Raw genomic sequence first — 56,724 nt, 5'->3', positions numbered from 1 at the left:
GCGATGTCTCGGGTAAGGGGGTCGACGCCGCCGTGATCACCGGATTGACCCGCTACGTGCTGCGTTCGGCTGCGGTGTTCGACGCCGATCCCCACCAAGTCCTGCACAACCTCAACACCGTGCTCCGACAGCGGCTCGAGGTGGCCGCGCACCGGATGTGCACGGTGGTCTACGGCAACCTGACGCGCCGCGGCTCGGGCTTCGATGTCGACCTCGCCAGTGCCGGGCACCCGCCGCCGCTGCTGCTCGGCGCAGACGGTCATGCCTACTACGTCGACACCGTCGGCGGTCAGGCCGTCGGATTGATCGAGGATCCGCATTTTCTCTCTGTGCGAATGCATCTCGAACCCGGGGACACCCTGGTCATGTACACCGACGGCCTACCGGACGCACGTGTCGGGCCGGGAACCGAACGCTTCGATGACGACGGTAAGGCGCTGCTGCGCTTCGCCGCCATGCACACACCGACCCGTCCCGCCGAGATCGTCGGCGCCATCCGCGGTCTGCTGGCCGAACTGGGATCGGGGGTCGACGACGATGTCGCGGTGTTGGCGCTGGGCGTGCCAGACCCGCTTACGTGACCCGGATCAGCCTGCGGTGGAACGCAATCGCGTCGCCAACAGACCGTGCCGAGGACCGAACAGATAGGCCATCGCGAAGGCGACCCCATTGACGAGCACCACCATGGGCCCGGAAGCGGTGTCGAGGTAGTAGCTGGCGTACAGGCCGATCAACGCACTACCGGACGCGACCGCCGGGGCGATCACCAGCATCCGACCGAACCGATCTGTCAAAAGGTATGCGGTCGCGCCGGGAGTGATCAGCAGCGCCACCACCAGCACGACGCCGACCGCCTGCAGTGCGACGACCGATGTCAACGCGAGCAACCCCAGCAGAGCCGCACTGAGCACCCTGGGGCTGATGCCGACCGCGTGGGCGTGGCTCGGGTCGAAGGCGTACAGCGTGAAATCCCGACGCTTGATGACCAGCACTGCGAGTACGATCGCGCCGAGCACCGCGACCTGCAGGAGATCGGATCGGGATACCCCGAGCAGATTGCCGAAAATGATGTGGTTCAAGTCGATCTGGCTCGGGGTGATCGAGATGAGGACCAATCCCGACGCGAACAGCGTGGTGAAGACCACACCTATGGCGGCATCTTCCTTGGTGCGGCTGGTATCTCGCACCACGCCGATGAGTGCCACCGCAGCGAACCCGAAAACGATGGCGCCCAGGGCGAATGGGGCACCGACGATGTAGGCGAGCACCACCCCGGGCAGCACCGCATGCGAGACCGCGTCGCCCATCAGCGACCAGCCGATCAACACCAGCCAACACGAGAGGGTGGCGCAGACGACCGAGGCGATCAACGTTGTCGCGATGGCCCGCACCATGAACTCCAGGTGCAGCGGCTCGGCGAGGAAATCGAGGACGCTCATCGGGCATCCGCATCGTTCGCGCCGAGCCCGAAGGCGCGCGCTAGATTCTGAGGTTGCAACACCACATCGGGACGATCGTGCAGGAGCACGGTGTTCATCAGCAGCACGGCCTCGTCGGCGAGATCGGGTAGTGCCCGGAGGTCGTGTGTGGACACCAGGATGGTGACACCACTGTCGGCAAGGCTGCGCAGCAGGGCGCTGATGGTCGCTTCGCTGCGGTTATCCACGCCGGCGAAAGGTTCGTCCAGTAACAGCAATTCGGCCTCCTGAGCGATACACCGCGCCAGGAAGGCCCGCTTGCGCTGGCCGCCGGACAGCTGCCCGATCTGGCGATGGCGGTACTCGCCGAGTTCGACGCGCTCCAAAGCCTGTTCGACGGCCCGTTTGTCCGCGGCGCGCGCTCGTCTGGTCGGGCCCATCCGCCCGTACCGACCGGTCATGACGACATCGTGGACCGATAACGGGAAGGCCCAGTCGATGGCCTCGCTCTGCGGCATGTACCCGACCACGCCCGTCTTTCGGGCGCGCGCCGGATCCTGCCCGAAGATCCGCACCGCGCCGCCGTCCGGGCGCACCAGGCCCATGATGGCTTTGAACAGCGTGGACTTTCCGGATCCGTTCATCCCGACCAGACCGCACACGCGCCCTGGTTCGATGGTCACCGTGGCATCCCTGAGGGCCAGGACGGGGCCGTAGCGCACCGTGATCGAGTCCACCTCCAGCGCGGGGATCATCACGGGACCCGGTTGGCGGTCAGCGCATTCGCGATGGTGTCGGCGTCATGCCGGATCAGATCGAGATAGGTGGGGACCGGTCCGTCGGCCGTTGAGAGCGAGTCGACGTAGAGCACGCCGCCGAAGGTCGTACCGGTGGCCTCGACGACCCGCTGCATGGCGGCGTCGGACACCGTCGACTCGCAGAACACGGCGGGCACGTTGTTGGTCCTGACGAAGTCGATGGCCGACGCGATCTGTTGCGGAGTGGCCTGTTGTTCGGCATTGACCGCCCAGATGTACTTCTCCGTCAGGCCCGCATCGCGGGCCAGATAGGAGAAGGCGCCCTCGCAGGTCACCAGCGCGCGCTCACCGGCGGGAAGTGATTCGAGTTCGGTGACCAGCTCGTCGTGCACCTGCTGGAGTCGACCACGGTAGGAGGCGGCGTTGGCCCGGTAGTCCTCGGCGTGCGCGGGATCGAGTGTGGCGAAGGCCTCCGCCATGTTGTCGGCGTACTTCTGGACGTTCAGCGGTGACATCCACGCATGCGGATTCGGCATTCCGGCGTACGCGTCATCGGCGATGTCGACCGGCTCCACCCCCTCGCTGACCACCACGTGCGGGACGTCGATACCGTCGACGAACTTGGCGAACCAGGCCTCCAGATTCAGGCCATTGTCCAGGATCAGATCTGCCCTGGCCGCCTTCTTGATGTCACCGGGCGTCGGTTCATAGCCATGGATCTCCGCGCCGGGTTTGGTGATCGACTCGACGGTCAGGTGCTCGCCGGCCACGTTGGCCGCAATATCGGCCAGCACCGTGAAGGTGGTGAGCACCGTGGGACGTCCCGTCGACTGGGAGTCCGTTCCGGCCGTGCAGGCCGCCGTCAGCATGGCGGCGGCCATGGCCACCGCGCCGGGGAGGACCCACGAACGCCGCATCACGATGCCTCTCATTTCGCCGAATCGATTCCCAGGTTTCGGTAAGCCGAAACCTTAGAGGCGGGTGGCCTGATCGGCAAGCGTGGAGGTCAGCCCCCTGTGGGCGACACGATGCCGCGCGGCAAGGTGAGAGGAAGGTCGGCATAGGTGACGATGCCCGGGTCGGCTTCGACCACGGCGGCGATGGCATGGATGGGCGGCATCGCCGTCATGATGTGGCCGAGCACGAAGAAGTCGTCGAGCGTCTTGGCCGAGGCGATCATGTCCGGCGGCGGCAGGAACCCGACCTGCATGTTGACCGTCGGCCTGCCCTCGACGGTGATCTTCCAGCCGTCCCCGTCGATCTGCCAGTCGGGCTTGAGCGCCTGACCTTTCTTCCACCGGACGTTGACGTCGATGACGACCCTGCCCCCGACGATGCCCTGCCAACTCGCGGCGACACCGGCGACGTGACCGGCCGGGATGGTCCACGAGGCCATCGGCAGGTCCTCGGTCGTCTCGGCATACTCGGGCACACACCTGATCTCGTCGAGTTCGATGCCGATGGCGTCGGCGACCAGCTGCACCGCCTCGGCGAAAACGGCGGTGCCTTCGGCTGCCATCGGCTGCAACGCGGGATCGTCGATCGCCACCCCGAACCCGACGGGTCGTTCGGTGGCCGGGGAGTCATAGAGCGTGGTGTCCGCGGTCTCGGAGATGGTGATCTTGTCGATCCGGTCGCAGGCCGCCGCGGCGACGATCGCCAGCAGCTCGGCGAATCCGGGACTCACCCCGGAACCGAACAGGGTGGATCCACCCTTGCGGCAGGCTTCCTGCAGACGCGCCCGGCCCTCGCCGAGGTTGTGGCCGGTGATGAAGGATGCCGAGGCGACGATATTGACACCGGCCGAGAGGATTCGGACCAGTTCATCGATGTCGATCCACATCGGGTTGTATACGACGCAGTCGGGTTCGAGCGCCAGCAACGCATCGACGTCGTCGGTCGCCGCGACGCCGATCGGGTCGATCCCGACCAGCTCGCCGGCATCCCGACCGACCTTGTCCGGCGACCAGGCGTAGAGCCCTACGAGCTCGTAATTGGGGTTGGCGTGCAGCGCCTGCACCGAGCTCTTACCGACATTTCCCGTCGTCCACTGGACGACCCGATAGGGGGTGTTTGGCATTCGCTCAGCATAGGGAGCCACCGCCGCACCCGGGACAGTTTTTACCGACTGGCGAAAATTAGTGGTTAGGCTGCCAGCCATGGCAGGCCACAGCAACGCCGGCGTCCCACATCGGACCCGCGGTCGCCCGGCGAAGATCAGTCGCGCGCAGATCGTGGCCGCCACCCGGCAGATCGCGCCGCAGGACCTGAGCATGCAGACCGTCGCCGACGCGCTCGGCGTCAGCCGCAAGGCGCTGCACTACTACGTCGGCGATCGGCAGGGCCTGCTGTCACTGGTGGTCACCGACCGGTTCGACACCGAGCTGGCCGGCGTGCGATTGCCCACCGATACCGACTGGCCGACGGTGATGCGCAGCTATGCACGCTCCTTCCGCGCGGGGCTGATCCAGATCGGCATCGCCGTCGAACACACCTCCCTGCGCGGCGCCGACGCTGCCGCCGCGCTGGGACTGGCCGAACGGGTGATCGCCGTGCTGCTCGACGCGGGCTTCGCCGCGGTCGATGCGCGACGGGCGCTGACCGCGATCGCCGGTATCGCCCAGACCGGCGCCGCGAACGCGCTGCAGGCATCCGCCGGCCAGCACGATTATGGCGCCGAAACCCGGGATGCGCTCGATACCGCTGCCGCGAAGGAGTATCCGGCCCTGCGATCGGCGCTGGACGGTCCGGCACCGACACCACTGGACCAGTTCGAATTCGAACTGGAGGTGATGATCGCGGGGATGGCGGCGTTGTTGCCGCGGGTTTAGTACGGCCGTTTTCGGGCTACCACGCCAGCATGGCTGACACTCCGACCGACGGCATCATCGATGACGTGGCGCCCGGCGACATCGTCTCGCTGGACGACCGCGCCGGCGCCCACAAGGTGGTGCACAAGGAAGAGGTGAAGGCCGGCTACCTGGTCACCTTCGAGGCCGACGACGGTGAGACGTTTCAGCTTGAGCTGGCCGCCGGAACCCCGGCACAGCGGGCATTGGAATCGAAATGGGAATCCACCCAGAGCCCGACCCCGCATTCGTGAGCCGGCCGATGCGCACCGTGGAGTACGCCCCGGGCCGGGCGGCCGACGTCTACGGCACCCCGGGCCCGGCCACCGCGTTGCTGTGGCACGGAACGCAGACCGATTCCCGGTCGGCCGTCCGACCGCTGGCCGAAGTTCTCGCCGAGCGCGGCCTCGCCGTCATCGCCGCCGACTGGGACTCCCATGCCCCCGATGCGGGACGCTCCGATCTCCTGGCATCGGCACGGTTCGGTGCGCAACAGGCAGCAGGAAGCGACCTCACGGTGATCGGTTGGTCGCTGGGCGGTGTGGCCGCAGCAGGCCTCACCTTGCGTGCTTCGGAACTCGATATCGCAGTGGGCCATACCGTGTGTCTCGGAGGCGCGTTCTGGGCAGACGACCCGATCTCCGGCGGAGTCGTGCAGTCCGGAGTTCCGGCGGGAACCACACCCACCCCGTTCACCTTGCTCACCGGAGACGCAGATGCCGTGGTGCCGGCGTCGGCGTCGATCGAGTTCGCGGCGGAGTTGCGGGTCATCGGCTGGCCCGCAGAGGTGATCGAGGTGGCCGCCGACCACGGGTCGATCGCCGGCGCGCGCTACCTCGCCGACGATGACCGATACGAGGCCGCCGACGACCCGCAAACCCATGCCGTCGTCGAAACAGTCGCCGAGATCATCATGACCCGGTTCGGGAGTTGAGCGGCGGCACGCATATCAGTGCACCGGGGTGCCGCCGGCCTGACTCGGCTGCGCGGCGGTGAAGAACGCCCCCACCACCGCGACCGCACCGATGACGGCCGCCGCCACGAACGCGGCGTGCACACCCGGCATGTCCGGGGCGCCACCCGAGGTGGACGCCTTGGCCATGACCGTCACGAACAGGGCGGTACCGGCGGCGCCCGCCACTTGCTGCAGCGTGGTCATGATGGCGCTGCCGTGCGAATAGAGCCGATCCGGTAGCACGCCGAGCGCGTCCGTCATCAGCGGTGTGAACATCATTGCCAGGCCGACCATCATGATCGTCTGCAGCACAACGAGTTCCCAGAGGGGTGTGGCGGCCGACATCAGCGCGAAGCCGCACAGTGCCAGGAACAACATGATCGAGCCCGGCACCACCAGCCTGCGCGCTCCGTGACGGTCGTACACCCGCCCGACCAGTGGTCCAGCCATCCCCATCAACAGACCGCCGGGCAGGCTCGTCAGCCCCGCCACCAGAGCACTGCGTCCCAGCACATCCTGGACGTACAGCGGGATCATGATGATGGCGCCGAAGAGGCCCATGAAACCGATGACCACCAAACCCACCGATATTGCGAACCGTCGGTACGTGAAAGGCGTCAGATCCAGGAATGCGCGCTGCACGCGTTGCAACTGCAGCTGACGCGCACCGAAGGCGAGCATGGCGACCGTTCCCACCACCAATGGGATCCATGCCGGCACGCCCTGCCCACCGTGGCCGCCGAGTTCGGAGAGTCCGAAGACCAAGCCGGCGAACGCAATCGCCGACAGCGGCACCGACACTGCGTCGATCGGGGTGTGCTGTTCCCGATCGTCGGCGACGCGCAACCACGCCAGACCTGCAGCGAATGCGAGCAGGGCGATGGGCAACACGATCCAGAACGTCCACCGCCAGTTGAGCGATCCGAGGATGATGCCCGACAGTGTCGGCCCGATCGCGGGGGCGACCGCGATCACGATCGAGATGGTGCCCATGGTCTGCCCACGCCGCTCGGCGGGGATCAGTTTCATGACCGTCGTCATCAACAGCGGCACCATCACGGCGGTGCCGCAGGCCTGGACGATACGACCGGCCAACAGAGCCGGAAATCCCGGAGCCATGGCAGCGATCAAGGTGCCGCCACTGAACAGCGACATCGCAGAGGTGAAGATGGTACGTACCGAGAAGCGTTGCAGCAGTGAGCCGGACATGGGGATGACGACCGCCATGGTCAACAGGAAACCGCTTGTCAACCATTGGGCGGTACGAGCCGCGATGTCCAAGTCGACGATCAGCACCGGCAACGCGACGCTCATGATCGTCTCGTTGAGGATCATGACGAAGGCGGAGAACACCAGCAACGCGATGATGACCGCCGCGCTCGGCGGGGCTTTCGGCAGCGTTTCGGTACGCACGATGGGCCCGGTACTCAATTCGATCTCCCTGGATTACCGCGCACGCGCGATGCGGTGCGGCCTTCCAGGGTAGGCGCGCAGGCATCGGTCGGGAAATTGATTATCCGGCCCTTGCTGTGGAGCGTCGAATTCGGTGCGGATCGTCAGCCCGAGACGGCCCGGTAACGGTGTCGGGCAGCGACCGCCAGCTCCATATCCGCCAGCAGCGGGTCGAGGAAATCCCGGCGATACTCACTGTCACCGACCGCCCGTGCGCTGACATACATGAACGTGAGAGCCGTCAACAATGCCGTGACGTGCAGGTGCGCAACCGACACCGGTAACGTCACATCGAACCAGACGCTCTGCGTGCCGGCACCGCCTGTCAGCTTCTCCGACACCACGGGATTCAACACGATCAAGCCCATGGCGAAGAACACCGCACCGGTGATCGCAGCGAGGATCACCATCTGCGTCACCTGTGAGATGGTGGCCACCAGAAGGAGATTGGCGCGCTCGCCCCGACTCAGCGGGCCGCTTTCCGCAACCTGTGGCATCGTCGCAAACGGCGTATCGGCCAACCCTTCGTGCCCGGTCGAACCGTCCGCCGCGCGCAGGTGGTCGCTGATGCCCGAGACGAGGAACCCCATCGCGATCAATGCCAGGAAACCCACGAGCAGTGCCATCCGCGGCGCACCCAGATTCGAAGCGATGGCCCAGACGACCGAGTTGAAGAACACGAGCACCGTGAGCAGCACCACCGGCAACGCTCGGACGACGAGTCGTCCCGCCGAACGGAGCTGGCCCACCGCCACGCGGGCCGACCAGCCCAGGATCGATCCCACACCGGTCCCGGTGACAATCAGAATGCCCGCAACCACCGACAGGTCGACCGCGATATCCCGCAGTACACCGGCCACATCGTCACCTGGCCAATCCGAGCAGACACCGACCACCACCGCGCCGGCCGAGGCGAGCCACCGACCGCCGGTGCTGTTGATCCGGCCGGCACCATATCCGGCCAGCGCCATCGCGATCGGGATGAAGACGAGCACGCCCAAAGCCGTCCACTGCGACATCGTCGGGTCGTCATCGATGTCGATATCCTGGTCACCCGAGGCGATGGTCACGACCAGACTCAGGAGCATCAGCACGGCCCACGCGGTCAACGCGGGGGCCGACCGCGGCAGGACACCCCGCCACCGAGCCCGCGCCGGCACCGCCGATGGGAGGCCCCGATGCAGAAACCAGGCGTCGGCTGCCCGCGTTGCGTCGGCGCTCGGTGTCGTCCCGGATGTCGGCATGGGTGCAAAGCTATCCGGCCGGACACGCACAATGGCGCGAAGGATCCAGGAGAGGACATCACGGTATGGGCAAGGAACTGCGACGACTGGCATCCTGCGCCGCGCTCGTGCTGCTGGGAGTGGTGGCCGCCCCGACCGCGTCGGCCCAGCCGACACAGTCCCAGCTGATCACGGTGCAAGCACCGAGTGCGGACTCGCCGGTCGGGACGCTCACCGCCTATGAGATGGTCGGCCGCGACTGGCAGCAGGTGATCGGACCGATACCGGCCGATCTCGGGGAACTGGGCGTGGGTGAGCCTCAGGATGACGTCTTCCGCACTCCGCTGGGCACCTTCCCGCTCGGGATGGCGTTCGGGCGCGAACCAGATCCGGGCACCGCACTGCCGTACACCCGCGTGGACGACCAGGACTGGTGGGATGAGGACGTCGACTCCCCCACCTACAACACCCTTGTGCGCTCACCGACCATGCCGTCCAAGGACGCGGAGAACCTGGGCTCTTCGGGCGCGATGTATGACTACGCCGTGCTGATCGACCACAATCCCGCCCGGATCCCGGGCCGGTCGGCCGGCATCTTTCTGCATGTGACCGACGGCGAGCCCACCTGGGGCTGTATCGCCGTGGCTCGCGCCGATATGCGGGCCCTGCTGCAGTGGCTCGATCCGGCGGCGTCGCCGCGCATCACCATCGGCATCGGCGATCAGGCTCTGCCCGCCTGATAGCCGATGCCCCCTCACCGCAGCTGGGGTAGAACATCGCGCTGCCAGGCCGCGAAGAAACCGTCCATATCCGGACCGATCTGTGAGACGTAGACCTCGTCGATGTCCGCATCGAGGTATTGACGGACCTGCGCGGCGTGCTGATCCGGATTCGGCCCACAGGCCACCGAATCGGCGATCTCGGATTTGGGCACCAGCTGTTGCAGCGCAGCGAAATCCTTTGGTCGCGGGAGGATCTGCGCCGTCTGACCGGGCAGCCCCTGGTTTCCCCAGATCCGGTGCGCGGTGTCGACCGCCATATCGGCGTTTCGATCCCAGCACACTTTGGTGCCCGCCTGTACCGGCTTGTCACCACCCCCTGATTCGCGAAAGATCTTGACCAGGTCCGCTTCGGGTGTCACCAGTACGTAGCCGTCACCGATGCGGCCTGCCAATTCGGCGGCCTGCGGACCGAATCCGGACACGTAGATCGGCAGCGGTTGTTCCGGACGGGTGTAGATGCGCGCCTCCTGCACTTCGTAGTGCACGCCGTGGTGGCTGACCTCGTCACCGCCGAGGAGCAAGCGGATCACCTCGAGGGATTCTTCAAGCATCTCCAACCGCACACCGACCGAAGGCCACGGGTCACCGAGGATGTGTTCGTTGAGAGCCTCGCCGCTGCCGACACCGAGCACGAACTTGCCGTCGAGTTGTACCGCGGCGGTGGCCGCCGCCTGGGCGATGATCGCGGGATGGATCCGCATGGTCGGGCATGTCACTGCGGTCGACACCGGCAATGAGGTGGCCTCCGACAATGCGCCGATGACACCCCAGACGAACGAACTCTGGCCCTGTTCGTCGTTCCACGGATGAAAATGATCCGAGATCCAGAGTGCCTCGAAACCCGCGTCCTCGGCACGTTTTGCCTGGTCAACAAGCTCTTTAGGGGTGAACTGCTCGCTGGAGAGGAAGTACCCGATCTTTGCCATGGCGCAGGACTACCCCGCCGTGCCGCGTTTACTCGCCACGCAGCTCCGGGTAACCCGCGGTCAACCGGAGGAGGTCAACAGACATGCGACAGGGAAAGCACGCGCAGCGCACGCCGCGCAGCACAGCCATCAGCCTGGCGATCTCCTTCGTCGTTGCGTTCGCTGCGGTGGCCACCGCGTTGGTGATGCACGCGATGGGCACGCAGCAATCGCCGCCGCTCGCACCGGCTCCCAGCCCGGTGGCCCACGCTGTCCAACCCGTGATTCAGGAGGGCCGACTGATCGCCGTATCGCCGACGTCGCTGACGGCCATGGGCTCCGACGGAGTGGCACGTACCTTCCGCGTCGATGATCAAACCCACGGGATCACCGCCCACGGAAGTCAGGTCGGTCAGACCGCCGCGGCGTTCGCGGTGAACGATGAGGTGTCGATCGTGGGAGTTGCCCGCGGCGACGAGAAGATCGCCACCACAGTCGTCCATCGTGAGGCCACGAACCTCAACGGTCCGCCGATGGATTACGCGCTGCCGTGATCGGCGTCGGCGGACACCCGAGCTTGACGCTGCACGAACCACCAGAGCACGACGCCGCCGGCCAGAATCGACACTGCGATACCCAACTCCAGCACGCCACCGTATCCGGTGATGGAGAATCCCGTGGCGCCCACCACCAGCAGCACGGAGAGCAGCGCGGACAGTCCGACCGACAGCGGCACGAAGATGCGCGGTAGACGAATGGGCCTGGCCGCCTCTGGACGGTCCTTGCGGAGCAGCGCGAAGCCCGCCAGCGCCAGCACGTGCGCCAGGATGTAGCCCAGGTTGCCGGTCACGATGATGGCCAAGGGTTGCTGAAGCACCACGAGCAGAACGATATTGAGCACCAGCATCACATTCAGCGCTCGCACCGGTACACCGCGACTGTTGAGCTTGCCCATCGCCCGAACCGTGATGCCCTCCTTGCCCATGTTGAACAGCACCCGTGAGGCGTCGGCGACCGAGGTCAACATCACCAGCACCAGGGATGCGATGAGGCACAACACCATCACGTCCGCACCGGCACCGGTCAATTGCGAGAAGCTGGCGACGAAGAATGTCGAGGGGTCTTCAGCGATAGCCTGCTCTCCTGCGAATCCACCGAGGGTCAGAGGAACCAGAAAGAACACCCCGAGGCAGAACAGCGCGGAGGCGCGAATCGCGCGGGCGGTGTCCCGGACGGGATCTCGGTACTCGGAAGCGAACGTGGCGCACACCTCGATGCCCAGTGTCGTCCATGCCATCACGTACAGCCATACGATCGCGGTGTGTAGACCGGCCCACCCGTGCAGATTCCAGGTGAGGTCCATCGGTGCCCAGTCGGCACTGAACAGCGGGAGTATGACGAATACCGCCAGTGGAACCATCAGGATGGCCGCTGTCACGTAGACGAAGGCCATCGTGACCCGTACTCCGATGATGTTGATCCCGTACAGGGCGAAGATGACGACCAGCCCGATGACGATCGGGAAGCTCAGGTGCAGCGGTCCGAAGTCCATCGACCACTGTTGGTCCGGGAACCACTGTGATTGCACGAGCAGACCGGTGAACGAGCCGTAGGTGGCAAGGTTCGACCCCCAGGGCAACCAGTAACCCACACCCGCCAACGGGGCGAACCACGGCACCCGTTTCTTCCATGCTTCGGCGGCATATCCCGAGATACCACCGGACGCATCGGGGAACATCGCCGCCAATTCGATGTAGATCCAGTTCACTGCCATCGAAATCGCCATCGATACCGCCCACAACACCGCCGCACCCCAACCGCCCAAGCCGGCTATCGACGCGCCCAAGGTGGCCACGAGTGCCGCGGGCATCGTCATCGCCATCGCGAAACCGTCGAACCATCGCATCTTCCGCGGCAGCACTTCATCCACCGAATGCAGTGCAGCGGGATCATTCCTGGTCGCCATGCGATCCTCCAGTGTTCTCACGAACGATTGCCCGACAGTCGCGCCGGGTGTATCGAGCAGGTGCGGCCCAGAGACGGCCATCTTCGGGTATCACCTTGTTCCGGAGTTGTTCTCACGGATCTTTGGTGCGGTTCACACGCTAGACCCACACGGCGGTCACCGCATCTGATAGACGAAAAATATTTGTTATCAACGATTCTGGGATCTTCTTGACACACACGACGACGCTCCGGCCCGTCTACTAGGACGCCCCGGAGCTGTCATCTACCGATATCAGTACTGCAGCACAGCGCTTTTCACGACGGTCGGAACGAGTCGTGCGCAGCACGAGGCGCGTGTTTGACCATGATGTGCCTGGCCACCGTGTACTCGTTGACCGCCGCCTGGCTCATGTCCTTGCCGAAACCGCTGGCCTTCACACCGCCGTGTGGCGCCTCCGAAGCGATCGGGAGGTGATCATTGACCCACGTGACACCGGCATCGATGGAATGTGCGACACGCAAAGCCCGCGCAACATCGGTCGTCCATACCGACGACGCCAGACCGTACCGACAGTCGTTGGCCAACCGAACCGCGTCCGCCTCATCGACGAATGGCAGCCCGACGAGCACCGGACCGAACACCTCATGCTGCACGATCTCGGCAGACTGCTGCGCCCCCGTGATCAATGTGGGTGGATAGTAGGCGCCGCCTCCCCCCGGCATGACGCCACCAACCCGGACCGAGGCGCCCGCAGCAACAGCGCGTTCCACGAAATCGTGGACTCTGGACCGATGTTCGAGGCTGATCAATGGTCCGATGTCGGTGCGCGGATCGTGTGGGTCGCCGACGCGGATCCTTCCGAAGACGTCCTCAAGGCGGTTCATCAGGTCATCGAACACCGAGCGATGTGCGTAGACGCGAGTGGCGGCGGTGCAATCCTGGCCGGAGTTGTACGTGGCTCCCATGGCGATACCGTGCGCGGCCATGTCCAGATCCGCATCCTCGAAAACCAGACAGGGGGCCTTACCGCCGAGCTCAAGATGAACGCGCGCACCACGAACGGCGGCGGCCGACATCACCTGCCGACCGGCACGTGTGGATCCCGTGATCGAGATCAGGTGGACCCGTTCATCGGACACCAACGCCTGTCCGATGTCCTCACCACCGGTCACCACCTCCAGTACGCCGGGCGGCATACCGGCCGCGACGGCGAGTTCGGCGATATAGAGCGCGCTCGTCGGGGTCGTCGGTGCGGGTTTGACCACAATGGTGTTTCCTGCGGCCAGCGCAGGGCCGATCTTCCACAGCGCCATAATCATCGGAAAGTTCCACGGGGCGATGCCCACCACCGGACCGACAGGTCGGCGCACGATCATCGAGGTGTACCCGGCACTGAGCACGCCGGCTCCCGTCTCCTCCAGCGATCGGCCCGCGCCGGCGAAAAAACGCAGATTGTCCGTCCCGAATGGCAGTTCACCATCCCGGAAGACCGCCACCGGCTTGCCCGTCTCGGCCACCTCGATCGCGGTCAGCTCGTCGGCATGGGCGTCTATCAGATCAGCCCACTTCAACAGCACGCGGGCACGTTCACCGGCGGTGCGTTGCGACCAGTCACCGAATGCCTCGGCGGCCGCCGTCACCGCGGCGCCCGCTTCGTCCACGGTGGCTTCGGTGACGGTAGCGGTGGACTTACCGCTGGCGGGATCGATGAGCACGCGTCGGTGCCCGGATCCGGCCGCCCTGCGTCCTCGATGGAAAAGCCCTGTTGTCATCGCTGTCTCCTCAGCTGTTGAAGCCGACGCCGAACCGGTCGAGGGTGCGCAGAAGCATTCCCCGCGTGCCGGTTTCGTCCTCGCGTGCCAGCGCTGCGCGGGTGAGCTGCACGGCAGTCCAGCGCAGTGGCTCGGGCGGAAAGGGCACCGCGGTGCCGGTGACCGCCTTCAGTCTGGTCCGTTCGCTCACCCGGTCTGCCAACAGATCCAGCGCGACCCGGGCGCCGAATCGCGTGGAGGCCACGCCCAGGCCGGTGAAGCCGACGGCGTAGGCAAGTCTGCCGGCGTATGCAGTCCCGAAGATCGGGGTGAATCGGGTCGTCGTGTCGATCACTCCGCCCCACCGGTGGGTGAACGGAAGCGATCCCAGTTGCGGGAATGTCTGCCGGAAGTGCTGCGCCAGAAGCCGATGCGAGGCATCTCGCTGTTCGAGTCTGCTGTGCACGGCATTGCCGAAGTGATAGATCGCGTCGTAGCCGCCCCACACGATGCGGTCGTCGCGGGTCCGGCGGAAGTAGTGGAACTGATTCCCCGCATCGGTGAGCCCCTGGTTCTGCCTCCAGCCAATCGATTCCAGCTGCTCGGCGGTCAGTGGCGCCGTGGCGAGCACATAGTCGTAGACCGGAAGAACCCAGGCACGCAGTCGCCGCAACAGCGGCGGATACGCATTGGAGGCAAGCAAGACCTGCGACGTGTCGACACGTCCGCGGGGGCAATGCACGGTCAATCCGGCGCCCGACCGCTCGATACCGGTCGCTGCGGATCGCTCGAAGACGGCCGCACCGAGTGTTTCCGCGATCCTACGCAGGCCCTGGGTCAAGGCCATCGGGTCGACCAGTCCGCCACCGGAGATCCGCAGCCCCCCGACGAAGACCGGTGAGTGGACGTCGGCGCGCACCTCGTCGCGGTCGAGGAAGCACACGTCTTCACCGCGCCGGGTGTACGTCGGCACGGCTGCACGAAGTGTCTCCGCGTCGCGGACGGTCCTGGCCAGCGTCGTCTTGCCCACCATGCGCAGATCAGCGTCGACATCGTGGTGCTGGAGCAGCTCCGCGATCTGTTCGACGTTCTGGCGGCCGAGGCGTTGCAGCTCGTCGAGTTCGTCGGGCCACATCGCCTCACCGTGGGCGATGCCATGGGTCAGGGATTCGGAGATGAAACCACCGTTACGGCCGGAGGCACCCGCCCCGATCCAATCCTGTTCGAGCAGGACAACACGGCGGTCGGGATGCTCGGTGAGCGCTTCGATGGCCGCCCAGAGCCCGGTGTATCCGCCACCGATGATCACCAGGTCGGCACGCTGCCGACCGATCAGCGGTTCGCTGCGTGGGCCCGTATCCACGTCATCCCACCAGACGGGCCGCGGCACGGCATCGCGCAACTCGTCGGCGGGTCTCATGGTGCACTCCGGTATCTCTGATGAACGATCGGGAACATACTTGCACTGAACTTCAATGCGATCTATTCATAACATCGCACGTAGGTGGCGCTGGGTATGTAAGAACTGAGTAACTGTTCAAATTTGTATCCCACCGCTGGCGGTTATCTGGCACAGTGATGTCGACAGCGACTGAGGGGAAATGGGCGTGCCGGTAAGCCGTACAGAACGACGCGCGAAGCTGCTCAACGCGGCGCAGCGCGCCGTGATGAAACACGGTGCCGATGTGCAGCTCAACCAGGTGGCCGCCGAGGCCGGATTGACCTCCGGCGCGGTCCTCTATCACTTTCCCGACGTACAGACCCTGCTCGTCGAGGCCAACCGCGCCGGGATGGAGCGCTTCTACGACGACCGGCTCCGGGCTATCGAGGGTATTGCCGAACCAGACCGTCGATTGGTCGTCACCATCGAATCCGGTCTCCCGGTGGATTCAGACGACCCGGCGGTCAAACTCTTGTGCGAGCTCGGTGGCGCGGCCGGTCGTTACCCCACCTACGGCGTGTTGCTCACGGCGTTGTTCGATCGCCAGGTCGCCATGTATCAGGTCATCCTCGAATCCGGTGCGGCACAAGGCGCCTTCACCCTGGCCTCCCCGTCCCTGACCATCGCGCGCAACATCGTCGCCCTCGAGGACGCCTACGGCTATCGGATGGTGGCACGCCATCCCAGCCTGGATGCCGACGCCTCAACCGAGCTCATCCTCGACTACGCACGGGTGACGACCGGCCATCCCCTGCCCCGCACAGAACATGGCGAAAGGAAGAAACGATGAGCACACCCCTGACCATCATGTTCTGGCCGGAGTCCGCCTACGGGCCCACCAACCAGTGCATCGGTGTCGCAGCGAAGTTGCGGGAGCGCGGCCACCGCATCATCTTCGCCGCCGAGTCATCGTGGGCAGGGAAGATCGAAAAGTACGGATTCGTCGAAGAGTTGGTCGATCTCGCCGAGCCGAGTCCCGACGATGCCGACGCCGACGCCGGACAGTTCTGGACCGACTTCATCGCCGAGACCGCACCCGCGTTCGCCAAGCCGACCATCGAGCAGATCGAATCGTTCATCGCCCCGACGTTCCAGGCGCTGATCGACGGCGCGAAATACAGCGAGGCGCGGCTGCGAGAGATCATCGCCACCCATCAGCCCGACGTGATCGTCGAAGACAATGTCATCCTGTTCCCCGCGTTGGCCACCGCCGGCAAGCCCTTCGTCCGATTCATCTCCTGTAGTCCATTGGAGGTGCCGGGACCCGATGTGCCGCCGCCGTTTTCCGGACTTCCCAGTGACGACCCGTCGCAATGGGAGAGCTATCGCGCCGAATTCGACCGTGTCCTGCGCCCGATGTGGGCGGATTTCGATGCCTGGGTCCGCGCCCAGGGTGCCGCGCCGCTCCCCGAGCTGGAGTTCATGCCTCGCGATAATGCTGCCACCATCTACATCTATCCCGCCGAGGCCGATTATGTCGATCGTCGCGCGCTCGACGACTCCTGGACGCGCGTCGACTCCAGCATTCGAGAGACCGACGAGGCCTATGAACTTCCGCCGAGCATGGCACAGCGCCCGGAGGGCAGCGCGCTGGTCTATCTGTCGCTCGGCTCGCTGGGCGCCGCCGACGTCGCCCTGATGCAACGACTGGTCGATGTGCTGGGCGGTACGCCGCATCGCTTCATCGTCAGCAAGGGCCCGCAAGCCGACCAAATTCGGCTGGCCGACAACATGGTCGGCGAGCAGATGTTGCCGCAGACCAGGATCATCCCGCTGGTCGACGCGGTGATATCGCACGGCGGGAACAACACCACCACCGAGTCACTGCATTTCGGCAAACCGCTGATCGTCCTGCCCTTGTTCTGGGATCAGTACGAGAACGCTCAGCGTGTGGACGAGCTGAACCTCGGGGTGCGACTGGACACCTATCACTTCGCCGACGGCGACCTGGTCGACGCCCTGGACCGAATCCTGGCCGATCACAATCTACGCGAACGGGTTTCGCAGATCGGAGAGAAGATCCGCGAGCGTGACGGACTGCGAGTGGCGGCCGATGTCATCGAACGTGTCGGCCTCGAACACCGCAGCTGACCGTGATCTCGGATACCGACGATCCGCTCGACGCCCCGCTCGATCTGCTGCCCCTCGGGGATCGGCATGCGCTCGCGATCATCAGCAGCGACGGTGAGCTCTCGGCTGTTCCGGTGGTCCGCGACGGCGGGATCCGTCGTGCCAGTCCGGGTGACGGTGCGGCAGAAGCCCTGCTCGAGCTGATCGTCGGCACCGCCGGTCGCAGCTCGGCCGGCCGTTTCGAAGTGGTGTCCTGGGCCAATGGCCGGGTGCCGAATGGAGAGCGAGCGGTAGGGGTCGACCAAACCAACGAATCGGTGATCGTCGGCGATATCGCGGTGGTGAAGTGGGCCACGCATCTGGAGCGCGGACCGCATCCTGCCCCCGGACGGCTGACCGGCTTGACCGCCGCAGGTTTCACCGCGATGCCCACGCCGTGGGCGGTGCTCACCTGGACACCCGACGACGGTCCGGAAACCCTCGCCGCGACGATCACCGGATATCTTCCTGGCGCTGTCGACGGTTGGACATGGGCCGTTGACCTGTTTCTGGACGCCGCACGAACCGGCGATCACTCCGCCGTGCTGTGCACCTGCTCTTCCCTGGGAGAGGTGATCGCCGACCTGCATATCGCGTTGGCCGCGACTGTCACCGTCGCCACCGACACCGATGCGCGCCGTTGGCGCGACAGTGCGTTCGCCACCTTCGATGCCGCGCACCGGCTGGCCGATCCGCAGCTGGCGGATCTTCTCACCCGACACGCCGACACCATCGCAGCGACTCTGCAGCACCTTGCCGCTCTCACCGGTGTACCGATACTGGATGTGCACGGGGACCTGCACGTGGGTCAGATACTGCGGTCTTCGAACATGTTGCTGGTCAACGACTTCGACGGCAATCCCGTTCTCCCCCCGGACGAGCGTGTGCTACCCGCACCGGCGGCGGTCGACCTGGCCGGGATCATCCAGTCATTGACACATGTCGGCATCGTCGCGGCCCGCCGCGGCGACCTCACACCCGAGCAGTTGCGGCCGGTGGAGCTGACGGCACGCACTGCGTTGTACGAGGCCTACCTGAACAGGCTCGCCGACAACGGGCAGACCGGACTGCACATCGATGATGCGCTCATCGCCCTGCGGTTACAGCAGGTGCTGCGCGAGATCGTCTACGCAGCCCGCCACCTGCCCCGCTGGATGTATGTTCCCGATGCCGCCCTACCCGCCCTACTGCACGAGATGAGCCGATGAATCCCGATGCCTTTGCCGCCGACCTCACCCGCAAGCCGGAGGTGCTGTCCAGACTGGCCACGGCGCTGGCACAACGGAATCCGTGGGCGACGGTGATCCCGGAGGACATATCGCGTGTCGTCTTCCTCGGCATGGGGTCCTCCGCCTACGCGGCCGGCGTCGCCGCAGCACGATTGCGTGCGCGTGGCGTCTGCGCGGTTTCGGAGATAGCGTCATCCCGGCTGCTGCCGGAATGGGGCCCCGGCACCCTGGTCATTGCGACCTCGGCGTCAGGCGGATCGGTGGAAACACTGGACGCGCTCGACCGCCTGGATCCCACCGCCACGACGGTGGCGCTGACCAACACCGCCGGATCGGCCATCACCGAACGCTGCTCGGCCACTGTCGAACTCCTGGCCGAACCCGAGCTCGGCGGGGTGGCCTGCCGAAGCTTCCAGCACACGCTGGTGTTGCTGCTGGCGCTCGAATGCCAGTTGACGGGAACACCCATCGACGAGCTGACAACCACGGTGGAGATGGCGGCCCAGGCCAGCGACCACCTGCTGACCCATGAATCAGACTGGCTTCCCACAGTTTCCGAGTGCCTGTTGGGTCCGGTCGAGACACATCTCTGCGCACCGGCGCACCGACTCTCGTCCGCCCAGCAGGGGGCACTGATGTTCCGCGAGGGTCCGCGGCGGTCGGCCATCGGCTGTGAGACCGGCGATTGGAGTCACGTCGACGTGTATCGCACCAAGAACACCGATATGCGGATGCTGGTCTTCGCCGGGTCGGCATGGGAGGCCCAGCTGGCCGAGTGGACGGGCCCACGCCAGACCACCGTGGTTGCGGTGGGCGGTGCGGTGGCCACCGCGACCACCTGCGTGCGTTACCCCGGCGATGGTGTCGACGATGTCCGACTACTCACCGAGACATTGGTACCCGAGCTCGTCGCGGCCCGCGCCTGGCAGGCCTCCGTCTGATCGACACGGGCACGGGCGAACTCAGCAGCGCCATTACCGGTGATCAGCCAGAGGGTGGCCAAGCTGTCGATCAGGTCCTCGATGCTCACATCGGTGCTCCCGTCGACAAACGCCAGGATCGCGTCCGCCGTGCCACCGATGATGAAGGCTGGAGCGACACGGGCCAGCGGGTCGGACTCCAGTTCGACACTGTGCACAGTGCGCGCATGGCCGACCAGGACGGCGGTTAGACCGGCCAGAACGCTGTCTCGGTGCTGTTGCACCGCAGGGGAACTCGCCACCGAGCCCAGCAGTACGCGCGCACGGCGCGGGTCCGCCGTCAGGGTCCGTACGACCGCATTCACGGCAGCGTGAGCCTGCGTCTCCAGCGATTCGGTCAAAACGAACGCCACGGCCGCCAGGGTGGCATCACGCACCTGGGTGGCGATGTCGTCGACGGCTGCCGTGGCCACGTCATCCAGATCGGTGAAGTTTTCGTAGAAGTAGCGCTTGTTGAGTCCGGCGCCGGCGCACAGTTTGTCCACCGTGATCGCACGCCAGCCGTTCTCGGCCATGGCAGCGACGGCGGCCTCGATCAGCCGTGAGCGGCGGTGCTTACGCCTGGCGTCGGCGGTCTGCCCGGCATAGCTGCGCTGCGGGATATCGGGCACGAGGAGATCGTCGCACCCGGCAGCGCTCTGCCGCGAGCCGGCCGTTGACACCACCCCCACAGTCTGGCACGGTCTGGTACCAGAATATAAGTGGTACGACTTCGTGCCTGATTTGAGGAGAGGCCATGACCGCGTCACCCATCACCCCGAGGCAGCCGAGCCAAGCCGCACCGTCGAGCTCGTCGGTCCTCGATGACCTGCGCCTGACCGCGCAGACCACGCCCGTGCTGGCCCGTCGGCTGGGCTGGGACTACCTTCGCGACCTCGGCAACGACGGACGGTTCGATCAGCTGGCGGAACTGTTCGCCAACGGGCACGCTCCCGAGGGGCCCGATGGCCCGATGGAGGGCCTGATCATCGGCAAACTGTTCGGCATCCCGGAGGCCTATTTGGCCAATCCGCTGATGAAGATCGACCCGACCTGGCGCGGAAAGACCTTCGATATGGCAACGGGCACGGGCTTCAATCGGTTGTCCCCGCTAGGTCGGTTCTCGTTGCGCGCCGTCGCGCCGCTGTACACCGGACTGCGCCGACGCGGCGACGAAACCATCGGCTTCGAGTTCGATCACCAGATCGACACCGCCGCCATCGCACCGTTCATCAAGGTGCGGGCCCTCGACTACGGAGTCCCCGAGTACCGCAACCCCAGCGTGCGCACGTTCCCCATCAAACGCACCCGTGACGAGGTGGTCGAGCTGACGCCGGGGTTGTATCTCGGCCGCGCCCTCCTGACCCTGCCCAGCGGCGAGATCCGGCTGATTGCATACTTCGGCCTGCGTGAGTTCAGTGACGAGAAGGCCGTCCGGGCATGATCACACTCGATGGCGCAGTCTGTTGTATCACCGGCGGCGCCCGCGGCATCGGCAGAGCCACCGCAGTCGAGCTCGCCGGCCGGGGCGCGAAGGTCTGGATCGGTGATCTCGATATCGATGAGGCAGAAAAGACCGCAGCCGAGATCGGCGCCAGCGCACTGCATCTGGACGTTACCGATCCAGCCGGCGTCACCGCCTTTCACGACACCGTTGTCGCCGCTGACGGCCCGCCTGCGATGCTGGTGAACAATGCCGGGATCCAATACATGGGCGCCTTCACCGATACCCGCCTGGACCTCTACCACCGCGAGGTGGCCGTCAATCTGCTCGGACCGATCAACGGCGTACACGCCTTCCTGCCGGGCATGCTGGCGCGCAACCACGGACATATCGTCAATGTGGCATCGATGGCGGCCAAGGTGACCACCCCTGGCATGTCGGTGTACTGCGCGTCAAAGTACGGCGTCGCGGCGTTCTCGCGCGCAATCCGCGCCGAAATCGCCTCCACCGCAGTCACACTGAGTACCGTGATGCCCACCGCCGTGCACACCGAGCTGACCGCGGGCGTATCGCTGGATCTGCTGCCCACCCGCGAACCCGAGGATATCGCCATGGCCATCGCCGACAGCGCGCAACGCCCCCGCCGCGAGATCACCGTGCCGCGCTGGCTGGCCCCCATGGGCACCATCGAAGAGGCGGCACCGGAACCGGTGCTGCAGATAATGAAGCGGCTGGCCACCTTCCGGCGGCCGCCAGGGGCCTACGACCCCGATGCCCGGCGCAGCTATCTGGACAGGATCGGCCAGTGACGACCGTCCTGCCCGCCGATACCGTGGCGGCCGCCAAACTCCACCTGCAGGTTGCGGCCGCCGCGGTGACATCCCGATACCCGAGCCACGATCATGCCCTGGCCCGACCACCGGCCCGCTCCCATCTGAAACCGGTGATGGGCAACTACGGGTTTCCCGTCATCGGGCATGTCCTCAGCTCGATCGTCGAACCGCTGGAGTTCGCCCGGCGGCGCTACGATCGCTATGGCCCGGTGTCCTGGGCCGGCGGCGTCGGTTTTCGGATCGTGCAGCTGATGGGCCCCGAGGCGTTGGAAGCGGTGTGGGTCAACGCGGACAAGGCATTCTCCAGCACCCGTGGGTGGGCACCGGTGATCGGACCATTCTTCCACCGCGGGATCATGCTGCTCGATTTCGAGGAGCACCGAGACCACCGCAGGATCATGCAACAGGCGTTCACCCGGTCCGCGCTCGACGGCTATCTGAGCTTGATGCGGCCGGGGATCGCCCGCACCGTCGAAAGCTGGCCTGCCACCGAGCGCTTCCCGTTCTACGACGGAGTCAAGAAGCTGCTGCTGGACCAGGCCGCCGAGGTATTCATCGGTGCCCAACTCGGCGCGGAATCCGACCGGCTGTCCCAGGACTTCCACGACACAGTCTGCGGCGGACAGGCGTTGATCCGTGCAGACGTCCCCGGCGGGACGTGGGCGCGAGGGCTACGCGCCCGTGCACGCCTGGAGCGCTACTTCGCCACCCAGGTGTCGGCACGACGGGCGGGCGACGGCGCCGATCTGTTCTCGATGCTGTGCCGCAGTCGCAGCGCCGAGGGTGATCGCTTCAGCGACCAGGACATCGTCAACCACATGATCTTCCTGCTGATGGCCGCCCATGACACCAGTGCGATCGCGATTTCGATGCTGGTCTACGAGTTGGCACGCAACCCCGACTGGCAGCACCGGCTCCGCGAGGAGGCCTGGCATACGCCCTACGACGAACTGGGCCTGGACCAGCTGGGGCACGACCATCCCCTGTTGGACGCCGCGTTCAAAGAGATCCTTCGTATGTACGCACCGGCGGGCACCCTCTTCCGCCAGGCGGTCAAGGACACCGAGGTGGCCGGTCACTTCATCCCGCGCAAGGCGCAGGTGGCGATCAACGTCTACGCGTCGATGCGATTGGCCGACTGGTGGCCGGACCCGGACCATTTCGATCCCGATCGCTTCACCGGTGGTGCCGATTTCGCTGCCGTCGGTCGTTACGCGTTCGCACCGTTCGGCGGCGGCGTCCACAAGTGTCTGGGTCAGCAGTTCGCCGATATGAACGTCAAAGCGGTTATGCACCAGATGCTTCGGCGATTCGTGTGGACGGTACCCAATGGATACCGGCCCCGGATGACGTGGGGTACCGGCCCGACGCCCGCTGACGGATTGCCGATCGAGATGCGCCGACTGGACTGACCTCAGCTGTTGAGCGACCATATCGAGTAGTTCAGTGCCGTCGCGAACAGCACCCATCCGAAGTATGGCATCAGCATCACCGCGGCAATCCGTTTGATCTTCCAGAACAAGACGATGGTGGCGGCCACCGCGATATCGAGAAGCAGGATGTCGATGAGAGCCACTCCGCGCCACCCGAGGCCGAAGAACAGCGGTGACCACAGCAGATTAAGGACGAGCTGGACGGCATAGATGATGATGGCAGGGCTGGTCCACCGCGGCGTCTCCCGCCAGACCAGCCAGGCCGCAACTCCCATCAACACGTACAGCACGGTCCATACCGGGCCGAACAGGTTCGGCGGCGGAGCCCAGTCCGGCTGGGCGAGATTACCGTAATCGCTTGCCGCATCTACCGAAGCCAGTCCTCCCAACGCCGCGACAAGAGCCACCGAAACCAACGAGATGATCAGTGCCGGGATGTGTCGGGACCGGCCTTCGGTAGAGGTATCAGAAGTCATCTGCGTCCATTTCTGCTCGCTTCTCGGCGCCATTGCGGTGCTGACACAATGGCTCGGATACCCACCATATTGTTCAGCCTGCTGAATAATTGCAAGTTCCGACGAAGGAAGATCGATGGACGACTTGGACGGCTGGCCGACCGGTCGACTCTTGTCGATGGCGGCACGACTCGTAGAACAGTCCTGGGAGCACGTCCTCGGCGAGTATGACCTGTCCAGTGCGGGATTGGTCGTACTGCACGTTGTCGCGACCGGACCCGCGACACAACGCGAGATCGCGCACGCCTGTCGGGTCACCGACCAGACGGCCAGTCGCACCGTCGAACGGCTGGAACGTCTCGGCTATGTCAGCCGACAGGTCGATCCGCGAGACGAGCGGCGCAAAACGGTCACGAGTACCGCGGCAGGCCGAGGGGTCTACACCACGCTGGTGGATCGGGAGAAGAACGATCCGGGCCTGGTCGCCGCGATCGGGGACGACGGACCCGAGCTACGCCGAATACTGTTGAAGCTGGTGCGCGGCCGCCGAACCGAAGGCGACGACGCTGTGCCGCCGCCCTAGATTCATCAGCTCTACGATCAGAACCGTTGGCGTGCAACACCTATGGGACGATCATCCTGTCTGGCTTTGTAGCGTTATGGTGGCCGGCCCGGTCTTGGCTCCCGTCAGGCCCCGCCCCTGTGCGGTCACGGCCAGCGCGGTGCGATCCCCCCGGAACAGATCCCGCGAGAACTCGTATGGGGTGCCGTGCTGGTCATGTGTCACGCGGGTGATGAGTAACAACGCACTCTGCGGTTCGATGCCCAGCAAGCTCGCCTCCTCGTCGGTGGCGTTGACGGCCTCGATACGCTCCATTGCCTGGCCGTTGACCAGCCCGTAATGCGACTCCAGGAGTTCGTAGAGCGAACCGCCGAGCTGCTGTTCGAGCAAGCCGGGGAATCTGTCAGCGGGAAGCTGGGCATGCTCCAGCGAGATCGGCGATCCGTCAGCCAGCCGCACCCTGGTGATGTCGACGACGTAATCGCCGGGACCTATCTGGAGCGCATGGCGGGTCGTCTGGTCGGCGGCGCCGATCTTGGTGGACAGTACCCGCGAGCCGGCGGCGTAGCCCTGGCTGGCCAGGAAGGCGGGCACGCCCACCACATCGGACAGGTTGCGCTGGACTTGGCCGTGGCTGATGAATATCCCGCCGGCACGCCCGATGACTCGGTGCACCAGCCCGGCCTCCTCCAAGGCGGCCAACACCTGGCGCAGACTGGTCCGGCTGGTGCCGTACCGCTCAGCCAGTTCGCGCTCGCTGCCCAGCTTGGCTCCGGGATTCCCGGCATTCACGTCCGCGACGATGCGGCGGCGCAACTGCTCGCTGTGACTCGCCACCGCTCCCCCTGCATCCACGTGATTGGTACAACCAATTCTAACCGGACACAGGCGCGGTCATTTCCGAGATGGCCATGTGCGACTCCGGCAGGATCTGACCGCCGTCGACAACCAACGACTGCCCGGTGACGAACGCCGCCTCATCGGTGGCGAAGAACAGTGCGGCATTCCCGATATCGGCAACCGAGCCCAACCGACCGATCGGCACCGCCGAGGTCATCTGTTCGATGTAATCTCCGCCCATGTCCGCCAGCCCCTCGGTGCTGACATTCCCGGGCAGCACCGCATTGATGGTGATCTTGCGGGGTGCGAGTTCGATTGCGGCAGTGCGCAAGAAGCCCAGCTGGGCGGCCTTGCTGGCGCCGTAGTGCGACCATCCCGGGTAACCCGTGACAGGACCGGTGATGGACGAGGTGACGATGACCCGGCCATGTCCGCTGGCGGTGAGTGCGGCCAGCGCCGCCTGCACCATGAACACCGTCCCCTTGAAGTTGACCGCGAGCACCTGGTCGATATCGCCCGGGGTGAGTTCTTCGAGTCGGCCGGAAGGAAAGATGCCGGCATTCGCACACACGATATCCAGACCGCCGTGGCGTTCGATGGCGGCATCGACCACTCGTTGCGCCTGCTCCGGGTCCGCGACGTCGGCGCTGACCGCGCTGACCGCTCCGGACGCACCGTCGGCTGCCCCCACCGCGCGGTCGAGATCCTCCTGGTTGCGCCCGGTGATGATGACGTTGACACCGGCGTTGGCGAATACCTCGGCGATCCCGCGGCCGATTCCTCTGCTGCCACCGGTCACGATCGCGGTGCGACCGGCTAGTGAATGAAACATCGTTGTCCTCACTTGTATGTCAGAGACTGTGTCCGCTGGATGACAGATAACGTTCGGCCAATCCGCAGCTACCTTCGACGTAGCTGATGGCCTTGGTCGCCGATTCCCTGGAATGGCTGTGCGAGCCCATCCACGCGACGAGCAGCAGCCGCCTCAAGAACACGAACGAGGCCAGCATGTCCTCGTCTGCGGCGGTCAGTTCACGGCGGCTCCGGTACCCCACCACCCAGGATTCCTGCCACTCGGGCAATGCCGGGTCGTCCTCGATGAAGGACACCGCGGTACCGAAATCGTATAGATACCAGCCGAACCCGCAGTCGTCGAAGTCGATGACCGTGATCCGGTCGGAACCCGGGTCGACCAACAGATTCGCCAGCCGCAGGTCGGCGTGCACCAGTCCGAAACGATTCGGGTCGGTACCGTAGGCATGCAGCCTGTCCTTGAGCAGCGTCTGCGCCCGCCCCAGCAGCTGCAGTTCGCTCTCTCCCATACCTGCCACGTCCTGCCAACGCCCCCAACGACCACGCTCACCCAGACTGTGTTCCCAGTCCCAGGAGAAGCGCTGGAAGCCGGTCGGCCGGCGCCACCGTTGCGCATGATCGTGCAACGCGGCGGTGATCCGGCCCAACGACTGGAAATCGTGATTGGTCAGCGCCGTTTCATCGGGTTCGGCACCGGCGACCATCTCGAATCGGACGACGTGCCGGTCGACGCCGGCCGCGTCGACCGTGACCACCCGCCGCCCGTCGACGGCAGGCAGGACGCGCGGAACGGTCACATCGCTGTCTGAGCTCAACGCGGCGAGCCAGTCGAGCTCCGATTCGATCTCGTGGGCACGGTGGTAGTTCTGCCGGTGTACCCGCAGGATGGACTGTTCGCCCTTATCGCTCACCAGATACGTGGCGTTCTCCGAGAGGTTCAGCAGTCGCAGGTCGGCATCGGCTGAGACCTCGTAATGGCCGAGTGCCCGTCTGGCGAGATCGACATCGTCGGTGATCACCGCTGCCACGAGTATCGCCTCCCTTGCACCTTCGTCATCATCAGTGCTCCCGGCCTTCGATACCTGCCAACACGTCGGTGATCCGGTCCCTGGCCACGGTGACGTCTTCGGCGCTGCCGCCGATGTACAACCGCCCTGCCGCACCGATCATCTGGACATCGACGATGGTCAACCCCGGAGCGGCTCGCTCCGCCTCATTGGCCGCGACCGCGGCGAACAACGCCGGCGTCATCTCGTAGACCAGTAATGACTCACCGGGCAGGATCATCGACGCCTGCCGATTACGGTTCAGGATGACAGCGTGCTGATCGGTGATATCGGCGATGATGTCGTGATACAGCACCCGGGGCCGCAGCTGATCCTCGGCCTTGTTCCCGGTACCCGCAAGGATCGCCGCACCGGCCCGACGTACCTCGTCGAGATCGGCCGAGTGGATCTCCAGTACGCCGAATTGCCGTTCCACATAGAGGATTCCCGGCGATATGCCCGGTACCTCGCGCAGCGCCAGGTCGATCACCCGCTCGATCGCCAGGGCAGGCGACACCTCCACGATCAGGGCGTGTTCACCCGCGTACGGTGGATAGCCCCGCGCGCGGGTCGGAGTCCCGAGATATGCCGCGAACTGCCGTTGCAGATCCTCGACCAGGAGGTAGACCCGTATCTGGGTGTGGATGGAGCCCGACATGGCTACTTGCTGGACACCGCGAAGTGGGCGCCCAGCTCATTGTGCGGACGCGGGATGACATGCACGCTGACCAGTTCACCGACCTGCGAGGCGGTCTCGGCGCCGGCCTCGGTGGCGGCCTTCACGGCTCCCACCTCACCGGTCACGATGACCGCCACCAACCCGTCGCCTACCTCCTTGCGGTCGGTGATGGTGACGTTGGCCGCTTTGACCATCGCGTCGGCGGCTGCCAGTGCGGCGACATATCCCTTGGTTTCGATGAGACCGATTGCATTGCTGGACATGGTTTCTCCTTATTGGTTGGGTGTTGCGTCTATGGAACCGATGATGAGCGCATCGACCGGTGGCGGTGCGCCGGTGAACCAACCCGAGGCCACCGACCCCTGCGCGATGAGCACACGCTCGCCGACACCGGTGCCGAGAACATCGAATGCGACCAACCGGGACTCTGTGCCGTCGATCTGCACCTCCAGGAAGGCTCCCGGCGGAATCCCCGCCACGTGCCGTGTCGACCACACGTTGCCGGTGACAGTTGCTGCGATCATGTCCGCTCCTTGGTGATGGTGATGCCGAGGCTGCGTGCCTTCTCCCTTGCCAGCGGTGTCAGCACCGCACGCCGGCCGAGTATCAACGTCCCGCCTGCCAGATCTGCCAGATAGCGTTCGGTGACCGCCCCGCTGTCCACCCGGTGAACCGGGCTACCCGATCCCGTGCCCGTTGCTTTCGCGGCGAGCCGGAACCGCAACCGGCCGGTCTTGAGATCCGCACGGTTCTTCGGATTCTCGAACAGCCGCAGCAGTTTTCGTACGAAGCCGTCGAGTTCCGCATCATCGGACAGCCGAACCGTCTCGGTGCGGGTCCTTCCCTCGGACGCACGCGGCCCGGTGGGTTCCACTCCCAGCTGCTCGGCCACCGAGGCCGGTGGCACGGTGGTCACCGGTGCAGACGGGCCCGGTTCCGGGGTCTTCAGGCTTGCGACAGCGTCGCGTACCACCTCCCGGACCAGCGCACGTAACTCGTCACGGTCGACGCTCATGACTGCGCCAGTGCCTGACGGGCCGCGTCGGCGGCCTGGCGGATATCGGCTTCGGCGCCCGCGAGATACACCCGGCCGGTCGCGCCGATCATCCGGAAGTCGACGACCTTGATATCCGCGGCCTTCTCTGCCTCGTTGGTGGCCAGGATCGCGTACGAGGCGGGTTGTACCTCCAGGACGAACAGCGACTCCCCTGCCAGCACCATGGAGCCGATCTTGTTGCGGTTGATCAAGAACGCGTGCTGGTGATCGATGCTGGAGATGATGCGAGACGCCAGGATCGTCGGACGCACCGCCGCGCCACCGTCACCGCCGAGGGAATCCAGCGCGGCATCGGCCGCAGCCTTGACCGCGCCGGTCTCACCGTGGAACTCCAGGTAGCCGAACTGGCGCTCCACCACCAGGATTCCGGCCTTGACCTCGGCGTGTTTGAGCGCCACATCGGTGACACCCTCGATGTCGAGGCCGGGAGCCACCTCGATGATCTGGGCGGCCTGGTTCGCCCGGGGCAGCGCACCCTTGATCCAGGTACCGAGATAGGACATCGTCTGCGGTTGGAGACGATCGATGAAGATGAAAGAACGCAGTTCGGCCACAAGGTCACCTCTTGATCAGTTGAGCGAGTTCCTCGACGACCAGCGCGCGCAGCTCAGCACGCAGGACATCGAGATTCGGGTCGGTCGAACGGGGCTGCGGCGTGCGCCTGGTCGGCACCGGCGGTGCGCCGTCGCCGCGATCGTTGGAGGCTCGCGGGTAGGCCGGAACACTGCCGGTGGGCGCTCGCCACGGTTGGATACCGCCGAACTCGGCCATCTGGACGGCCGAGTCGGAGTTGTAGGCGATCCTGGTCCAGTTCACGAGATTATCCGGTTGTAGGTTCTCCCCGATCGAGCTGCGACCCACAAAGCCTGTGCCGATGGTCATCGACGGCGCCAGGTTGGTTTCCAAACCCGAGCTCCCGGTCGAGTTCCCCACGTTGACCGATACCCGCAAAACCGGCACCTGCGTGGCGAAGTCGGTTATCACCTCGGGGTTCTCGCTGTGGATGGCTGCCGAATGGCCGGCACCGGCGATCCGTACAACTGCACGCGCCGCCCGGATGCCGCGAGCCGTATCGGCGGCGGTGGTCATTCCGAGGACGGGGGACAACTTCTCATGAGCCAACACCTCCTCGGAGATGACCTGGCCGAACGGCGCCACCAGCACTCGGGTCTTCGGAGTGACCCGCAATCCGGCCTGACCGGCGATCCATGCGGCGTCTCGCCCGACCACATCGGTATTGAGGTGCCCGCCCGGGAACATGAAGGCGCGCAACCGACGTGCACCATCCTCGTCGAGGACGTAGGCACCGGCCCTGGTCAACGCCGCCTGGAGCTTGCCCGCGATACCCTCCTCGGCGATGAGGACGGACTCATTGGTACACAGCACCGAGTTGTCGAAAGCCTTGCTGTCGACGATCCGTCGCGCGGCCGCGGTGATATCGGCGCTCGCGTCGACGAGCACCGGGACGTTACCCGGTCCGACACCGAGCGCAGGATTACCGGAGGAGTATGCGGCCCGGACCACCGCCGAACCACCGGTGGCCACGATGACATCGGTACGTTCGTCGGCCATCAAGGCCTCGGCCAACGGGATGGTCGGCTCGTCGACAACCTGGATGATTCCGTCGGGCGCGCCGGCCGCCTCCGCCGCGGCGGCCAACATCCTGGCCGCGTCCGCCGAGCACTGTTTGGCCCGCGGGTGCGGCGCTATGACGACAGCGTTGCGTGTCATCAACGCCAGGATGGTCTTGAAGTACACGGTGGCAACCGGATTGGTCGTCGGCGTCAGTGCCAGCACCACACCCGCCGGCCGTGGCAGTTCGACGATCTTGCGGTTGTGGTCGACTCGCGGTGACACGAAGTCCTGGCCGCGATAGTGATCGACGATGCCCCGGGAGCAGGCCCGGTTCTTGATCACCTTGTCGGCCACCACCCCCATCCCGGTTTCCTGCACGGCATCGGCGGCGAGTCGTTCGGCCTCCCGGTATCCTGCCTCGGCGACCGCGTTGACGATCGTCGACACCGTGGCCGTGTCGTATCCGGCGTAGGCCGCGGCTGCCCAGCGGGCACGTTCGAGCATGTGGCCGGCCTGTGCGGTGTTCATGATGCCCTTCTTCCGGTGGCGGCTGTCTTGGCCCGGCCCACCGCGACATCGAGGCGGTCCAGGACGTCTTCACACAGTTCACGGGACAGCAGGAGACCCGGTTTGAACTGGAGCACACGGGGATCCAGCGTCGAGAAGATCGCCCACACCCCGTTCTCATAGAGTTCGCGCATGACGTACTTGGCCCCTTCGGGATGGTCGAACTCAAGGCCGATGACGACACCGTTCTGGCGGATACCGATCAACCAGTCGGGATGGTCGGCCTGGATGCGTCGCAGGCCGTGATCGAACAGATCCGAGATGTAGTGGACCATCGACCGCACCTCGGGCCGGGTGCAGATCTCCAAGGTCTTGATCGCGGCGACACAGCCCAGTTCGGCGCCACCAAACGTCGAAATGTGCCCGAAGCCATCCTGATCCAGCCATTGCGCCGCCCGCTCCCCGAGCAGCGCCGCAGTGATCGGATACATTCCGCCGGACAATCCTTTTCCGGTCACGATGATGTCTGGTTCGATACCGTGCTTGGTTATCGCCCACAGTTCGCCGGTGCGCATCAACCCGGTCTGGACCTCGTCGGCGATGTACAGAGTTCCGTGTCTTTCGGTGGCGGCCTTCACCGCTTCGAGGTAACCCACTGGCGGAAGCGGGAATCCGTATGTCGCGGGGATCGTCTCCATGATCACCGCCGCCACGTCACCTGGGGCGAGGGCGCGTTCGATAGCGTCGATGTCGCCGAAGGGCACCTGTAGGAACTCGTCGGGCCGGTCGGCGAGGAACAACTTGGTGAAGCGGTCGTCACCGGTGGCCACGGCCAGGCCGGTATGGCCGTGATAGGCCTTGATGACCGAGACGATCTTGCGTCGTTGGGTGCCATGGCGTGCGCTCTTGAGCGCGATATCGATCGCTTCACCACCACCAGACCCGAAGGCCACCTTCTTGATCGACGCCGGCGCCGTTTGCACCAGACGCTGAGCGAGAGCGGTCCTCGCGACCGAGGGGAAGTGGTGGTTTCCCACGTCGAAATGCGCCATGCCATCCGAAACAGCCTGCATCACTTCAGGATTACGATGTCCGAGATTGTAGGTACCACCGTTGAGGTGCATATCGATCAGACGTCGACCGCCCATGTCCCACAGGAAGTAACCCTCGCGGCGGTCGATCACCAGATCGACTCCGGAATCCGTCCAGAACTGCGTCTTGTCGGGGTTCCAGAAGGCGGTCGCCTGCTCCAGGACCTGTTCCTTGGATTCGAACGCGAACGTGCCGTAGTCGTACATGCGACTCCTCTACTGCCACGGGGAAGCTGTGACGCCGCCCACCATAAAAGGAGTAGACCAATTAAGTCAATGGTCTGTTTTTGGGTATTGCCAAGGTCAATTGGTAGTGCCAATATCGACTGGTTCGCATGTGGCCTGCGCCACACCGACTCCCAACCCTCAGCGTGGAAGGTGCGCTATCGATGTCCGTAAACTCTCGACCCGCTGGAGAAAAGCCAGTTCAAGAGGTCCAGCGACTCAAGCGCAATGCCGTGGGCACGGTGGGCGTGATCTTCATGGCCGTCGCCACCGCAGCGCCGATCACCGCCATGGTGGGTAACGTGCCCATCGCAGTCGGATCCGGAAATGGTTCACACGCCCCGGCCGGCTACATTGTCGCCACCGTCGTCCTGGGTCTGTTCGCCATCGGCTACGCAACGATGGCCAAGCACATCACCACCACCGGGGCTTTCTATGGCTACATATCCCACGGCCTGGGCCGGGTGGTCGGAATGGCCAGCGGAGGGCTCATCACGATGGCCTACGTGGTGTTCGAGGCGTCGTTGATCGGCATCTTCTCCTTCTTCGCGCAGAACATGCTGTCATCACAGCTCGGCGTGCACGTGCACTGGATCATCCCGGCACTGCTCATGCTCGCGGCGAACGCGATCTTGACCTACTTCGATGTGAACCTGACCGCGAAGGTGCTCGGCGTCTTCCTGGTCACCGAGATCGTCATGCTGGCGCTGGGCGCTGTCGCGGTGCTTTTCCGCGGGGGTGGTCCGCAGGGCTTCGCTGTGGCCGAGACCCTCAATCCCCTCGGTGCGTTCAGCCCTGCCGCCGGAATCGCCGGCGCAAGTGCGGGACTCGGCCTGTTCTTCGCCTTCTGGTCATGGGTCGGATTCGAATCGACCGCCATGTACGGAGAGGAATCGCGCGACCCCAAGCGAATCATCCCGCGTGCCACCATGATCAGTGTTCTCGGTGTTGGCGCGTTCTACGTCTTCGTGTCGTGGATGGCGATCGCAGGCACCGGTCCCGATCGAGCAATCGAACTGGCCCAGGACGCCGACACCGCCTCGGAGATCTTCTTCGCGCCCGTCCGCAGTACGTACGGCGAATGGGCGATCATGGTCTTCAACGTGCTTCTGGTGTCGGGTTCGTTTGCCTGCGGTATGGCCTTCCACAACTGCGCCTCGCGGTATCTGTACGCGCTGGGACGCGAGGGCCTGTCAACTCGTCTGCAGAAGACCATCGGCGCGACACACCCCACTCACGGGTCACCGCACATCGCATCCTTCGTACAGAGCGGCATCACCCTGGTGATCATCCTGTCCTTCCTTTTTGCCGGCCTGGACCCCTACGTGCACATGTACACGCTGTTGGCGATTCTCGGGACTATGGCCATTTTGATCGTCCAATCGCTCTGTGCGTTCTCCGTGATCAGTTACTTTCACATCCGCAAGAACCATCCGGTGTCCAAGCACTGGTTCAAGACATTGGTCGCACCCGGTCTCGGCGGCGTCGGCATGCTCTACGTGGTGTACCTGCTATGGCAGCACAAGGACACCGCCGCAGGTACCGCCTCGGGCACCCTGTTGTTCACGTTGACCCCCTGGATCGTCGTGGGTCTGTTCGTGTTGGGTGCGGCGCTGGCCACCTATTTCAAGCTGCGCGATCCCCGACGCTACGAGCTGATCGGACGAATCGTGTACGAGGACAGCGAGATCCGGGACTGACCCGTGATCGCGGCGTCTGGCCGGATCGGGTCACAGCAGTCCGTCCGCGACGGCCTGGTGAACGGTGCGCACCGCCGGCCGGAAGCCGAGACTTCGCGCCAGCGATCCATCCATCACCAGATGCCACGGGTTCGGCAGCGGTTCGGCCGACGGATCCATGGAGCCGCCGGCAAGGTGGACGAGTTCGTAGAGGGACATGGCGGCCTCGTCGCCGACGTTGACGATCTGGCGGTCGAGGGCTCCGGTCAGGGCCAGCCCGGTCACGGTGGCGATGTCACGGTGATGGATCATGCTCATCCGTGCGGCCGGGTGCATGCTGCGACCGGCCACCAGCGCGGGCAGCGCATCGAGGTGTCCGTCGCCGTCGCCGTAGACGAACCCGTAACGCTGGATCGACCAGGTCAAACCCGCTGTGCATAGCACCTTTTCGGCTGCGATCTTGCTGGCGGGATAGGCAGCGGTGGCGGCGACCGGATCATCTTCACGGCCCGGCCTGCCGCCACCGGGGCCGTACACGTGGCTCGTGCTGGCCATGATGAACCTGGCCTCGGGTGCGATTCTGGCCGTGGCCTCGACGAGATTGCGGGTGCCGTCGAGGTTCGTCCGCCAGATCAGGTCCTCATCGACCGAACGGAACATGGCGGCCAGGTGGATGACGGCATCCGCTTGCTCAAGTGCCTGGGCGAGCGTGTCACCGTCGAACAGGTCGCCGATCACCTCGTTGACACCGGCGGGAGCGGACCCGGGCCGGCGCACCACCGCATGACAGTCCAGGCCCTGCTCGAGCAGCCTGCTGACCAAGCGAGATCCCACCAGTCCGGTCGCACCGGTCACCACGACCTTCATGTGTGTCCTTCCTTCCGGTATCGCTCGAGACGAGCGGTGGCCGTTCTGAGCACCCGGACGGCGATTTCCAGGTCATCGGGGTCGATTCCGTCGAATGCCATCGCGTGAATCTGCCCCAGATCTGGTAGATCTCGCCACAACGCGCGTCCTGCCGGGGTGATCCGCAAGAGCTTCTGGCGCATGTCATCGTCGGCGGGAACCTGCTCGATCAGCTCTTTGCGCACCAGCGCGCCCACCACCGAGCTCAACGTGGCCCGCTCGACCTGAAGGCGGCCCTGGAGCTCGCGTTGCCTGACAGGGCCGTCATCGACCAGGAAATACAGCACGTACCACTGCGTCGCCCCGAGACCGTATGGCCGTAGCGAATCTTCCATGGCCTCGCGGGCGGCCAGGTAGCAGCGTTTGGTCCAGGCACCGATCGTGTCGCGGTGACCCCTGTCCTCATTGTCTGGCACCAGACAATATTGTCTGCCGCCAGACAAACTGTCAAGCGGACGCGTCGCCGAGGAGGTGGGTGGCCGCACCCGTGACGGCGAGCCGGAAAATCAGGTGCGCCGCCGCGCCGCGGCGTGATACCCCTTGTGGCCACTGAGAACTCCGATGGAGAGGCAACCATGAGTGGCATCGTCGACGTCGCCCGCAAGCACACCAAGTGCGATCCCGCGGCGATCCGACGAGTCGTTCGCACCTGCACAGGATCGCCGGGTGTGACACCGGGTAGCTAGCCCGTGAACATCGAAACCGCACTGAGTTTCGCGGGCCTGTGCCTGCTGTTGTCCATTTCACCCGGCCCAGATTCGCTACTGGTGCTCCGGCTCGCCCTGAACCGGCCGAGGGAGGGCATCTTCGTCGCCGCGGGCTCGGCGATGGGCTCGCTGCTGTGGGCCTGCGCCGTCGCGGTGGGATTGGCGCGCTTGCTGGCCGCCCACCCCGGCCTGGTCGATGTCCTGCACTTCGTCGGCGGGGCCTACCTGATCTATCTCGGCATTCGCGAGGTGTTCGACACCGCCGAGCTGGTCGACGCCTCCGTCCCCCAGATGCGCGCCGAAATGGCCGGCTTCACCAAGGGACTTGTTTCATGTCTGCTCAATCCCAAGGTTGGACTGTTCTTTCTGCTGCTGGCTCCGCAGTACGCGCCCGACCTGACGGTCGGCTCGATCCTGACACTGGGGGCAATCGACGCGGCGGTGGCCTTCCTCTACCTCACCGTGCTGGCCGTCGCAGCGGCACGCATCTTCACACGCATCACCAATCCGCGCGCGCAACGCCGCCTTCGGCTGGGATCCGGGGCGGCGATCGCCGTCGTCGGCGTCCTCGTCCTCGTGGAGGCCCTCACCTGACCGCACATGTTGCGTACCACGCAATTTTGCGGGCCACGCACTTTTCGTGCAGGATGGCGGCATGACGACACCGCGCATCTTGATCGCCGGCGCCAGCATTGCCGGTCCCGCGACCGCTTTCTGGCTGATTCGTGCCGGTTTCGAGGTCACCATCATCGAGCAATCACCCGAGCTCCGATGCGGCGGTAACGGGGTCGACATTCGATCCGAGGCGCTGACCGTCGTCGATCGCATGGGCCTCACCGAGGACGTCAGGGATCGCGCCATGGTGAACCACGGAATGCGGTTCCTCGATCGATCCGGCCGGCAACGCGTGCGCTTCCCGACCTCCGAAGTCGAGAACATGGTGGGTTCCGAAGATATCGAGATCACCCGCGGTGATCTCGCGCACCTGCTCTACGCCGCAACCGAATCCGACGTCGAATACATCTTCGGTGACACAGTCACCGAGCTGAACCAGGACGGCGCCGGGGTCGACGTCACCTTCGCCCGCACACCTGGACGGCGATTCGACGCGGTGATCGGCGCCGACGGCATCCATTCGAAGATTCGGCGGGCAGCGTTCGGTTCCGAGGACCACTATCGCGTTTTCAAGCAGCATTACTACGCCGTGGTGAGTGTCGATTCCACCGTGGGCGAGCCATTTTGGACGACGTTCTATAACGAGCCCGGCAAGTCGGTGGCGATCTACTGCGATGAATCCGGGCACGGATTGCTTACCTTCACCTTCCACAGCCCGACCGCGTTGAGCTATGACTACCGCGACATCACCGCTCAGCGCCACCTGGTCCGCGATGCCTTCGCCGAATCGGGATGGCACGTTCCCGCACTTCTCGATGCGGCGGACACCGCCGACGACTTCTACTTCGATGCACTGGACCAGATTTCGATGCCGTCGTGGTCAACCGGGCGTATCGCGCTGGTCGGCGATGCCGCCTATTGCGCATCACCGGCATCGGGGGCCGGCGCACTGCTGGCGCTCACCGGAGCCTATCGTCTCGCGGGCGAACTGAGCCGCACCGATTCACCGCTGGACGCTTTCGGCCGGTACGAATCCGCCCAGCGTCCGCTGGTGGCAGCCAGCCAGAACCACCTGTTCACCTACATCACGGTTCCCCGGACCCGATTCGGCATCGCTGCCCGAAACATCATGCTGTCCAGTCCGATCCCCCGCATGCTTGGGCGACGATCCCCGCACAGCACGAACAACCTTCCCGACTACTATTCTCGACCGATCAAGTGACGAGGGGACACAAGCTGTGAGTGCTGATCCGCCCTCCCCTGCAGCAGGAGATGGCCTGCGCGAGCGCAAGAAGCGAGAGATGCGCGCCCGCCTCAGCGCGGTGGCGCTAGACCTCGCGATCGAGCACGGCGTCACAGGGGTTCGCATCGAACAGATCGCGTCCGCAGCCGGAGTCTCACCGCGGACGTTCAACAATTACTTCCCCAGCAAAGAGGCGGCGATCGTAGGCGTCGCCGCGATCCGCGCCGATGTCTTCCGCGCGGCATTGCGTGCGCGCCCCGCCGACGAGCCACTTCCCGAAGCACTGCGCGCCGCCGCGGCCGCGCTGTTCGAAGATGAGCCTGACCGCGCCTGGATGGCCCGCTCTCGCCTCATCCGATCCGAGCGGTCGTTGTTCGCCGAGGAACGCAAGTCCGATATCGAGGTCGAACGGGTCCTTGCCGCCGAGATCGGTGACCGGACGGGCACCGACCCGCACGTCGACCTGGCTCCACGGCTGGCCGCCGCCACCGTCATCGCCGCCATCCACACCGCGGTCCAGTACTGGCTGGATGTCCCTACCGCCGGAACGCTACGGGAGGTCGTCGAACGGGCCATCGTGGATTGCCCGCTGGGCGGGGCGGAGATATAGGAAACGTCGCCCGATAGATCAGCCAGCATGGCGTCATCGGAAATATGGATGACTCAGCTCATCCGGAGTGCGGACTGACCTTTCCGCGCTGATCCTCGAATCTCTTGCGCTGGCGGGCACCGTACGCCGCGGCCTTCACGGCATCATCGTCTTCCATTCCAGACCCCAATGCCCCGCCCAGAGTGGCGACCGCAGCCACCAACCACGCCATCAACAGCAGCGCTGGCAGACCGACGGGTCCACCGATGCTCTGAGCGACCAATTGCGGAGGCAATGTCCACCACGCCGTCAACAGAAGAAGCAGGAACAGCGCAGCATGGAAGACGACAACACCGACGGCGAGGGTGATGACAGTTGAAGCGTTGTACAACACCGCACGATCCCGTGCCACCGACCCCTTTGGCCGCTCCCACAAGCCGTGTTCGACGATGAGCCAACTGACCATGGCAACACTGGTCAAAATTGTTGCGGCACTGAGTCGCCACGGCCCCATGGTGCTCGACAGTTGCCACATCGTCGGATAGGCGAGACTCACGGCACCGGTGGCAAATGCTGCCATCATGACCTTCGACATCCCGGTGACCAGCCGCCATGGGCGATTCGCGTAGACCATGCCCGCGAGTAATCGCACGCGTTGCAACCCGGACGACGAAACATAGTGAACGACGTCACCGTCCACTATCTGAGTTGCCCTCAGCACGGGTGCCTCTCGATCTTTCGCCGAGTGTGTCATCTCGGAGTAAACCGATTGCACGACGGCTTTGAGCCGGTGTTCGATCGATACCGCCCCCAATGCCGGCACCGAGATCACGGCAAACCGATCGCGCGTACTGATGTCAGCCACCACCGGCGTCGTACCCTGCCGCCGCGGTAGATCGGTGACATAGACAACTATGTCTGCTGCCTCGTCATCCGGTGCCACAGCTTTGATGATGTCTGCCATTGCGGTGTCCTCGTCTACCGAAATAGCCTGTCGGCGCACCGAGACCTGCCATCTACCGCAACCCGAAGGTGCGTCGGGCAGCACCTCCGGAAGCGAGCCGGATACCCGCTCAGCGATGGCTGCCGGGGCTCCCGGGTCGGCGATCAGGAGTATCGCAGCACGATTACTCGACATACGGGCCGCTTACCCGAAAAGCGGAGGCCGAAACGTGGTGAAAACCGGCGCCAGAGGTTTGAGTTTCGCGTCGTCACCCCGAACGCGAAGATTGCGGTTGCACCCGCGACGCGCGATCAGGTCATGATCCCGGCGCCCGCCTGCCCATCTGGACCGCTCAGCCGCGGGGCGCCTTCTTGCGCGGTCGTGCCGCGGCCTCGCGCGAACTGACGGCGAGGTGATCGGTCATCAGTTTTGCCATCGCTTGCCGTTGCGGCTCGGTCGGCAACGGCACGTCGGTGATCATCTGACCGACCATCAACCCGACCGGTGCGGCCCACAGCAGATCGGCGATGGCATCGGTGTAGGACGACGGCGCGCCGATGAGACCGGCGATCCTCTGCAGTCCTGGCTGCAGTTTCGCGAGCTGCTCGACACCGAGAGTCGACCGCAGCGACCGGGTGGCGATCAGGATCTCCATGGCGGTCATGCTGGCGGGATTGAGGAAGGTTCGCCACGCTGCATCGGCGAGCGCCGTCATCCGGGCTTCGGTATCAGTGATGCCGTCCACCTCGTCGGCAAGCTCGTTGACGGCGGTCACCAGGGAGGTGATGGCGTGGTCGACGACGGCGGTGAGGAGCCCGTCACGGTCACCGAAGTGGTACTGGATGACACCGGTGCTCAAACCCATCCGCTCGATGATGTGCCGAGTGCTGGCTGCGGCGAATCCTTCCTCTCGGATACATCGGATTGTCTCTTCGATGACGAGTTCACGCGTTCGATCGGCACGTTCCTGGCTACGGTGACGGGTGCGTCGTGGCGCGGTGCCGCCGGTGACCTTCTTGGGCATCAACGTCGCTTTCCTACGCTGTGAGCTGCTGCGGCGTAGACGACCCACCGGCAGGCAGCGCCGGTTCGTTGCCGACCACAGACCAGGCAGCGCCGCCGCGTTGATGTCGTCTCGGGTGCCGCATGAGCTAGATCCTAGGTGTCAGTCGTATCGGTAGACTGCGGACGCCCATACTGGACTCGTCAGAAAGCGCGCGGTGCGAGCATGAGGTCGAGCCAGTTCTCTGCGGGCCGCATGCTGGCATCTGCCGCAGCGAACATCCCCACACCGCCATGGCGGTCCTGGAAGAGACCGTTCCCGGAGTCGTAGGTCGTCACGTCCAGTCCGGCGAAGGCGTCTCGTGCCGAGGTGTCGGTTCCCGCTTCGGCGGGCAGCGCCGCCGGTGGCGGTGTGATATCTGGTACGCCCGACGGGGGCGGCCGTTGCCCGTAGGGGGGCACCTGCTGGTCAGCCGGAGGGCTGTAGGGCAGCGGCGGTGGTTGCGGACCTGGTGTGACAGGGGGTACCGGCAGCGGGAAAGGCGCGAACGGGGCAGGCCCCGGCCCCGGTTCGACACCGTCGGGCAGTTGGGTCACAGGCGCACCGGGATCGTAGTCTGCGCCCGGCGGGATATAGGGATATTTGTTATAGGGCAGTATGTTTCGAGGGTCTGTGATCGGCGTGGCTTCGGGAACCGCGGGTCCCCGCCATGCTTGGTTCCCGATCGGGACGTATCCGATCGGGTCCCGGCACAGGGCGACCGTAGGCGCCCGCTTTCCCGGAAATTCCTGGCACGGGTAATTGCGCGCTCCCCGGACGACCGACGCTGAGTTGTGCGGCACCTTGCAATACATGTCGTTCGGCAGGTCTCGCAGGGTCTGGTCCCCTGGGGACCTGATTTCCGGTGGCGGGATGAAGCCGACGTTGCACGGCGGCGGATCGCCCAGCCCCAGTTTGAAGTCGACCTTGGCACCCTCGTCGGCCGGCATCTGCTCGGCGGCGCTGATCAGGACCGCCGTCACCGCCGGCAGTACGACCAGGGTCTGTTCCAGCGACTTGCGATAGATCACGCCTATGCGGCCGAAGTTGGCCAAATTTGCGGCCAGCATGGGAAAGGAGGGGCGGATGCCCTCGAATGCCTGCGTCGCCGCGTCAGCGGCGGCAGGCGCCGTGTCGAGCAGTGTCCGCAGCTGTGGGTCGGCGTTGCGGAGATGGTTGGTGAACCGCGCCAATCCATCTGCGAGCGATGTGATGTCCGTGCCGCTGCGCAGTTGCGCCTCCAGAAAGGGACCTAGCCGATCGATCAACACGGTGGTGTCCTGGCTGGACGAGTTCAGTTCGTCGAGAAGGTCTTTGCCGGAGTTGATCAGCCGGGCCACTTCTGGACCGGTACCACCGAAGGCGGCTGCGGTCTCGTCGAGCACGTCCCGGAGTTTGCTTTGGTCCAGGGAATTGACCAGGCCTTGGGCTTCCCGCAGAAGGCCGGCGACATCGCCGCTCAGCGTGGTATGGGCTCGGTCGATGACGGCACCGTCTCGCAGCATCCGTTGCGGATCGCCATCCGCGTGCGGGATGAGGTCGACGTACTGCTCACCGATCGCCGAGACACTCTTCGCCGCCGCGGTGACGTCGGCGGGGATGGGCGTATCCGAGTCGAGGCGCATGTGAACGTCGACACTCAGTTCGTCGGTCAATGTCACGGCGGTGACCTTGCCGATCGTGGATCCGCGATAGGTCACGTTGGCGTTCGGATAGAGCCCACCGCTGGCCCCGAAGTTGGCGGTCACGCTGTAACGTCCGATGCCCAGTGCTTCCGGGACACGTAGGTAGAAGATCGCCACCAAACCCATTGCAATGACGGTGACGACAGCGAAGACACTCAGTTGCCAACGAACGAGTCGGGTCAGCATCAGCGCTGCCCGGTGCTCGGGTCGGACGCCGGCGCCGGCACGGCGAAGGGGTCGGCAGCCTGACCGGACAGATTGGCCTGTTCACCGATGAGGAAGTCCGGCGTGGTCACGATCTCGCTGAGGTGCTTCATATTGGGATCCAATGGCGATGTCGTGAAGACGTTTTCGCCGAATCGTCGTTGCGTGAGGTCCAGTGTGGCGATGGCATTCAGGTAATCACCGCGCACCGCTTGTTTGATGCCGGTCTGCGGGAACGGATAGGTGGCCATGATCGGTAGCGCATCGATGAGTTCCTGGGCGTGATCAGCGAGGGGCTTCACCACGGCGTAGGCGTTGGTCACATCGATGGTGAGATCAGTCTTGGTCTTGGCAAGGATACGGGCTGCGATATCACTGAATCTGCCCAGTACGGAGAAGGTGTCGACGATCCGTGTTGCGTTGTCGTTCAGGGTCCGCGTGGCCTCCGGTAATGCGGCCAGCGCCGAGCTGATCGTCGTGTCATCGGCGGCGAATTTCCCGGCCACCCTGTTGACCGATTCCATTGCTGTCACGATGTCGCCGGCCTGTCGGTTCACCGCCGCGGTGAAGTCGGCCAGTTGTGGTAGCAGGTTCGCAAAGTCGCCGCTGTACCCATTGACAGCCTTGTCGAGTTCGTCGGTGATGTCCTGTAAGGCACCGAGATTGCCCTTGTTTACAACGACGCCGAGCGTCGACAGCACTTCTTCCGTACTCGGGTAGCGTGCGGCGCGCTCCATCGGGATATTCGTGCCGTCACGCAGAACGCCCTCACCAGGCTCGGTGGTGGGCGCAGCCAGTTCGACATGCTGAGAGCCCAACAACGATGTCTGCCCCAGTGTGACGGTGGAGTTCGCCGGCAGGTCGACTGCCGCGCTCAAGGACAGTTGCAACGCGGCGTAGAAAGTTCCGTCCGGACGCTGCATGACCTGTTGTCCTGAAACACTGCCAACGGCGACATCCTCGACCAAAACCGGTGAGTTCTGCGGGAGAGTGGACACATCGGGCAACTCGACGGTGATCGTGACGGATCCCGTCCCGTGGCCTTCGGTACCCGGCATGGCGAGTGAATTCAGTCCACCGAACTGGCATCCACTAACAACGACGAGTGTAGATCCGAGCGCCGCCAGCAGTCGCACAGATCGGAAGGTGACCGGATACTTCATCGTCCCGGCTCCGTTGTCGGTGAGGTCGGCTCTCCGGGGTTAACAGGAGGCAGGATCAAGCTGGTCAGATCAGGTGTCGACGGCCCGGGCAAGGTCGAACCGGGTAACGGCTGCCACTGCAGTTGTGATGTTGGCATTTGCGCCTTCGCCTCGGTAGCCGGTGTGTCGTAGACGAACTGACCTTTGTAGGCGGTGATGGAGTTGATCGGATGGAACAGCACCGGCGGAAAGTTCATCATGATCCTCTTGAGCACGGGTGCCATTCGCTGCCTGCACAGCTCAGTGCGTTTGAAGTAGTCGGGAGTACCGCCGGCGTCGAACACGCCTGCGCACAGAAACTGCACGGGATTGGCAAGATTGGGCAGTGACAAGATGGCCCCGATGGACCCTTGTGCCGGGTTGTAGATGTTGTAGAAGTTGGCAAGACCGTTGGGCGCCACATGCAACACCTGCTCGATGTCTTCGCTGTGCTCGGTGAGCAAGGACGTGAAATCGGTGAGCTTGCGCACCTGTCCGCTGATGACCGAATTGTTCTCCTGGAGAAAGTTCTTGACACTGGCCAGTGCGGTGTTGAGGACGTCGAGTGAACTCGCGAGATCATCGGTGCTGTCGGCAAACACCTGCGACAGCGATGCGACGTGGCCGGTGAACTGGACGATCTGCTCGTTGCTGCCTGCAAGCGCATCGACAAGGGTGCGCAGATTCTTCACCGTGCCCACCAGATCGAATCGGGAGTCTCCCAGACGCCCTGCGGTCTGAGACAGTTCGCGGATGGCGTCACGGAAGGATCGGCCCTTGCCGTCAAACGTGTCGGCTGCCTGATCGATCGCGGCGCTGAGCGGTCCTTGTACTGCACCGTTGTGCGGCCCCAGTTGGGACGCAAGCTGCGTGAGTTCGTCTTTGACGTCGTCCCACTCCACCGGGACCGCGGTACGTTCGATCGGGATCGTGGAATGGTCGGCCAGCGTGGGCCCGTCGGTGTACAGCGGGCCGATCTCGATGACGCGGGCCGAAAGCAGATTGGGCGCCACGATGACGGCGGAGGCATCAGCCGGGACGGTGACTCCGGGATTGACGGTGAAAGTCACCGCAGTGTGATCCACGCCTGGGCTGATACTGGCGACCGTACCGACTGGTACGCCGAGGATTTCGACGTCGTCACCAGGGTAAAGCCCGACGGCTGAGGCGAAATGTCCGGTGACGGTCAGCCGGGCCGGACTGGGCCACCCCACGATGACACCCCCGGTCAGCGCCACCAGCAGTGCAACGATCAAGGCTAGCCGGGGAGTCCGGCGGCGCAGAAGAGCATTGAGTCGCGTCATGGCGATTTCGGCCTCACAACCGCACGGTCGGTGATGAACCCGCGAAGAAAATCGGCCAGGCTGTCGGGCAACTTGCCGGGCTGGAAGTAGGAGTCCAGCAGGATCCCTCCGATCGATGGTGGGGGGACACCGAAGACGTTGGCCTGAAAGCCCGGTCCGGACCCGACCACTTCACCCAGTGCGGTCGAGTAGGCAGGTAGTCGCGTCAGGGCGGCCGAGATGTGCTCGCGCCGTTCGTTGAGGTTGTCGAGAACGAGATTCAACTTGGTCAGCGTCGGACCGAGTTGCTCTTTGTTGTCGTCGACGAACCCTTTGAGCTGGGTAGCGAGATCTCTGATGCCGGTGATCAGCTGGTCGATGGCGTAACGCCGTTCCGCCAGGGCGCCGAACAGCAGGTTACCGTCGGTGACCAGCTGGTTGATCTGCCCGGACCGCGCGGCGACCACATCCGACAGCGACTTCGCATGCTGGAGAAGCCGTCGCACCTTCTCGTCGCGGTTGTTCACGCTGCGCGAGAGCGCCGTGATGCCGTCCAGCGCAGCCCGTACGTGTGGGGTGGCATCGCGCATGGCGGTCGTCAGGACGTCCAGCGCCTCGACGAAGCGGGGTTGGTCGAGTTCGCCCACATTGTGCCCGAGGTCCTGCAACGCATTGTTGAGCGTGTACGGCGTGGTGGTACGGGCCAGGGGTATCGCGGTGACAGAACCGACTCCGAGTGGGGTGACCTCTACCGAGCGCTGGCCGAGCACGGTATCGGTCTTTATCGCAACCAAAGATTGGTCGCCTATCCGGATATCACGGTCGATGGTGAAACCCACCTTGGCAGCTCGGTGGGTGAGGTCGAGCTCGACGGAGTCGACCTGACCGACGGTGTAACCGTAGATCTGGACCGGGTTTCCGACGACGATGCCACCGGCGTGGGCGAAGTACGCGTCATAGTGCAGGCCCTGTGGCCAGATCGGCAATTTCGGATAGCTGAAGGACACCAGTACCAGGCAGGTGACGACAAAGATGCCGAAAACACCTGTGCGCAGCGGATCTCGCCGTGTGGGGCTACTTGACAAAGTCGCATCTCCCATTGTTCGACGATGGCGGTTTGACCGCAGGCAAGAGGATGTCGCTACCGGCGGGGCCGTTGATCTTGATCTTGACCGAGCAGAAGTAGATGTTGAAGAACGATCCGTAGGCACCGAGCGCGCTCAACCGCAGATAGTCTTCGGCGAGCGGTTCTACCGTCGCGTTGACCTCCTGTTTCCGGTCGTCCAGCGCGGTGGCCAACGGGCCGGCGTTCTCGAGCACGCCCTGCAACGGACGTCGCGCCGTGCTCAGGACATCGGTGAGATCTCGTTGCGCAGCCGCCAACGGTTCGACGGCGTCGACGATGGGGTCACGCCCTTTGCTCAGTGTGGTGACCAGTTGTTGGAGCTGATCGATGCTGGTGTTGAGTTCGGTACTTCGGTGATCGGCGGCGGCCAGCACCGTGGTCAGATTGTCGATCGTCTGGTCGATCAACTGATCACGGCTGGCGATCGTCCGGGTGAAATCGGCGGTGGTGGCGAGCACCGTGGACAGCGTGCCCCCTTTGCCCTGTAACAGCTCGATGATGGCATTGCTGACGGTGTTCAGTTTGGCTGCATCGAGACCTTTGAGAACAGGTCGAAGGCCGCCGAGAAGAGCGTCCAGATCGAGCGCAGGCACAGTGTTCGAGCGTGGAATCGTGGCTTCAGCAGGCAATTTCACGAGATCGCCGGGTCCGGCGAGGATCTCCAGGTACCGGTCGCCGGTGAGGTTGAGATAGCGGATGGCGGCCCGGGTAGAGGTGTAGAGCTGCTGACGTTTGTCGACGGTGAATGTGACGGTGGCGTGATCGCCCTCGATGGCGATGTTTTTGACAGAGCCGACGGCAATTCCGGCGATGCGCACGTCCTGACCGGTTTTCAGACGCGACACCGACGCGAACTCGGCACGGAAGGTGTTGTTCGATCCGAAGCGGAACTGACCGAACGTGACGACCAGGCCTGCCAGCACGAGCAGCATGACGGCAGTGAAGATGGCAACTTTCAGGCCGGTCCTCCGGGAGCGCATCAGTAGTCATCCCGTTCGGCATAGGCGCCGTTGAAGAGGAACTGCAGTGTCGACGGCGCGTCGAACTGGAGCTCGGTATTCGGCTGGTATGGCACATAGGCGTTGTCGGTCACAAGGAAAGGGGGGCGATACCACGATCCGCCGGATTGCTTTGTGGGCAGGTTGGGAAGACCTCGACAATTGGGGCCACCTGATGCGTTGACCAACGGAAGACTCTCGGGATAGGTGTAGACCGCGGTCCCGGGAATGAATCCGGCATTGACGAAGAGCGCCGGTTGCACTCCGCCGATATTGGGCCCGAACTTTTTGTAGGCCATGGCCAATGCGTCTATGAGACAACCATATTCCGGAGAATAATCACTGAGCACCCCCAGCGGAGCGCGTAGTCGCTGGACGGCGGCCACGACATCGTTCTCAGCGGGTGCGAGGGTGTCCGCTCCGGTGATGGAGAGCCCGGTCGTCGCCATCAAGACCGAACTGAGTTGGTCGGCTTCGTCGACAATGGTGGCACTCACCGTCGGCACATTTCCCAGGGTCGACACCAGGTCGTCGGCAGCGGCGTTGTAGATGTCACCCGTGCCACTGAACTTCTGGAGATCAGTCTGCAGGGTCGGCAGATGTGGGCTGACACTGCCGACGAACTCGGACAGAGATGTCAGTGCGGCACCGAGATCATGCCCGTTGCCGCGTAACCCTTCGGCAAGCGCAGTCACGGTGGCGTTCAGGCGAACCGGGTCGATCTTGTCGAGTGTATCGACCAGAGTCTGGAACAGTGTGTTGACCTCGACGCTGACATCGGCGGCCGTCAGATGCGCGCCGCGGGCAAGGTGATCCGCCACAGGACGCTCCGGAGGCAGCAGCTCGACGGATTTCGCTCCGAAGATCGTGCTGCTGGCGATGCGCGCGGTGACGTTCGACGGGACCTTGGCGAGCTCGTCGGTGCGGATGGCCAGGGTCAGTTGGGCAGCGTCGTCCTCGTATTCAATATCGGTTACTCGCCCGATCTGGACGCCGAGAAACTTGACCTTGGCATCGCGTTCCATCACCAGACCTGCCCGCGGTGCGGTCAACGTGACGGCCGCGGTCGAGGCGAACGCACCTTGGTAGCCGAGGTAGGTGACGCACGCTGCAGCCAGGCAGGTTGCCGTCAGCACGACCGCAGCCACTCGCACCTTGGTGCCACGAGTCAGATGCACTGCCACTGCGCGCCCTTCGCCACGTCGGAATGTTCACTGCCGGCATCCGGGTCCGCCGTGAACGAAGGCAACAGGAGTCGACTGGATCGACACCGGAACTTCGCTGGGACGGTCCCAAAAAACTACAACACGTTATAACATTACGCGTGATATAAAACTAGAGTCCGTCTCAACGTCCCTCATGACGGCCCCCACTCGTCGGATCGGACGAGTACGAGTTCGATGAACACCTCGATGCGGAGGAAGCGCTCATGACCGAGACCATCACCCCCGATGGTGGCGAGCACACCCGCCAACGGCGCGGATTCTCCTCGCTTCAGAAAGCGCTGTTCGTCGTGCTGGCAGTCTTCTTCGCGATCCAACCAATCTTCTGGTACCTGGAGATGCACGTCGGCGTGCCGCAGTCCACAGCATCCACCGTGCTCGTGGTGTTGGTGGTCTGCTGCTTTGTGACCGCTCTCGCGTTGCCGTGGCTTCGGGTCGGCGACCGCCGCGACTGGACTCGCGCCGACCGCTTCGGGGCGATGATCATCGTCTGGGTGTTCATCGCGCTGATTCCCCGGTTCATCTGGGAGCTGCCATGGTTGTTGTTCTTCGACCAGATCGTGGAGGGCATCGAGAACGGCGCACTGTGGACCTACATGTGGTCGCCGATCCTGCTGGGCGGCGACGCACGTTACCTCACCGGCGACCCGCTGATCGTCTGCATGGAGTACATCGCCTTGTTCGTCGGCATCTTCGAGGCCTACGCGCTGTTCCAGTTCTTCCGGAACGGCCGTCGATTCACCAGTAACCAGCTCTCACTGATCATGGCCGGCATGATCGTCGAGGTGACGCTTCCTGCCGTCTACTTCGGCGTGGAGATCGCCAACAACTTGGAGAGCATGTCGTCGCCGGCTGAGATGTGGGTCAAGTTCGTGTTGATCAACGTACTGTGGTGCACCATGCCGTTGTTGACCTATTTCTGGGGCGTGCGTCGCCTCGTCGGCCAGGATCTGACCGTCCGATTCTGATCGGCATCGAACCTGTCACCCGCGCCGCCACCCCTGGGGTCTTACCTACGGCCACCATTCTGGTACAACACCTTTCGCAGGATCCTTGCCCCACCCGGACTCTGATCCTAGTCTGGACAGATGGCCACCCGGCGTGTGCATAGTCTGCTCTATTCCAGAGCGCCAGGTCCGTTCGCGTATGCGCAGCGAACATTCTTCTGCGGACTCGTCGATCAACCGCTGCGCTGATGCGGGATATTCCGACCTCGTCGCCCTCAAACCCGCAGTCGAATCGGCCGATAGCGCCTCGGTTGCGGTCGGCGCGTGATGTGGTCGAAGCGTATAACCTCATCGCTTGGAATCAGTGCGACCTCGATCTCGCCAATGAACTTCTGGGCGACAGAGTCATTCGGCACGGTGTGGGCTCGGTGACCGTCCTGACCCACGATGAGGCGGTCGCGCGTATCAAAGACCACCACGCGATGTTCGAGAGCATTCGATTCGATGTGCGAACCATCGTCGCCGGGGTGGACGGTGAGCACGCCGCGATCATGTACGACGCCACAATCGTCCTCGACGACGGCACGGTGAGCGCCATCGGCAGCATGGAGATCTTCCGGGTCGTCGATGGCAGGATCACCGAAGTGTGGAACACAGGCCATCAAGAAGGGTCCTGGGCGTAACACGGGTACAGCGTGTCTCGATGGTCAGTTGCGGCTTACACCGCGTGGGCACACCGCACGGTTGGTCATGAGCGGCGCTCGATGAGGTCAAGCGTGCCGAGGTCTCTGATGGCTGCGCACCCGCGTGCCAGCATCGCCAGCACCATGTCGTCGCCGCGTTCGGTGGCAGCGGAGAAGGCGAATCCAAGCATGGTCAACAGCGGGATCTGAAGCATGCCGATGCGGTAGTCATCCCAGCACGCGCCGACGTCGTAACCGGTGACGCCGTGGCTGCACAGCCGGCGGTGATACGCCGTGACGAGATCCGCTTCGAAGCCGGCCCTCTCGGCCACCGAAAAGCTCGTCGCGATGAAGTACGCCAGGTCACGCGCCGGCAACCCGACCGCGAGTGTCTGCCAGTCCACCACAGTCACCCGGGTGCATCCTGGATCGAACAACAGGTTGTCCAGACGGTAGTCCCCATGGAGAAGAGCAAAGCGGTTCGGTTCAAGACGAAGCCACGCCGACACGAGCGTGACCGCCCGGTCGATGGTCAGGAGGTCCTCGGGCGATATCCGGGCCCCTAGTCGCTCCGTGGTGGTGTCGGCGGCGAACCGCGCCAGATCACCCATTCCGCGGGCGATGTCGGCATCCGCACGCGGCATCGTCGTGCCCCCGAAGTCCAGCCACGCGGGATCACACCAACGCGGACCGTGGAGGCCGGCAAGAGCCTCGACTGCCAACGCAGCCTCGGTTGCGGAGCAACCGAGGATCTGGTCACCTTGAACAGCCGGTGCCAGATCGGCCATGAGCATCACGAAGTCGACGCCCTCGTTCGCAATGTCGATGTGATAGCAGTGCGGTGTCGGCACCGCGACGGTTGCCGCAACCTCCGTGTAGAACGCATGCTCAGATCGGTATCCCAGCGCAACCCGTTGCCGCACTTCGGGATCCTGCGACGGCAACTTGACGACGTAGCTCGACGGCAGCTGATCGCCACCTCGGGTGTACGTCACCGCGACACGGTAGGTCGCCCCGGTCTGGCCGGTTCCGACGGGGGTCACCGTTGCAGTGTCGACCACTGGCTCGGTGTTCACCGAACGCAGTGCACCGGACATCCAGGCCGGCGTGATCTCGCCCGGCTGTAGCGGAATCATGCGATCTCCGACGGTGTCGACTCGGGCAGCTGGGCACTGGTTCGGATAGCCAGTTCTCTGGCCCAGCGGTAGTCGGCCTTCCCTGCCGGGGATCGTAAGATGGTGGAAGTTCGGATGAAAGACTTCGGAATCTTGTAGCGCGCAAGCCGTTCGGAGCATGTGGCAGCCAACTCCTGGTCGGTCGCCTCTACACCGTCGATCAGCTGGACGATGGCCACGACCTCCTGGCCCCAACGCGGACAGGGCCGTCCCACGACTACGACGTCGTACACCGCGTCGTGCGCACACAGAGCCTGCTCGACCTCTTCGACGAAGACCTTTTCTCCTCCCGTATTGATGGTCAGTGAATCACGGCCGAGCAGAACGATATGGCCATCGGAGCGATATTCGGCTCGGTCGCCCGGCAGGGACCATCGCACCCCGTCGATCGTCGGATAGGTCGCCGAAGTCTTGGCCGGATCACCAAGGTATCCAAGCGGTATGAACCCTCGTTGAGCCAGCCACCCTTGCCCGCCGCCGGGGGCGAGAACCCTCTCGCGATCAGGCGATATCACTGCAGTCGCATCCGACGGAGAGAAGCCCGTCGCCTCGGCGACTTCGGCGGTGGACAACCTGTTCATCTGAGTGCCGGTCTCCGACGACCCGATCACGTCGACGAGCGCAACGTGCGGCAGTGCCGCCAGAATGCGGTCCCGGACGGTGGGCGAGAGCGGCGCCCCACCATTGGTGATGGTGAGGAGTGTCCTCAGATCGTGACCCCCAGTCTCGATCTCGTCGATCAGCGGGCGAGCGACCGCGTCACCCACCACCGGGATTCCGGTGATTCCGAGTTGATCGACCAGACGCAGCGCCTTGGCCGGATCAAGTGTGCGGACATCATCGGGTAGCGCGATCCAACCTCCCATGGTCATGAGATAGAACGTCGCCCATTGTCCGGCACCGTGCATGAACGGAGCCACCATCAACAGTGACAATGCGCCTGGTGCCTGCCGGACGCGAGCCTGTAGCGCTTCCAGGCTTTCCAAGGCAGGTCCACCTCCCAGAGGTCGGCCGCCCATGGAGGACATGAAGATATCGTGCTGACGCCACAACACGCCTTTGGGCATGCCTGTGGTGCCGCCGGTGTAGATGATGAACAGGTCCTCACCGGAAGGAGCCGGCATGGCGGTCGAGGGTGGCGCCGTATGGACGATGGTCTCGAAGTTGACCGCACCTTCGAGAAGAGGATGTCCGGAATCATCCGGCACCTGGATGAGGAACTTCACCTCAGGTAAGCGATCACGGATCTCGGCGACTCGTGGTGCGAACTCCGCGCCGTAGACCAGCACGGTGGCATGCGCATCGCGTAACAGGTAGATCAGTTCCTCGCCGGTGTAACGGAAATTGACGTTGAACGGTGCGACACGCGCACGGTATGCACCGAGCATGGTCTCCAGATACTGGTTGCTGTTCCGCAGGTAGATCCCGAGGTGGTCCTGCCCGGATTCGTAACCCTGCAGCCCGCGGCGCTCGATGTGACAACCCACGCCCAGGCTGTGGAGATAGTGCGCAACGCCGTCGACACGAATATCGGTGGCGGCATAGGTGAACCGCTCACCACGCCAGTGCAGGAAACAGTAATCCGGTATCGCGGCGGCAACCGCGCGGAACACACCGGACAGATCGAATTCAAAGCTCACCGCGACCTACTTCCTGCCCTGGATCGACCCATCTTCGATCACGATCCCGCCGTCACCGACGCGGACCGCATTTGCGGGATTCCGATGAACTTGACCCGTGGGCGGTCGACTGCCGCGCCACGTCGTCGCTCGGCGGCGTCGATATTGCGCCAACCCGACCAATCCACTGGTTGCGCGCCGTTTTCACGCAGCGCCGCACTGAGGGACTCGGGCCCAGCGATGTCACGGGTCAGCTTGCCGTCGCAGTGATCACGCCAGAGCGCTTCGACGGTCTGTTCTGCACACGTGCGGTTGCTACCGATGACGCCGCGCGGGCCGCGCTTGATCCAGCCTGCGACATAGCTACCCGGACTGTCCTGCACGCGGCCATCCTCGTTGGGCACGACCCCAGCGACATCGTCGAACGGGAGGCCGGGCACCGGCACCCCGCGATAGCCGATCGAACGCAACACCAATGATGCGTCCAACACTTCGTTGGCGCCGTCCCGTTCGACACGCAGTCCGGACACTCTCCCGTCACCGATGATCTCTACTGGTGATGTGTTGAAACGGAGGATGATTCGTCTGTTGCCCGGAGTGGTGGGCCGCGCCGCATACTCCCTGGCGATGTCCAGCTTCAAGGTGGCCCAGAGATCGGTGTCCCCGGTCGAATCCTGCACCGGTCCGTCTATGGTCACATCGACTCCGTCGAGCTCCCCGAGCGCGAGGAACTCGCCTACCGAGAAGGCGGCATCCGCGATGCCCCGTCGCCCCAAGACCACGACCTCACGGATCGTGCTGTCCCGCAGTGCGTCCAGTGCGTGATCCGCGATATCGGTGCGACCGAGTGCAACGGAGTCCAGCAGCATCATCCGTGCGATATCGAGCGCGACATTACCGTTGCCGATGATCACCGCACGTTCGCCGTCGAGGACGAACCCACCGTCCGCGTAATCGGGATGGCCGTTGTACCAGCCGACGAAGTCGGCGGCGGGGTGGCTGCCGGGCAGGTCCTCACCGGCAATCCCGAGCGGCCTGCTGGTGGCCGCGCCCACGGCGTAGATCACCGCGTGGTGATGGTCGAGCACCTGGTCGTGACTCAAGTCTTTACCGATCTCCACGCCAAGGTGGCACCCGAACCTGGGGTTGACGAAGGTTCTATCGAAGATGTCGACCACCGATTTGGTGTGTTGATGATCTGGTGCGACACCGGCCCGAATCAGGCCGAACGGGGTGGGTAACCGCTCGAAGAGGTTGACCCGCACTCCGTCGATCGCCATGAGTTCAGCCGCGGCGTAACACGCCGCCGGACCGGCGCCGACTATCGCCACCGTCAACTCGCCGTCTGCAACCTGTCGCGATGGTCGCTGCGGCGTGGTGTCCGGCTCCAGCGGATGGCGCTGGAAGTACTCGGCGTTGATCTCGCGGAATCGTGCCTGCGCAGCGGGCACATCCTCCTCGTAGTAGATCGCATCGACCGGGCATTCGTCGAAGCAGGCGCCGCAGTCGATGCACGACTCGGGGTCGATATAGAGCATGTCGGCGGCCGACGCATCGACCGGACGAATGCAGTCCACCGGGCAGACCGGCACACAACTGGCGTCCTTACAGCAATTCTGCGTGATGACGTACGCCACGACCCCTCCCCTCGACCTCACGGTCATTGGACTACATCCACTCGATTAGCTGGACAGGTGTCCATTATTATATGATCCGTTATCGTTTAACAAGCGTCCACCGATTGTGCCTGTTTTGTCGCATCTTTCGGCGGTTAACGTCCACGACCAACGAAGCGGACACAACTGTCGGACGGTCAATAGGGGCATATCGTTGGACACCTGTCCACCACGGTTTCAACGGATGGATGGCTACGATCTACAGGGAGACCGCGTGGCGCTGAGGCCAGACGACGAGGAGGCGTACCACTATCACGTCGCTTCGCTGCCCGAAGAAGAACTGACCACCGAACGTCAGCGCGAACGTCGATCCCGAATACTCGACGCCGCCGTGTCTGTCGCGGGTGCCGGCGGATATGACCGCGTCCACATGCGCACCATCGCCGACGAAGCAGATGTCGCGATGGGCACGCTCTATCATTACTTTCCGTCGAAGGTTCATCTTCTCGTGATGGCCTTGGAACGGGAGTTGATCCGATTCGACGAATTTCTGAGCGCGGATCTGTCCGCCATCGACGACCCGATATCGAGACTCCGGTTGTCGGTCTGGAGCCTGATCAACGCCATGGAACACTCCGACCGAGTGACACACTCGCTTACCCATGCCTACGTCGCGTCTCATGTGGTGGCTTCCGTGGAAGCCGAGATGATCCGCAGACAGACGGCGATCATGTTCATACACGTCATGGCCCAGGGTTACTCCGCCGAGACGAACACCTATGCCGCCATCGCAGACCTCATCACCGACGTGTGGACTTCAGAGGTACTCGCGTTGGTCCAGGGCCGAAGGACGTTCTCCGAGATGCGCTCCAGATTGGGCCATGCCATCGACATCGTGGGGCGCAGCGCCGAGCGCCGACCGAGTCGAGGGTGAAACATCACTACACCCTTGCCTCATTCCGCAACCGGCCGTAGCGTAACCGGCTGTGACCCGCAGCTTCCACACCGGCCGGCCCTTTGAGACCCCCGAAGCCGATATCGCCGCGGCATTGGAGCAGGTCAGCATTCCAACGCTGCTGCTGTCACTCGTTCACATCACCGGCGACCCGCGTTTCATCCGCGACTACAAGCAGGCCGGACTGTTCCTCAATGAAGTACAGGGTTTCATGTCCGAGGAGGACAAGGCCCGTGCTCGCACCGAGGCCCTTCCCGTCATCACTGCATACCGCGACGCCGGTTGCCCGGTCCCCGAACCTCTTTCACCTGAACTGATCCGAGAGATGCTCGATTGGGCAGCCTGCGAACACGTCGGCGAGGACAACCTGCCGCTGGTACTCGAGGAGCTCGACCTCGATGGGATCGACCCACGGCGACCGCATGCGCTCGAGGACACCGGGGACTTCCATGTCATCGTCATCGGCTGCGGTGAGTCCGGCATCCTGGCCGGCGTGCGGCTCAGGCAGGCCGGCATCGGCTTCACCATCCTGGAGAAGAACAGCGGACCGGGCGGAACATGGTGGGAGAACAGCTATCCCGGTGCTCGTGTCGATGTAGCCAACCATTTCTACTGTTACAGCTTCGAACCCAGCAATCACTGGCAGCACTTCTTCGCCGAACAGCCCGAACTGCGGCAGTACTTCACCGATGTGGTGGACCGCCACGAACTCGGCCCGCACATCCGCTTCGGCACCGAGGTCCGCCAGGTGAGCTGGGACGGTGATCGCTGGAACGTCACCACCGGCGACGGCCAGAGCTTCGCCGCCAACGCCATCATCACCGCCGTCGGACAACTCAACCGTCCCAAGATCCCGGACTTCCCTGGCGCCGACACGTTCACCGGGCCGTCATTCCATTCCGCAGCCTGGGATCACGGCGTCGACATCACTGGAAAGCGCGTCGCCCTGATCGGTGCCGGGGCCAGCGGATTCCAGATCGCCCCAGCAATCGCCGACAACGTCGCACGCCTCAACGTCTTTCAGCGCACCGCCCAGTGGATGTTTCCCAATCCCATGTACCACGAGCCCGTGGCCGAAGGCGTGCGCTGGGCAATGGAACACCTGCCCTACTACGGCCGCTGGTATCGCTTCCTACTGCTCTGGCCGGGCGCGGACAAAGGTCTGGATGCCGCGCTGGTCGACCCCGACTACCGAGATCAGGGCAATGCCGTCAGCGAGATCAACGCCATCGCGCGCATCATGTTCACCGACTGGATCACCAACCAGGTCGGAGATGATCCAGACCTGCTGGCCAAGGTGTTACCCGACTACCCGGCCACCGGCAAGCGCACCCTGCAGGACAACGGCAGTTGGTTGAGCACACTCAAACGCGACCATGTCGAGCTCATCAGGACCCCGATCGAGCGCATCACCGAGACGGGCGTGGTCACCGCCGACGGCACCACCCATGAGGCCGACATCATCGTGTACGCCACCGGTTTCCGCGCCACCGACGTGTTGTTCCCGATCACCGTCACCGGCCGCAACGGCCTCGACCTGCACGAGGTGTGGGGCACCCGACCGTATGCCTACCGCAGCATCACCGTCCCGGGCTTTCCCAACTTCTTCATGACCTACGGTCCGGGCGCCCACCTGGCGCATGGCGGCAGTCTGATCCTGAACTCCGAGTTGCAGATGCGCTATATCAACCAGTGCTTGGAGCACCTGATCACCGCCGACTTGCGATGCATCGAACCACTACGCGATCCGACCGCCGAATGGCACAGGCGGTCTCAGGAAGAGATCCGCAAGACCGTCTGGGCTCACCCATCGATCACCCACTCATACTTCAAGAATGACGACGGTGAGATCCACACCGTCAGCCCCTGGCGCCTGAGCACCTATCACGCTGCCGTGCGCGAACCCATCTGGTCGGACTTCCGGGAGGAATGAGCATGCGTTCAGTGGTGGTCGACGCCGAAGGCA

Annotated in this window: 58 protein-coding genes (2 of these 58 running past the window's edge); 23 read left to right on the top strand and 35 right to left on the bottom strand. The window is 64.3% G+C overall.

All coding sequences use genetic code 11. From position 1 onward, the window contains the following. Positions 1-581: the end of a SpoIIE family protein phosphatase gene (locus IC40_RS0122455; RefSeq protein ID WP_030136917.1), read on the top strand. The gene continues 586 nt to the left of window position 1, outside the view; only the last 581 of its 1,167 coding nucleotides appear in the window; the start codon falls outside the window, past its left edge; its stop codon occupies positions 579-581. Positions 582-587: 6 nt separating this feature from the next. On the opposite strand, the gene IC40_RS0122450 is transcribed toward IC40_RS0122455, so the two are convergent. From IC40_RS0122450 to IC40_RS0122435, 4 genes are all read right to left on the bottom strand, one after another. Continuing rightward, a complete protein-coding gene (locus IC40_RS0122450; protein WP_030136916.1) occupies positions 588-1,439 on the bottom strand; it encodes a metal ABC transporter permease in 852 nt (283 codons plus the stop codon). Further along, positions 1,436-2,173 carry a metal ABC transporter ATP-binding protein gene (locus tag IC40_RS0122445; protein WP_030136915.1) on the bottom strand — a complete coding sequence of 246 codons (738 nt, stop codon included), beginning with the start codon at positions 2,171-2,173 and terminating at the stop codon, positions 1,436-1,438. Before IC40_RS0122445 ends, IC40_RS0122450 begins: the two co-directional genes overlap by 4 nt. Continuing rightward, the gene (locus IC40_RS0122440; protein WP_191293482.1) at positions 2,173-3,093 is read right to left on the bottom strand and encodes a metal ABC transporter substrate-binding protein; all 921 of its coding nucleotides are present in this window, start codon (positions 3,091-3,093) and stop codon (positions 2,173-2,175) included. The genes IC40_RS0122445 and IC40_RS0122440 overlap by 1 nt, the downstream gene beginning before the upstream one ends. Positions 3,094-3,182: 89 nt before the next feature. Beyond that, entirely contained in the window at positions 3,183-4,256 is a 1,074-nt protein-coding gene (locus IC40_RS0122435) for an NAD(P)H-dependent amine dehydrogenase family protein (RefSeq protein ID WP_030136913.1), read from the bottom strand. Positions 4,257-4,335: 79 nt separating this feature from the next. Between IC40_RS0122435 and IC40_RS0122430 the strand changes: the two genes are divergently transcribed. The 3 genes from IC40_RS0122430 to IC40_RS0122420 are packed head-to-tail and all read left to right on the top strand — an operon-like array spanning position 4,336 to position 5,959. Beyond that, complete coding sequence (locus IC40_RS0122430; protein ID WP_030136912.1) at positions 4,336-5,007, top strand: TetR/AcrR family transcriptional regulator C-terminal domain-containing protein; 672 nt, start codon at positions 4,336-4,338, stop codon at positions 5,005-5,007. Positions 5,008-5,036: 29 nt separating this feature from the next. Further along, a complete protein-coding gene (locus IC40_RS0122425; RefSeq protein WP_030136911.1) occupies positions 5,037-5,279 on the top strand; it encodes a hypothetical protein in 243 nt (80 codons plus the stop codon). A gap of 8 nt (positions 5,280-5,287) precedes the next feature. After that, entirely contained in the window at positions 5,288-5,959 is a 672-nt protein-coding gene (locus IC40_RS0122420) for an alpha/beta hydrolase family protein (protein WP_030136910.1), read from the top strand. Between the two features lie 15 nt (positions 5,960-5,974). Here the strand turns inward: IC40_RS0122420 and IC40_RS0122415 are convergent, their stop codons facing one another. Both IC40_RS0122415 and IC40_RS0122410 read right to left on the bottom strand, forming a co-directional pair. Next, positions 5,975-7,393, bottom strand: a complete 1,419-nt coding sequence (locus tag IC40_RS0122415; RefSeq protein WP_030136909.1) for a DHA2 family efflux MFS transporter permease subunit — start codon at positions 7,391-7,393, stop codon at positions 5,975-5,977. Between the two features lie 143 nt (positions 7,394-7,536). After that, positions 7,537-8,676 carry a hypothetical protein gene (locus IC40_RS0122410; protein ID WP_030136908.1) on the bottom strand — a complete coding sequence of 380 codons (1,140 nt, stop codon included), beginning with the start codon at positions 8,674-8,676 and terminating at the stop codon, positions 7,537-7,539. A 65-nt stretch (positions 8,677-8,741) separates the two neighbouring features. Here IC40_RS0122410 and IC40_RS0122405 point away from each other — a divergent pair, with 65 nt between their 5' ends. Next, complete coding sequence (locus IC40_RS0122405) at positions 8,742-9,395, top strand: L,D-transpeptidase family protein (protein WP_030136907.1); 654 nt, start codon at positions 8,742-8,744, stop codon at positions 9,393-9,395. Between the two features lie 14 nt (positions 9,396-9,409). On the opposite strand, the gene IC40_RS0122400 is transcribed toward IC40_RS0122405, so the two are convergent. Continuing rightward, a complete protein-coding gene (locus IC40_RS0122400) occupies positions 9,410-10,363 on the bottom strand; it encodes a TIGR03557 family F420-dependent LLM class oxidoreductase (protein WP_030136906.1) in 954 nt (317 codons plus the stop codon). Between the two features lie 83 nt (positions 10,364-10,446). On the opposite strand from IC40_RS0122400, the gene IC40_RS26965 reads away from it, so the two are divergent. Continuing rightward, on the top strand, positions 10,447-10,896 hold the full coding sequence (locus IC40_RS26965; protein WP_051644417.1) for a hypothetical protein: 450 nt from the start codon (positions 10,447-10,449) through the stop codon (positions 10,894-10,896). Here the strand turns inward: IC40_RS26965 and IC40_RS0122390 are convergent. From IC40_RS0122390 to IC40_RS0122380, 3 genes are all read right to left on the bottom strand, one after another. Next, positions 10,881-12,308 carry an APC family permease gene (locus IC40_RS0122390; protein WP_042509520.1) on the bottom strand — a complete coding sequence of 476 codons (1,428 nt, stop codon included), beginning with the start codon at positions 12,306-12,308 and terminating at the stop codon, positions 10,881-10,883. The genes IC40_RS26965 and IC40_RS0122390 overlap by 16 nt on opposite strands. Before the next feature lie 296 nt (positions 12,309-12,604). Beyond that, positions 12,605-14,062 (bottom strand): aminobutyraldehyde dehydrogenase, encoded by a 1,458-nt coding sequence (locus IC40_RS0122385; RefSeq protein WP_030136903.1) that lies wholly within the window; start codon positions 14,060-14,062, stop codon positions 12,605-12,607. Between the two features lie 10 nt (positions 14,063-14,072). Beyond that, complete coding sequence (locus tag IC40_RS0122380; protein ID WP_030136902.1) at positions 14,073-15,461, bottom strand: NAD(P)/FAD-dependent oxidoreductase; 1,389 nt, start codon at positions 15,459-15,461, stop codon at positions 14,073-14,075. Between the two features lie 181 nt (positions 15,462-15,642). Between IC40_RS0122380 and IC40_RS0122375 the strand changes: the two genes are divergently transcribed. The 4 genes from IC40_RS0122375 to IC40_RS0122360 are packed head-to-tail and all read left to right on the top strand — an operon-like array spanning position 15,643 to position 19,761. Further along, entirely contained in the window at positions 15,643-16,272 is a 630-nt protein-coding gene (locus IC40_RS0122375; protein ID WP_030136901.1) for a TetR/AcrR family transcriptional regulator, read from the top strand. After that, a complete protein-coding gene (locus IC40_RS0122370) occupies positions 16,269-17,573 on the top strand; it encodes a glycosyltransferase (protein WP_030136900.1) in 1,305 nt (434 codons plus the stop codon). The genes IC40_RS0122375 and IC40_RS0122370 overlap by 4 nt, the downstream gene beginning before the upstream one ends. 2 nt (positions 17,574-17,575) lie before the next feature. Then, the gene (locus IC40_RS0122365; RefSeq protein WP_030136899.1) at positions 17,576-18,799 is read left to right on the top strand and encodes a glucosamine kinase; all 1,224 of its coding nucleotides are present in this window, start codon (positions 17,576-17,578) and stop codon (positions 18,797-18,799) included. Continuing rightward, on the top strand, positions 18,796-19,761 hold the full coding sequence (locus tag IC40_RS0122360) for an SIS domain-containing protein (protein ID WP_030136898.1): 966 nt from the start codon (positions 18,796-18,798) through the stop codon (positions 19,759-19,761). Before IC40_RS0122365 ends, IC40_RS0122360 begins: the two co-directional genes overlap by 4 nt. Here the strand turns inward: IC40_RS0122360 and IC40_RS0122355 are convergent. Next, positions 19,668-20,411 carry a TetR/AcrR family transcriptional regulator gene (locus IC40_RS0122355; RefSeq protein ID WP_081843521.1) on the bottom strand — a complete coding sequence of 248 codons (744 nt, stop codon included), beginning with the start codon at positions 20,409-20,411 and terminating at the stop codon, positions 19,668-19,670. The two genes, IC40_RS0122360 and IC40_RS0122355, sit on opposite strands and share 94 nt — an antisense overlap. A gap of 125 nt (positions 20,412-20,536) precedes the next feature. Between IC40_RS0122355 and IC40_RS0122350 the strand changes: the two genes are divergently transcribed. The 3 genes from IC40_RS0122350 to IC40_RS0122340 are packed head-to-tail and all read left to right on the top strand — an operon-like array spanning position 20,537 to position 23,468. Continuing rightward, the gene (locus IC40_RS0122350; protein WP_030136896.1) at positions 20,537-21,223 is read left to right on the top strand and encodes a hypothetical protein; all 687 of its coding nucleotides are present in this window, start codon (positions 20,537-20,539) and stop codon (positions 21,221-21,223) included. Then, on the top strand, positions 21,220-22,032 hold the full coding sequence (locus tag IC40_RS0122345; protein WP_030136895.1) for an SDR family oxidoreductase: 813 nt from the start codon (positions 21,220-21,222) through the stop codon (positions 22,030-22,032). The genes IC40_RS0122350 and IC40_RS0122345 overlap by 4 nt, the downstream gene beginning before the upstream one ends. Beyond that, on the top strand, positions 22,029-23,468 hold the full coding sequence (locus IC40_RS0122340) for a cytochrome P450 (protein WP_030136894.1): 1,440 nt from the start codon (positions 22,029-22,031) through the stop codon (positions 23,466-23,468). Before IC40_RS0122345 ends, IC40_RS0122340 begins: the two co-directional genes overlap by 4 nt. Positions 23,469-23,470: 2 nt before the next feature. Here IC40_RS0122340 and IC40_RS0122335 read toward each other — a convergent pair whose 3' ends face one another. Next, positions 23,471-23,965, bottom strand: coding sequence for a TspO/MBR family protein (locus tag IC40_RS0122335; RefSeq protein WP_042509519.1), 495 nt, complete (start codon positions 23,963-23,965; stop codon positions 23,471-23,473). 115 nt (positions 23,966-24,080) lie between these two features. On the opposite strand from IC40_RS0122335, the gene IC40_RS0122330 reads away from it, so the two are divergent. Further along, positions 24,081-24,527 (top strand): MarR family winged helix-turn-helix transcriptional regulator, encoded by a 447-nt coding sequence (locus IC40_RS0122330; RefSeq protein WP_030136892.1) that lies wholly within the window; start codon positions 24,081-24,083, stop codon positions 24,525-24,527. A gap of 51 nt (positions 24,528-24,578) precedes the next feature. On the opposite strand, the gene IC40_RS0122325 is transcribed toward IC40_RS0122330, so the two are convergent. Genes IC40_RS0122325 through IC40_RS0122280 form a run of 10 tightly spaced genes read right to left on the bottom strand, consistent with a single transcriptional unit; the run spans position 24,579 to position 32,321 of the window. Further along, the gene (locus IC40_RS0122325; protein WP_030136891.1) at positions 24,579-25,343 is read right to left on the bottom strand and encodes a GntR family transcriptional regulator; all 765 of its coding nucleotides are present in this window, start codon (positions 25,341-25,343) and stop codon (positions 24,579-24,581) included. A 37-nt stretch (positions 25,344-25,380) separates the two neighbouring features. Next, on the bottom strand, positions 25,381-26,178 hold the full coding sequence (gene fabG / locus IC40_RS0122320) for a 3-oxoacyl-ACP reductase FabG (protein WP_030136890.1): 798 nt from the start codon (positions 26,176-26,178) through the stop codon (positions 25,381-25,383). A 19-nt stretch (positions 26,179-26,197) separates the two neighbouring features. Then, positions 26,198-27,187 carry a phosphotransferase enzyme family protein gene (locus IC40_RS0122315; protein ID WP_030136889.1) on the bottom strand — a complete coding sequence of 330 codons (990 nt, stop codon included), beginning with the start codon at positions 27,185-27,187 and terminating at the stop codon, positions 26,198-26,200. 31 nt (positions 27,188-27,218) lie between these two features. Beyond that, the gene (locus tag IC40_RS0122310; protein WP_030136888.1) at positions 27,219-27,863 is read right to left on the bottom strand and encodes a microcompartment protein; all 645 of its coding nucleotides are present in this window, start codon (positions 27,861-27,863) and stop codon (positions 27,219-27,221) included. Between the two features lie 2 nt (positions 27,864-27,865). After that, positions 27,866-28,147 (bottom strand): BMC domain-containing protein, encoded by a 282-nt coding sequence (locus IC40_RS0122305; RefSeq protein ID WP_019511670.1) that lies wholly within the window; start codon positions 28,145-28,147, stop codon positions 27,866-27,868. A gap of 9 nt (positions 28,148-28,156) precedes the next feature. Beyond that, positions 28,157-28,408, bottom strand: coding sequence for a EutN/CcmL family microcompartment protein (locus IC40_RS0122300; RefSeq protein ID WP_030136887.1), 252 nt, complete (start codon positions 28,406-28,408; stop codon positions 28,157-28,159). Then, a complete protein-coding gene (locus IC40_RS0122295) occupies positions 28,405-28,899 on the bottom strand; it encodes a hypothetical protein (RefSeq protein WP_030136886.1) in 495 nt (164 codons plus the stop codon). The genes IC40_RS0122300 and IC40_RS0122295 overlap by 4 nt, the downstream gene beginning before the upstream one ends. Further along, a complete protein-coding gene (locus tag IC40_RS0122290; RefSeq protein WP_030136885.1) occupies positions 28,896-29,495 on the bottom strand; it encodes a BMC domain-containing protein in 600 nt (199 codons plus the stop codon). The genes IC40_RS0122295 and IC40_RS0122290 overlap by 4 nt, the downstream gene beginning before the upstream one ends. 4 nt (positions 29,496-29,499) lie before the next feature. Further along, positions 29,500-31,044, bottom strand: a complete 1,545-nt coding sequence (locus IC40_RS0122285) for an aldehyde dehydrogenase family protein (RefSeq protein WP_030136884.1) — start codon at positions 31,042-31,044, stop codon at positions 29,500-29,502. After that, entirely contained in the window at positions 31,041-32,321 is a 1,281-nt protein-coding gene (locus IC40_RS0122280; RefSeq protein WP_030136883.1) for a class-III pyridoxal-phosphate-dependent aminotransferase, read from the bottom strand. The genes IC40_RS0122285 and IC40_RS0122280 overlap by 4 nt, the downstream gene beginning before the upstream one ends. A gap of 182 nt (positions 32,322-32,503) precedes the next feature. Between IC40_RS0122280 and IC40_RS0122275 the strand changes: the two genes are divergently transcribed. Next, positions 32,504-34,039: an APC family permease gene (locus IC40_RS0122275; RefSeq protein ID WP_030136882.1), complete on the top strand. Its 1,536-nt coding sequence runs from the start codon at positions 32,504-32,506 to the stop codon at positions 34,037-34,039. Positions 34,040-34,069: 30 nt separating this feature from the next. Here IC40_RS0122275 and IC40_RS0122270 read toward each other — a convergent pair whose 3' ends face one another. Together IC40_RS0122270 and IC40_RS0122265 are read right to left on the bottom strand one after the other, a co-directional pair. Then, complete coding sequence (locus IC40_RS0122270) at positions 34,070-34,885, bottom strand: NAD-dependent epimerase/dehydratase family protein (RefSeq protein WP_030136881.1); 816 nt, start codon at positions 34,883-34,885, stop codon at positions 34,070-34,072. After that, positions 34,882-35,340 (bottom strand): MarR family winged helix-turn-helix transcriptional regulator, encoded by a 459-nt coding sequence (locus tag IC40_RS0122265; RefSeq protein WP_030136880.1) that lies wholly within the window; start codon positions 35,338-35,340, stop codon positions 34,882-34,884. The genes IC40_RS0122270 and IC40_RS0122265 overlap by 4 nt, the downstream gene beginning before the upstream one ends. Positions 35,341-35,613: 273 nt before the next feature. Here IC40_RS0122265 and IC40_RS0122260 point away from each other — a divergent pair, with 273 nt between their 5' ends. The 3 genes from IC40_RS0122260 (at position 35,614) to IC40_RS0122250 (ending at position 38,099) form a co-directional block, all read left to right on the top strand. After that, positions 35,614-36,225 (top strand): LysE family translocator, encoded by a 612-nt coding sequence (locus IC40_RS0122260; protein WP_030136879.1) that lies wholly within the window; start codon positions 35,614-35,616, stop codon positions 36,223-36,225. 61 nt (positions 36,226-36,286) lie between these two features. Then, on the top strand, positions 36,287-37,468 hold the full coding sequence (locus tag IC40_RS0122255; protein WP_030136878.1) for an FAD-dependent monooxygenase: 1,182 nt from the start codon (positions 36,287-36,289) through the stop codon (positions 37,466-37,468). A 16-nt stretch (positions 37,469-37,484) separates the two neighbouring features. Continuing rightward, positions 37,485-38,099: an acyl-CoA-like ligand-binding transcription factor gene (locus tag IC40_RS0122250; protein ID WP_138158137.1), complete on the top strand. Its 615-nt coding sequence runs from the start codon at positions 37,485-37,487 to the stop codon at positions 38,097-38,099. A 58-nt stretch (positions 38,100-38,157) separates the two neighbouring features. Here the strand turns inward: IC40_RS0122250 and IC40_RS0122245 are convergent, their stop codons facing one another. The 8 genes from IC40_RS0122245 to IC40_RS0122210 form a co-directional block, all read right to left on the bottom strand. Then, entirely contained in the window at positions 38,158-39,216 is a 1,059-nt protein-coding gene (locus IC40_RS0122245) for a hypothetical protein (RefSeq protein ID WP_030136876.1), read from the bottom strand. 157 nt (positions 39,217-39,373) lie between these two features. Beyond that, positions 39,374-40,045 (bottom strand): TetR/AcrR family transcriptional regulator, encoded by a 672-nt coding sequence (locus IC40_RS0122240; RefSeq protein WP_019511683.1) that lies wholly within the window; start codon positions 40,043-40,045, stop codon positions 39,374-39,376. Positions 40,046-40,227: 182 nt separating this feature from the next. Continuing rightward, entirely contained in the window at positions 40,228-41,934 is a 1,707-nt protein-coding gene (locus tag IC40_RS0122235) for an MCE family protein (protein ID WP_030136875.1), read from the bottom strand. Continuing rightward, entirely contained in the window at positions 41,934-43,115 is a 1,182-nt protein-coding gene (locus IC40_RS0122230) for an MCE family protein (protein ID WP_030136874.1), read from the bottom strand. The genes IC40_RS0122235 and IC40_RS0122230 overlap by 1 nt, the downstream gene beginning before the upstream one ends. Next, positions 43,112-44,437 carry an MCE family protein gene (locus IC40_RS0122225; protein ID WP_042509517.1) on the bottom strand — a complete coding sequence of 442 codons (1,326 nt, stop codon included), beginning with the start codon at positions 44,435-44,437 and terminating at the stop codon, positions 43,112-43,114. The genes IC40_RS0122230 and IC40_RS0122225 overlap by 4 nt, the downstream gene beginning before the upstream one ends. Beyond that, positions 44,434-45,516, bottom strand: coding sequence for an MCE family protein (locus IC40_RS0122220; RefSeq protein ID WP_042509516.1), 1,083 nt, complete (start codon positions 45,514-45,516; stop codon positions 44,434-44,436). Before IC40_RS0122220 ends, IC40_RS0122225 begins: the two co-directional genes overlap by 4 nt. Then, positions 45,491-46,522, bottom strand: coding sequence for an MCE family protein (locus IC40_RS0122215; protein WP_030136871.1), 1,032 nt, complete (start codon positions 46,520-46,522; stop codon positions 45,491-45,493). Before IC40_RS0122215 ends, IC40_RS0122220 begins: the two co-directional genes overlap by 26 nt. Then, a complete protein-coding gene (locus tag IC40_RS0122210; RefSeq protein ID WP_023985163.1) occupies positions 46,522-47,724 on the bottom strand; it encodes an MCE family protein in 1,203 nt (400 codons plus the stop codon). Before IC40_RS0122210 ends, IC40_RS0122215 begins: the two co-directional genes overlap by 1 nt. Before the next feature lie 245 nt (positions 47,725-47,969). Between IC40_RS0122210 and IC40_RS0122205 the strand changes: the two genes are divergently transcribed. Both IC40_RS0122205 and IC40_RS0122200 read left to right on the top strand, forming a co-directional pair. Continuing rightward, entirely contained in the window at positions 47,970-48,731 is a 762-nt protein-coding gene (locus tag IC40_RS0122205; RefSeq protein ID WP_019511690.1) for a membrane protein, read from the top strand. Positions 48,732-49,021: 290 nt separating this feature from the next. Then, positions 49,022-49,393, top strand: a complete 372-nt coding sequence (locus IC40_RS0122200; RefSeq protein WP_081843519.1) for a nuclear transport factor 2 family protein — start codon at positions 49,022-49,024, stop codon at positions 49,391-49,393. Positions 49,394-49,458: 65 nt separating this feature from the next. On the opposite strand, the gene IC40_RS0122195 is transcribed toward IC40_RS0122200, so the two are convergent. The 3 genes from IC40_RS0122195 to IC40_RS0122185 are packed head-to-tail and all read right to left on the bottom strand — an operon-like array spanning position 49,459 to position 53,824. Then, positions 49,459-50,529 carry a phosphotransferase family protein gene (locus IC40_RS0122195; RefSeq protein WP_030136869.1) on the bottom strand — a complete coding sequence of 357 codons (1,071 nt, stop codon included), beginning with the start codon at positions 50,527-50,529 and terminating at the stop codon, positions 49,459-49,461. Further along, positions 50,526-52,208, bottom strand: a complete 1,683-nt coding sequence (locus IC40_RS0122190; RefSeq protein ID WP_036470600.1) for an acyl-CoA synthetase — start codon at positions 52,206-52,208, stop codon at positions 50,526-50,528. Before IC40_RS0122190 ends, IC40_RS0122195 begins: the two co-directional genes overlap by 4 nt. Before the next feature lie 38 nt (positions 52,209-52,246). Continuing rightward, positions 52,247-53,824, bottom strand: a complete 1,578-nt coding sequence (locus tag IC40_RS0122185; RefSeq protein ID WP_030136867.1) for an FAD-dependent oxidoreductase — start codon at positions 53,822-53,824, stop codon at positions 52,247-52,249. 253 nt (positions 53,825-54,077) lie between these two features. On the opposite strand from IC40_RS0122185, the gene IC40_RS0122180 reads away from it, so the two are divergent. The 3 genes in view from IC40_RS0122180 to IC40_RS0122170 are tightly spaced (at most 52 nt apart) and all read left to right on the top strand, a layout consistent with a single transcriptional unit that may run on beyond the window. After that, positions 54,078-54,737, top strand: a complete 660-nt coding sequence (locus tag IC40_RS0122180; RefSeq protein WP_158631986.1) for a TetR/AcrR family transcriptional regulator — start codon at positions 54,078-54,080, stop codon at positions 54,735-54,737. Between the two features lie 52 nt (positions 54,738-54,789). Next, positions 54,790-56,691, top strand: a complete 1,902-nt coding sequence (locus IC40_RS0122175) for a flavin-containing monooxygenase (RefSeq protein WP_030136865.1) — start codon at positions 54,790-54,792, stop codon at positions 56,689-56,691. A gap of 2 nt (positions 56,692-56,693) precedes the next feature. Then, on the top strand, positions 56,694-56,724 hold the beginning of the coding sequence (locus IC40_RS0122170; protein WP_030136864.1) for an alcohol dehydrogenase catalytic domain-containing protein. The gene runs 995 nt beyond the window's last position; only the first 31 of its 1,026 coding nucleotides appear in the window; it begins with the start codon at positions 56,694-56,696; the stop codon falls past the right edge of the window.

The sequence above is a fragment of the Mycolicibacterium neoaurum ATCC 25795 genome (genome assembly GCF_000691525.1).
Classification (GTDB): domain Bacteria; phylum Actinomycetota; class Actinomycetes; order Mycobacteriales; family Mycobacteriaceae; genus Mycobacterium; species Mycobacterium neoaurum.
The sequence above is the reverse complement of the archived record's forward strand: the minus strand, read 5'-3'. Positions and strand labels throughout refer to the sequence as shown.

Excerpts from the sequence above, each read along its gene's own strand:
- IC40_RS0122450 (WP_030136916.1), bottom strand. The coding sequence starts at position 1,439 with ATGAGCGTCCTCGATTTCCTCGCCGAGCCGCTGCACCTGGAGTTCATG.
- IC40_RS0122445 (WP_030136915.1), bottom strand. The coding sequence starts at position 2,173 with ATGATCCCCGCGCTGGAGGTGGACTCGATCACGGTGCGCTACGGCCCC.
- IC40_RS0122440 (WP_191293482.1), bottom strand. The coding sequence starts at position 3,093 with ATGCGGCGTTCGTGGGTCCTCCCCGGCGCGGTGGCCATGGCCGCCGCC.
- IC40_RS0122435 (WP_030136913.1), bottom strand. The coding sequence starts at position 4,256 with ATGCCAAACACCCCCTATCGGGTCGTCCAGTGGACGACGGGAAATGTC.
- IC40_RS0122430 (WP_030136912.1), top strand. The coding sequence starts at position 4,336 with ATGGCAGGCCACAGCAACGCCGGCGTCCCACATCGGACCCGCGGTCGC.
- IC40_RS0122425 (WP_030136911.1), top strand. The coding sequence starts at position 5,037 with ATGGCTGACACTCCGACCGACGGCATCATCGATGACGTGGCGCCCGGC.
- IC40_RS0122420 (WP_030136910.1), top strand. The coding sequence starts at position 5,288 with ATGCGCACCGTGGAGTACGCCCCGGGCCGGGCGGCCGACGTCTACGGC.
- IC40_RS0122410 (WP_030136908.1), bottom strand. The coding sequence starts at position 8,676 with ATGCCGACATCCGGGACGACACCGAGCGCCGACGCAACGCGGGCAGCC.
- IC40_RS0122405 (WP_030136907.1), top strand. The coding sequence starts at position 8,742 with ATGGGCAAGGAACTGCGACGACTGGCATCCTGCGCCGCGCTCGTGCTG.
- IC40_RS0122400 (WP_030136906.1), bottom strand. The coding sequence starts at position 10,363 with ATGGCAAAGATCGGGTACTTCCTCTCCAGCGAGCAGTTCACCCCTAAA.
- IC40_RS26965 (WP_051644417.1), top strand. The coding sequence starts at position 10,447 with ATGCGACAGGGAAAGCACGCGCAGCGCACGCCGCGCAGCACAGCCATC.
- IC40_RS0122390 (WP_042509520.1), bottom strand. The coding sequence starts at position 12,308 with ATGGCGACCAGGAATGATCCCGCTGCACTGCATTCGGTGGATGAAGTG.
- IC40_RS0122385 (WP_030136903.1), bottom strand. The coding sequence starts at position 14,062 with ATGACAACAGGGCTTTTCCATCGAGGACGCAGGGCGGCCGGATCCGGG.
- IC40_RS0122380 (WP_030136902.1), bottom strand. The coding sequence starts at position 15,461 with ATGAGACCCGCCGACGAGTTGCGCGATGCCGTGCCGCGGCCCGTCTGG.
- IC40_RS0122375 (WP_030136901.1), top strand. The coding sequence starts at position 15,643 with ATGGGCGTGCCGGTAAGCCGTACAGAACGACGCGCGAAGCTGCTCAAC.
- IC40_RS0122370 (WP_030136900.1), top strand. The coding sequence starts at position 16,269 with ATGAGCACACCCCTGACCATCATGTTCTGGCCGGAGTCCGCCTACGGG.
- IC40_RS0122360 (WP_030136898.1), top strand. The coding sequence starts at position 18,796 with ATGAATCCCGATGCCTTTGCCGCCGACCTCACCCGCAAGCCGGAGGTG.
- IC40_RS0122350 (WP_030136896.1), top strand. The coding sequence starts at position 20,537 with ATGACCGCGTCACCCATCACCCCGAGGCAGCCGAGCCAAGCCGCACCG.
- IC40_RS0122345 (WP_030136895.1), top strand. The coding sequence starts at position 21,220 with ATGATCACACTCGATGGCGCAGTCTGTTGTATCACCGGCGGCGCCCGC.
- IC40_RS0122335 (WP_042509519.1), bottom strand. The coding sequence starts at position 23,965 with ATGACTTCTGATACCTCTACCGAAGGCCGGTCCCGACACATCCCGGCA.
- IC40_RS0122330 (WP_030136892.1), top strand. The coding sequence starts at position 24,081 with ATGGACGACTTGGACGGCTGGCCGACCGGTCGACTCTTGTCGATGGCG.
- fabG (WP_030136890.1), bottom strand. The coding sequence starts at position 26,178 with ATGTTTCATTCACTAGCCGGTCGCACCGCGATCGTGACCGGTGGCAGC.
- IC40_RS0122310 (WP_030136888.1), bottom strand. The coding sequence starts at position 27,863 with ATGTCGGGCTCCATCCACACCCAGATACGGGTCTACCTCCTGGTCGAG.
- IC40_RS0122305 (WP_019511670.1), bottom strand. The coding sequence starts at position 28,147 with ATGTCCAGCAATGCAATCGGTCTCATCGAAACCAAGGGATATGTCGCC.
- IC40_RS0122300 (WP_030136887.1), bottom strand. The coding sequence starts at position 28,408 with ATGATCGCAGCAACTGTCACCGGCAACGTGTGGTCGACACGGCACGTG.
- IC40_RS0122295 (WP_030136886.1), bottom strand. The coding sequence starts at position 28,899 with ATGAGCGTCGACCGTGACGAGTTACGTGCGCTGGTCCGGGAGGTGGTA.
- IC40_RS0122285 (WP_030136884.1), bottom strand. The coding sequence starts at position 31,044 with ATGAACACCGCACAGGCCGGCCACATGCTCGAACGTGCCCGCTGGGCA.
- IC40_RS0122280 (WP_030136883.1), bottom strand. The coding sequence starts at position 32,321 with ATGTACGACTACGGCACGTTCGCGTTCGAATCCAAGGAACAGGTCCTG.
- IC40_RS0122275 (WP_030136882.1), top strand. The coding sequence starts at position 32,504 with ATGTCCGTAAACTCTCGACCCGCTGGAGAAAAGCCAGTTCAAGAGGTC.
- IC40_RS0122270 (WP_030136881.1), bottom strand. The coding sequence starts at position 34,885 with ATGAAGGTCGTGGTGACCGGTGCGACCGGACTGGTGGGATCTCGCTTG.
- IC40_RS0122255 (WP_030136878.1), top strand. The coding sequence starts at position 36,287 with ATGACGACACCGCGCATCTTGATCGCCGGCGCCAGCATTGCCGGTCCC.
- IC40_RS0122245 (WP_030136876.1), bottom strand. The coding sequence starts at position 39,216 with ATGTCGAGTAATCGTGCTGCGATACTCCTGATCGCCGACCCGGGAGCC.
- IC40_RS0122240 (WP_019511683.1), bottom strand. The coding sequence starts at position 40,045 with ATGCCCAAGAAGGTCACCGGCGGCACCGCGCCACGACGCACCCGTCAC.
- IC40_RS0122235 (WP_030136875.1), bottom strand. The coding sequence starts at position 41,934 with ATGCTGACCCGACTCGTTCGTTGGCAACTGAGTGTCTTCGCTGTCGTC.
- IC40_RS0122230 (WP_030136874.1), bottom strand. The coding sequence starts at position 43,115 with ATGAAGTATCCGGTCACCTTCCGATCTGTGCGACTGCTGGCGGCGCTC.
- IC40_RS0122225 (WP_042509517.1), bottom strand. The coding sequence starts at position 44,437 with ATGACGCGACTCAATGCTCTTCTGCGCCGCCGGACTCCCCGGCTAGCC.
- IC40_RS0122220 (WP_042509516.1), bottom strand. The coding sequence starts at position 45,516 with ATGGGAGATGCGACTTTGTCAAGTAGCCCCACACGGCGAGATCCGCTG.
- IC40_RS0122215 (WP_030136871.1), bottom strand. The coding sequence starts at position 46,522 with ATGCGCTCCCGGAGGACCGGCCTGAAAGTTGCCATCTTCACTGCCGTC.
- IC40_RS0122205 (WP_019511690.1), top strand. The coding sequence starts at position 47,970 with ATGACCGAGACCATCACCCCCGATGGTGGCGAGCACACCCGCCAACGG.
- IC40_RS0122195 (WP_030136869.1), bottom strand. The coding sequence starts at position 50,529 with ATGATTCCGCTACAGCCGGGCGAGATCACGCCGGCCTGGATGTCCGGT.